Origin of the sequence: Chryseobacterium soli (assembly GCF_000737705.1) — a bacterium.
GTDB classification, from domain to species: domain Bacteria; phylum Bacteroidota; class Bacteroidia; order Flavobacteriales; family Weeksellaceae; genus Chryseobacterium; species Chryseobacterium soli.
Genome location: NZ_JPRH01000004.1, coordinates 288,357 through 346,027 on the forward strand (window position 1 = coordinate 288,357; position 57,671 = coordinate 346,027).

The window sequence follows — 57,671 nt, forward strand, 5'->3', positions numbered from 1 at the left end:
AAAAACAGAATAAAAAATACTATTAAATATAATTAAACTCCATATGAATTGATGTACTGTTATCTGCCAAACCCATTGTTTATGCATAAACTTTAACCAGATAAATCCGGCACAATAAATAGTTATTGGATTTTAACCATCAGATATAGCAAAAATTCCCTATTTTTGCAAACTATAATTTACAATTAATATGTTTAATAGTTTACAGGATAAATTAGACAAAGCGCTTCATAATATTTCCGGGCGCGGAAAAATTACAGAGATCAATGTTGCCGAAACCGTAAAAGAAATTCGTAGAGCATTGGTGGATGCCGACGTTAACTATAAAGTTGCAAAAGACTTAACTAAAAGAGTTCAGGATAAAGCTTTAGGAGAAAACGTTCTTACCTCCCTTACTCCAGGACAGTTGATGACGAAGATTGTCCATGACGAATTGGTAGCCTTAATGGGAGGAACTCAGGAAGGAATTAATCTTTCCGGTAAGCCGTCTGTAATTCTTATCGCAGGTCTTCAGGGTTCCGGTAAGACAACCTTCTCTGGAAAACTTGCTAATTATTTAAAAACTAAGAAAAATAAAAAACCTTTATTGGTAGCTTGTGACGTTTACCGTCCGGCTGCTATTGAACAGTTGAAAGTATTGGGTGGCCAGATTGGTGTTCCTGTTTTCACTGAAGAAGGTGCTACCAATCCATCAACGATCGCTGAAAATGCAATTAATTTTGCAAAACAAAACGGTCATGATGTTGTCATCGTGGATACTGCCGGTCGTTTGGCGATTGACGAGCAGATGATGAATGAGATCAAATCTGTTCATTATTTCATTAAACCTAACGAAACATTATTCGTTGTTGACTCAATGACTGGTCAGGATGCTGTAAACACAGCAAAAGCGTTTAATGATGCTTTAAATTTTGACGGGGTTGTTTTAACGAAATTAGATGGTGATACCCGTGGGGGTGCTGCACTGACAATTCGTTCTGTTGTAGAAAAACCTATTAAATTTATCTCTACCGGTGAGAAAATGGAAGCATTAGATCTTTTCTACCCAGAAAGGATGGCCGACAGAATCTTAGGAATGGGAGACGTTGTTTCCTTAGTAGAAAGAGCTCAGGAACAATTTGATGAAGAGGAGGCTAAAAAACTTCACAAAAAAATTGCCAAGAACGAATTCGGTTTCGACGATTTCCTGAAACAGATCAACCAGATCAAGAAGATGGGTAACATGAAAGATTTGATGGGGATGATTCCGGGAGTTGGAAAAGCAATCAAGGATGTTGAAATCAGTGATGATGCATTCAAACATATTGAAGCTATTATTTATTCTATGACTCCGGACGAGAGAAGAAGACCTTCTATCATTAATTCTCAGAGAAAACAGAGAATTGCCAGAGGAGCAGGAAGAAAAATTGAAGATGTAAACCAGCTGATGAAACAGTTTGACCAGATGGGTAAAATGATGAAGATGATGCAGGGACCTCAAGGAAAGCAGATGATGCAGATGATGAGTAAAATGCCTAATATGCCGGGAATGGGCGGAATGGGAAAATAATTCATTCAGAAAATATAAATAAAACTCTCAGAAATTCTGAGAGTTTTTTGTTGGTATATAACTCATCTTCTGACTGAGCAATGGAAGGAAATGAATTAATGACTGTACCATCTTAATTGATATACACTTCAGCACTCTTCGTGAATTACCACTTTTTTGCTACAATACGAATGAATCTAATAATCATGCTGGAGCATAAAAAAGCCCTGAAATATATTTCAGGGCTTCTATTTTGAGTATGTTTTACTAATTATTTAGCAAATACATATTTAACTCCGAAAGTTACAGAAGATAAGTTCAAACCGAAGTTATAGTTGTTTGTAGCATCACCATTTTTTGGTTTGTAGTTGCTATAACCGAATTCACCGATAGTAGCTTCAATAGACCAGTTTTTGTTTAAGAAATAATCTAAACCTGGCTTAACAGTAACACCGATTTTAGTGTATTTAGCTTCAGTAGAAGTAGAGTTTGTAACAACTGTATTTCCTGAAGTAGCTACAGAACTAGTTTCAACCTCAGTTTTTCCAAACTGCATTGGCACTGCTAATTGTCCGAAGAAATATAACTTGTCAGATAAAGTCCAGTATTTTCTTACGAATGGAGCTACAACGAAAGCTGGAGTTTTAGTTACGTTCTCGTTTACGATTGTAGTATTTCCTAAAGTTGCAGTAGTAGTTACAGTATTTTTTTCAGTTTGGTATCCAATTCCTAATCCAACTGCTAAGTTAGTGTTTACGAAATATCCAACTGTAGGTAATACGTTGAAGTTTTCTTTTTTATCGTTACCATTGTTATTTTCTACTTGAGAATAACCAACAGATCCTGATAAATACGTAGTTCCTTTAGCAATCTGAGCATTAGATAATCCAAAAAGTGCAACAGCACCCGCTAATAATATTTTTTTCATTTTAAAAAATTTTAATACTTTCTGAGGGCAAAGTTACATTGGGTTCTGCGAATATTAAAATTTGTTAATGTGATTAATATCATTGATAAATATTAAGCTTTTCCGAAAATAAAATACATTCATAATAGGACTTTGATTTTTTCACAATATTTAGAATAAAAAAATTACAATTTATCAACAGGATTGAAATTTGTTTGACTTTTTAGATTCATCATTTTTTATAAATTCCAATGATTTACATTTATTACCAATAATTAAGATACAAAACATTAACATTTAAGGAGTTATTCTAAAAATAAAAAGCTGCTTTAACTTAAAAACAGCTTTCTAAAATATGTCTTTGGAATATAATTATGCAGATACATAACAATTATAAGTTCCCTTTATACCAAATACAGCTCCTGCTGTTACAAAGTTTCCGGTTGGAAATGGTGTTGTAACAAGAACATAAACTCCAGTTTTTTGACGGGAATCAATCAGCTGATTCACATTCATATCTATAGTCCACTTATATTGTGGAAAACCTTCATACTTAGCTCCTGAAAGATATAAAAGGCAGTTTGAAGCCTGTATAAAAGCAGTATTTTTAAGCGCAAGGTTTTCATTATTAAGAAGACCAATATTATCCATAAATTCGTCGCCTTCTGATAGATTTCTTTCCAATAATAAATTTCCGTCTTTATCATATAGTTTGTACCAACCACGACAAACTTTTGATATAACTCCTTTTGCTGTCGATTCCTGTGTTGCTAATTTGGTACTCAGCTGTACTTCTTTACTATGTAATAGTAATAGTTTTGCCATCGATTTTATAAGCGACTTTAGTTTGTGTATTTTGACTGGATATCACCTCTTCATTTATCTGATCAGACTGGCATGATAATGAAGTTAAAAGAATTGACGTAGCTAGTATAACTTTAAGCTTTCTCATAATTAAAAATTTAATAGTTTAAAGCGGCAAAAATACATTAATGATTTAGGATTAAAGAAAATGCAGATATGAAATTTATCACCAATTAGAGATATTTTATTTTTTTAAAAAAACCAGCCATCAGGCTGGTTTTTCAATGTATTATATTGTGCTTATTTCAGGAAGAAGTTATAGCCAATGTTGACTGCACCAACATTCCAGCTTGTCTTGTACCATCCGAAATCACGTTTGTTGCTAATGGTTTGATATCCCAGATACAATTCGCCTTTAGCCATTTGATACCCGAATTTTGGCTGAGCATAGAATCCTCCATCTACCCCATCTTTTGTGGAAATTCCATATCCCAAATCTAATCCTACAAAAATAGGTGCTCCCGAAAATCGGTATTTACCGGAAACAGCTACCGGAATAAATCCGAAATCATCAAAATTGTCTTTTCCAAAGAAATGAGAATATCCTGTTGCAACTCCCAGGTCAAGCCCTTTTGCAATATTCCACATATAAGCAGCATCTACTCCTAATGTAAATGATGATGCATTGCTTGCATCGGAAACCGGAATACCGATATGTCCTCCAAGTTTAAAACCTTCCTGCGCCTGTGCAGCCCCTCCTAAAAAGGCGAAAGCACTTAATAGTAACAATTTTTTCATATTTTCTAATAGTTTTTGATTGAGCTCACAAAATTAATAAATATTTTATATTTCATCAAGAGGTCAAAAAAATATTCAGATTGGGGCATAAAAAAGCCGCTTAAAAATAAGCGGCTTGTCTTTATAATAAAGTTAATTAAAACTTATAAGCATATCCTATACTTACTGTTGAAAGCTCATATCCATCTTTGCTGATTCCTTTATATCCTGCAAAAATAGTATGTTTTTCTGCAAATGTATACCCTACTTTAGGCTGGTAGTAAAAACCACCACCATCTGCATCTCCTGTAAGGAAAGCATATCCCAAGTCTGCCCCTACATTAAATCCGCCCTCAAATGTATACTGAGCAGTTGCAGCAACAGGGATTGACCCAACATTTGATTTGTAAGATATTGAAGGAATGATAACCGATCCCATAAAATTTAATTCCGGAGTCTTGATTTCTTTTCCGAAATAATGAGAGTATCCTGTGGTAGCCCCCAATTCAAAATGCTCTGCGATCTGCCATGTGTAGGCTACATCTACTCCTGCATTAAATGCATAGGTATCTCCGGCATCTCCTACAGGCAATCCTACGTGGCCTCCTATTTTAAAATGACTTTCCTGTGCGTTAACATTTGCCCCCAACAGAGCCAAAGCTCCGATTAATAATAGTTTTTTCATGGTTATTGTTTTTAAAATTCGACCGCAAAACTAATTATTATTTAGGAAATTAACAAGCATTAACAAATCATTAACCTAACAATGATATTATGTTAAATAATTATGATTTTTAATCATTTTTCAGTCTCTTGTCTTCTTCATTGTAAGCTAGAATGATCTTTCTTACTACCGGATGCCTTACCACATCTTCTTCCGTAAGATGTACAAATCCGATCTCTTTTACCCCATGCAGAATTCTCATGGCTTCTTTTAACCCGGACTGCTGGTTTTTTGGAAGGTCAATCTGGCTTGGATCTCCGGTAATGATGAATTTGGCGTTCATCCCCATTCTCGTCAGGAACATTTTCATCTGTGCATGAGTGGTATTCTGTGCTTCATCAAGAATTACAAAAGCATCATCAAGGGTACGCCCTCTCATAAATGCCAACGGAGCTACTTCAATAACTTTCTTCTCCATAAAACCTTCCAGTTTTTCATGAGGAATCATATCCCGAAGTGCATCATATAGAGGCTGTAAATACGGATCAAGTTTTTCTTTAAGGTCACCCGGCAAAAATCCCAGACTCTCCCCTGCTTCTACTGCAGGCCTTGTCAGAACAATTCTTTTCACTTCTTTATCTCTCAAAGCCCTTGCTGCCAAAGCCACACTGGTATAGGTTTTCCCGGTTCCCGCAGGCCCGATTGCAAAAACCATGTCTTTTTTCTCCGTTTCTTTAACGAGCTTCTTAAGGTTGGTGGTTTTAGCTTTAATAATTTTACCATTTACCCCTTTTACGATGATATCCTGATCAAAGACCAGCTGTTTCTCATTCTCATCCTTGATATTAAGAATGTTTTCAACATCTTTAAGGGCAATAGAATTGTTTTTCGAGATAAATGCTATAATGTCATTCAGTTTTTGTTTAAGTATGTCTAACGCTTCCTGATTTCCCATTGCAAAAATATAATGGTCTCTTCCAGTAATTTTAATGGTAGGGAAGCTTGATTTTATTAAATTGAAAAATTGGTTGTTTACACCGTAGAAGATCTTTACGTCAACATCTTCCAAATCATATGTTAATTCAAACATGCAGGTATTTTTTATTAGAATCTAAATTTAGAATTTTTTTTTCAGAATTATATCAAATTCTTATCCACAATATTTACAATACACCGCTGTTTATTATTACTTGTAAAAATAATAAGCATTAAACGTCTTTAATAATTCGCCAATTTTTACAAAACTCATTCAGATAAAGCATATTAATTAAAATGTCATTAATTCAAGCATCTGCTTTCAGGACATAAATTCGGAAGCAGAAGAGGATTTTATAATTTTTTATGAACCATAACCTCCCTATTTCCCTTTATTTTAAATAAATTTGCATTTCTATCATTCTACAAATTACAAATGTCGATTATTACCCTTACTTCAGATTTCGGAAATTTAGACTACAGAGTTGCCGCTGTAAAAGGCAAGATTCTGTCGCTGAATCCTGAGGTTGATATTGTTGATATAACCCACGACATCCAGGCATTCAACCTCATACAGACCTCTTATATCGTTAGAAACGCTTACAAATATTTTCCAAAAGGAGCTATTCACATTTTATCGGTTGACAGTTTTTTCCATAAATCAAGAAAAAACATTCTTTATAAATCGGATGGATCTTATTTTCTGGCGGCCGACAATGGCCTTTTAAGCCTGATCTTTTTCGATATAAAACCCGAAGCAATTTATGAGATCACTCTTAACAGCAGGTTTGATGATGTGGTAGATTTCACGTCAACGGATGTTTTTGTGCCTGCAGCCGTACACCTTGCCAACGGTGGACTACCGGAAGTAATCGGAAGAAAAATAGACAGCGTTAAGCAGCTTTTATTTCCAAAACCTGTTTATAATGAGAATGAAAGAATGATTATTGGGGAAGTTACCTATATTGATAATTTCGGAAATATTATCTCGAATATCAACAAAGAATTTTTCGAAAGTGCAGGAAAGGGCTATGAAAATTTCACCATTAAATTCAGAAACTTAAGTCTTTCCAGAATATTTTCAAGCCACACCGAAGTGGTTTCCGACTGGGAAAGGGAAACGGAATACCACGGACAGTCCGCAGCAATTTTCAATGACAGCCAGCTTTTGGAGCTTACCATCTATAAAGGAAGCAAAAAAAACGGCGCAAAAAGTTTGTTCGGATTGAATGTTGGGGAAAATATTTACATTGAATTTTTCTAAGATTATATATTCCATAAAAAAACCGATTTTTTTTATATATTTGTCAAAATCTAAAAATTAAAAATGGCAGAATACAAATTATTGCTTCCTTCCATGGGAGAAGGTGTTATGGAAGCGACAATTATCACTTGGTTATTTAATGAGGGTGATAATGTAAAAGAGGATGATTCCGTAGTAGAAATTGCAACAGATAAGGTAGATTCAGACGTTCCGACACCAGTTTCGGGGAAAATCGTTAAAATTTTAAAACGAAAAGACGAGGTTGCAAAAGTTGGTGAAGCCATTGCTATTTTAGAAATTGAAGGAGAAGGCGGAAATACAGGTTCAGAAGAGGTAAAAACAGAGACTCCGGCTCCAACTCCGGATGCTGAAACATTAAAAACAATTGAAGGAGCTTTACAGCCTACCGCTACTTCACATGTAGAATTTTCAGGAGACCTTTATTTATCACCTCTTGTAAAATCCATCGCACAACAAGAAAATATTTCTGAAACTGAACTGCAATCCATCAAAGGAAACGGTTTAGAGGGAAGAATTACAAAAGAAGATATATTAGCGTATGTTGCCAACAGAGGAAACCAGCCTCAAGCAGCACCACAAGCAGCAGCAACGACTCCTGCTCCAAAACCAGCAGTATCTGCTCCGGCGGCTACCGTATCAACCGCAGCAGGTGACGAGATCATTCCAATGGACAGAATGAGAAAGATCATCGCTGAAAACATGGTTAAAGCAAAACAAACGGCACCACACGTTACTTCTTTCATCGAAACGGATGTAACCAACGTGGTAAAATGGAGAAACAAGCATAAAGATATTTTCGAGAAACGTGAAGGTGAAAAACTTACGTTCATGCCAATTTTCGTAAAAGCAATTGTAAAAGCAATCCAGGATTATCCGATGATCAATGTTTCTATCAATGGAGACAATATCATCAAAAAGAAAAACATCAATATCGGTATGGCAACAGCCCTTCCGGATGGAAATCTTATCGTTCCTGTCATTAAAAATGCAGATCAATTATCTCTTTCTGGCTTAGCAAAAGCTATTAACGACTTGGCTTACAGAGCAAGAAATAAGAAATTAAGACCAGAAGATACACAAGGAGCTACTTATACGATTTCTAACGTAGGAAGCTTCGGAAACTTAATGGGTACTCCTATTATTCCACAGCCTCAGGTTGCTATTTTAGCAATTGGAGCGATTGTGAAAAAACCGGCAGTGCTGGAAACGAAAGACGGTGATGTAATTGCCATCCGTCAGTTAATGTTCATGTCTCACTCGTATGACCATAGAGTGGTAGACGGATCTCTGGGTGGAATGTTCTTAAAACATGTTCATGACTACCTGCAGAACTGGGATATGAATACTGAAGTATAAATCATACCCGATTGACTCATATATAAACCTCCGATTTTTCGGAGGTTTTTTGCTTTGGAATTGTCATAAATAATATTAATTTTAAGACAAATTATTTTTCAACACAACATGGAACTGGATTTCAGAAAACTATATACTCCCAATTTATTTGATTTTTCTAAAGAACAAGAGAAATTAATTTTTGAAGTGTACGACAAATTGTTCCAAACATACAGTATTTCAGTCGTAGAAATTGAAAATTCCCCCTACAGCAAAATAAAAGCAGAAAATGAAAACCAACTGCTCACTCCAAAAATCTGCTATTATATTACCCATAAAGACAAAACAAATTCGTTTTACCTATATATTACCAATAAGATCTGGATCACTGCCAAAGGAGGTCTAAGCAGCAATAAATACGACACCTTACAGATTTGGGGAATCAAAGAACTCGATGAAGATCTGGAATACATTTCCATAAAAAGGAAAAAGACTATGGATTGCATTGCCGGGATTTTTAATAAATTTTCGATAGATTTTACAGAAGATAAGGATTTCAACAAAAAATTTTATGTTTTAGGTACTAATGAAAACAAGACCAGAAATTGTCTTACTTCACATAGAAGGCAGGCAATACAGTCTTTTCCAGATGAAAATTTTCAGTTCGAAATAAAAAATGAAATCCTGATTTTTGGAATTCCAAAGGAACTCTCTGTGAATAATGCATTGGCAGTAGCAGATTTTCTGGAAAAAATTTAAACTGAATAAACTTCCCAATCTTCTACCTATATATACAATACACAATGTTGAAAATTTTTACTCCCATACGCAAAGGCCTTAAAAAATCCTTTGACAATATCCGGAACGAGCAGTTGAAGAACAACCTGCTTCAAGCCATTCCTTTTTGGATAGGCTCCGTCATTACAGGTATTTTCGCTGTAATGTATGCTCATATATTTGCATGGGGAGAAAAGCTTTTAGCCTTGATCCTCAACTGGCATGACTGGATGATTTTCATGATTGCCCCTATCGGATTTGTTCTTTCCTGGTGGCTTGTCAAAGAATTCGCACCCTACGCAAAAGGAAGCGGAATTCCTCAGGTAATGGCCGCCGTAGAACTTGCCAATCCTAAAGAACACACTAAAATAAGAAGTCTTTTAAGTCTTAAAATCATATTTTTCAAAATCCTCTCATCCGTTATTCTGGTTATCGGCGGTGGTGCCGTAGGCCGTGAAGGGCCCACCATACAGATTGCGGGTTCCATTTTCAGGAAAGTGAATGAATATCTTCCTGATTGGTGGCCGAAAATATCTAAAAAGAATATGATCATGACAGGAGCCGCTGCAGGCCTTGCTGCTGCCTTCAACACTCCGCTCGGCGGAATCGTTTTTGCAGTGGAAGAGCTTTCAAAAACCCATATTAATTATTTTAAGACCGCGCTCTTTACAGCAGTGATTATCGCAGGCTTAACCGCTCAGACATTGGCAGGATCCTATTTGTATCTGGGCTATCCCAAAACCCATGATGTTTCCTTAATGGTGATGTTCCCGATCGTTCTGGTAGCCGGAGTTTCAGGAATATTAGCGAGCCAGCTTTCCGTGATGATGCTTGCCATGAACAACTGGAAAAAGAAAAACCTGACTACCGACAAAGCGAATGTCATTTTCCTGGTTATCTGCGCTTTATTCATTGCGTGTATTGCCTATTTCATTAACAGGGAAATCTTAGGTTCGGGAAAGGAGATTATGCAGCGTGTTCTTTTCACTCACAACAAACATGAAGAATGGTATGTTCCTGTTTTAAGGATGCTGGGTCCTGCCCTTTCCTTTACTTCAGGAGGTGCAGGCGGAATTTTTGCTCCCGCTCTTGCGGCTGGCGCAAGTATAGGTTCTGTTATTTCAGGAGTAATCCATTTAACACAAAATGAAACGAATGTGGTTATCCTCGGTGGTATGGTTGCTTTTCTTACAGGAATTACCCGGGCTCCTTTTACTTCAGCGATTATTGTATTAGAAATGACCGACAGGCATTCGTTGATATTTCATCTGATGCTTGCAGGAATGATTTCTTCCATTGCTTCCATTCTGGTAAGCCGCCATTCTTTATATGATGTTATAAAAGTTAATTTTTTACACGAGATAAGAAATCAAGATCGTAATGAGACCTTTTAAATTAGGGCAAAAGATCTAAAATAACAATATTCTCATTAAAATCAGAATAATTTTACCGTTAAATTAAAAAACACCTTAAAAAACAGTAATAATTTGTCAATTTGGTTATTTTTGTTATATTTGAAGAAATCAACAAACTCTTAACCATGAGAAAACATTTACTGAATGCAATGTTAATTGCACTTCCGGTATTTGGCTACAGCCAGATATTTCAGGAAGACTTTGATGGAATCGGACCTGGCATTGGTGCCTGGACAGTAATTAATGCAGACGGATTAACCCCCAATGCTGATGTATCTTTTATTACCAATGGCTGGAACAGAATCAACAGACAGGGTACTGAAGGAAATTTTGGAGGACCGGCAGGCAATTATGCCGCCATGAGTACCTCCTATTACACTCCTGCAGGAACTTCCAACGACTGGCTTATCTCTCCACAGTTTACCGTATCAGGAACTTCGCCAACATTATACTGGGACGCCAAATCACAGGACGTCACCTACCTGGATGGATATAAAGTGATGCTGGCTCCCAACGGGGGAAACAATATCTCAGATTTTACGGTACAGCTTTATATCAATCCTGGTGAAAACTCAAGCTGGGCAAGCAGAGCCGCTGCTCTGACTCCTTATATTGGACAGACTGTAAGAATTGCTTTTGTAAACAACAGTACAGATGACTTTCTTTTACTGGTTGACAATATCAAAGTGGATTATACCTACACAGAACCTCCTGCTTCTTATTGTGGACCTTTAAGTTTTGGAGGTATTTTCGGAGACAGCGATGAGCCGATTACACTAGTTAATTTTGCGGGCATCAACAATACTACTGACAGTGAAGAGTATGTAGGCAACTTCCATGAATTCTTCCTGAATCAGACTGCGACTGTTACTCAGGGACAAACCTACGACATTACGTTAAAAGGAAATACGGTTGGAAATTATGAAGACAGCTTTGTGGTATTTATTGACTGGAACCAAAATGGTACTCTTAATGATCCCGGAGAAGTTTACGAGATTGCGCAAACTATCCAAAACTCTACAGGGACAGATGCTATTCAGGCCATACAGGCTATTCCGGTGCCTGCTAATGCCACTCCTGGAACTACAAGAATGAGGGTTAAAAAGATATTTGGCACCATTGATGATGATCCAGACTTCCTGAATCCTTGTATGGGTTCGGACTACGGACAGGCAGAGGATTATTCTGTGAATGTAATTGCCAGTAATCTGGCTGTGCAGGATGCCGTGAAGAAAAATTCAATCTTTAAGGCGTATCCTAATCCGGCAACCGATGTATTGAATATAGATTCTAAGGTAAAAATTAAATCAATCAACGTTTATGATACTGCTGGAAGAAGCGTCATCAGTACGGATGCCAACAGCAATAAATTCTCGGTACATCTTGCTAAATTAGCTGCCGGAATTTATATCGTAACTGCCGAAACTGAAAGCGGAAAAGAGTCTGTAAAAGTGATTAAAAAGTAATTATATTCACCATAAGATAGAAAAGACCTGCTTTTGCAGGTCTTTTTTTATAAATAATCCTTGGGAATATTGCATATTAGAAATAAAATTTCTACTTTTGCACCTCGAAATAATTAACAAATTCATTTAACATTATGAACAATTACGAAACTGTTTTCATTTTAACTCCCGTTCTATCTGATGCTCAGGTGGAGGAAGCAGTGAAAAAATTTGAAGATCTTTTAAAAGAAAAGAACTGTGAAATCGTTGCTAAAGAAAACTGGGGATTAAAAAAACTAGCGTATCCGATCCAATTAAAAAAGAACGGATTCTATACTTTAATCGAGTTTAAAGGAGAAGGAACTATCGTTGCTGATTTGGAATTAGCTTTCAAACGTGACGAAAGAGTAATCCGTTACCTTACGACAAAACTTGACAAGCATGCTATTGAGTACGCTGTAACAAGAAGAACTAAAGTAAAAGCAGCTAAAGCTTAATTATTAATCCTTAAAAAAAGACAAGACAATGGCAATAGATGATATGGCTAAACAAGCCTCAGCTGGAGGAGAATCAGAAGTAAAATTCCTTACTCCACTTGATATCAATACAAAATCTGAAAAGAAATATTGTAGATTCAAAAAATTCGGAATTAAGCATGTAGATTACAAAGATGCTGATTTCTTATTACAGTTTGTAAACGAGCAAGGTAAGATCTTACCAAGAAGATACACTGGAACTTCTTTAAAATACCAAAGAAAAGTTTCTGCTGCTATCAAAAGAGCAAGACACCTTTCTTTAATGCCGTACGTAGCGGATTTATTAAAGTAAGATTCTAAAAAAAAATAAATGAGAGAAGAGGGCAACCTCTTCTTTTGTTGCTGAATACATATTTAATTCTAACTTAATTTAGATTAACAGATCTCAGATTCCAGATTTCAGACTTAAATGTCTACGATCTAATTGTCTACTATCTAGCTTCTAAATTCTAAAAAGGACAACAACAATGCAAATTATCTTAAAAAAAGACGTAGAAAATTTAGGTCTTGAATTCGACACAGTAAACGTAAAGCCAGGTTACGCAAGAAACTTTTTACTTCCTCAAGGGATTGCTCTTTTGGCAACTCCTAAAAACAAAGCTGCTTTAGAAGCTACTTTGGAAGCGAGAAAAGAAGAAGAAGCTAAATTAATTGCTGCTGCTAACGCTATCGTTGAACAATTGAAGAAAACATCTATCTCTATTCCTGCTAAAGTAGGTACAGGTGATAAATTATTCGGATCTATCAACAATTCTGATCTTTCTGCTGCTCTAGCTAAAGCTGGTGTACAGGTAGACAAGAAATACATCAAAATTCCAGGGAACACAATTAAGAGAACTGGTAAAGTAACATCTATCGTTAGACTACACAGAAATGTAGAGTATAACTTCGAATTCGATGTTGTATCTGATGCACCTCCTGCAGCTCCGGCTCCTGCTAAAAAAGTAGAAGCTAAGACTGAAGAAGAAGCTTAGTCAATAAGAGAATTTTTCTCACACCATATAACCACTTCAATTGAAGTGGTTTTTTTGCGTAATAATGAAAGCTAATAGAAAAGCCAATCCCTTCTTAGCCGTTATAATAAGCTTACTGCTCTCCTTTTAAACGCTGCTGATATTCAGTGGGTGGAATTCCAATTACTTTTTTAAATATATTGCTGAAAGAGGAAAGACTGTTATACCCTACCATCATCGCAATCTCATACATATTGTACTTTTCCTCCAACATTAATTCTAATGAACGGGTAATTCTTAACGCCCGCAGAAAACGGACATAATTCATGCCTAAAATCTCTTTAAACTTCCTCGAAAGGGTTCTTGTACTCATCCCGAATTCTTTTGCCGTAGATTCGATGCTAAGCGGCTTTTCAAGATTCGTATGAATGTACTGAGCGATCTTTAATAAGGTTTCATCTTTTGGAAAAGGATGCTGAACAGGAAACGTTAATTTTTTATCTCTTTTTTCGGGTAAAATTCCTTTTAAAGCTTTGAGAAAATAATACTTAGAGCTTTCATTTTTTGTGATTTTCCCATCCCATTCTTTTGTATATAAAATCATCTCTCTCAGGAGATGGCTGACGGAATAAATATCAATTTCATCAAAAAAGCCATCTTCTGCTTCTTCTTTTTTAAAATAAAAATTATATAAATCCACTTTTGGGCTGGAGGTAAATATATAATGTGGCATTCCCGCCGGTATCCACATAAAGCAACGGGCCGGAAGATACCAATGCTTGAGATCTGCAAAAATATGCACGATTCCCCCTTCTGCATACACCAATTGTGCAGAACTATGATGATGTATATCCGTTTTTATATTGCCCGTAAGGACATGATAGACATAAAATGCGGCATCTTCTTCCTCTACTGCTTTAAAATGTTCGTCATTCATATCCTAAAGATAAGTAGAAAATTTTGATTTGGCGTAAATGAGCAAATCTTTTTCTGTTTTCACAAATCGGGTCCCTATGTACACATCGTAACTTTGCAACATCAAAATCAATTCAGCAAAAAACCTTTAATTTATTTATGAAAATGATATTTAACGCATGCGGATATCAATGCATAGCGTTGTGCTTATTATTGATAAGCAGTTTATTACCCTCACAGGTGATAGATTACCAGCACCTCAATCTCCAGCAAGCCATAGAACTGGGTTTGAAGAATAACAAAAATATTCAGATAAGCCACCTAAAGCAGGCCATGTCCGAAACCAAAGAAAAAGATCTTGCTATGGAAAAGCTTCCGGACATTGAATTTCATACCAGCTACAATCAGGTAACCAATCTTTTCCAGCACGAAAACGGTGTATTCGGGAAAGCGACCAAATACGATGTGATCAATGGAATGTATGATTTCACCCTTTCTGCTTCCATTCCTGTATACATGGGAGGGAGAATTAAAAACACGGAGAAAAAAGCAGCCATCGACACCGAAATTTCTACTTTAAAGACTCATCTGGACGAGAGACAGCTTACAATGGAGATCATTACCGCTTTTCTTCAGATCCATCATTTAAAAGAGCAGCAAATGCTTATCAATGAAAAGATGAAAGAAGATTCTGTGAATATTAAACAGGTAAAAGCCTTAAAAGCCAATGGCGTAGTTACCGTAAATGAAGTACTGAGAACGTCTTTACAGCTTTCCAACCATATGATGAGCTGGACGGAACTGGATAATGACATCCAAATCGCAGAACATAAGCTTAAAACCATTCTTTCTCTTCCGGAAAGTCAGGAAATGCATGCCGACACAGAAGATCTGATCTCTGAAAAAGCCACCATTCCTTATATAGAAGAACTTACAGAAACGGCTTTAGCCAAGAATGAATCCGTAGAAATTACACATAAGAATCTTTCGTTAAAACAGCTGGATCAAAAAATTACAAAAGCGAATTATTTACCTAAAATAACTGCTGGTGGAGAATATTTTTTGAAATATCCCAATATGATGTTTTTTCCTCCGGAGCCTTATGCCTACCGATTGGGAATGATTGGAGTGAACCTTACCTATCCGATTGAAAGCTTGTATAAAAACAAATATAAGATGCAGGAAGCCAAGGAAAATATTGACCTTGCAAAGCTTCAGATCGAAGAAAATGAAGAGAATGTAAGACATCATGTGTATGAAGCTTTCAAGAAGTTTGAAGAAACCGACCAAAAAGTAAAAATTGCGGAAGAAGCAATCAATCAGGCTAAAGAAAACTACCGGATCGTACGAACGAAGTATGTGAATAAATTAAGCCTTATTACTGAGCTTATTGATGCTGATAATGCTTATCTGGAAGCCCGCTCTAATTTAATTTCTGTAAAAATAAACCGACAACTGAAATACTATCAACTCCAATATACGATTGGAAACTTATAAAAACTATGGCAAAGAAGCAATTAACACAAAAGGAAAAAAGAATCAATAAGACGATTACTTTATTAGCCTGGATCCTTATTATCAGTGGTGTCACGGGGATGGTAAGTTTTTATCTTTTTTCCCGAAAAAATGTTACAACGAACGATGCACAGATCGAGCAATATATTACGCCTGTTTCGAGTAAAGTTTCAGGGTTCATCAAAACGATACGGTTTAACGAAAATCAGTTTGTACACAAAGGTGATACACTGATTGTCATAGACAACAGAGAATTCGTCAATCAGGTTAAAATGGCGGAAGCAAACCTGCACGCAACTTCTGAAAATATCACCACTATTGAAAGCGGCGTGAATACCAAAGAAAGTGATACGAAGATCATTGATGCCAAAATATCTTCTGCAAAGATCGATATCTGGAGAACCGAACAGGATTATAAAAGATACAAAAATCTGGTGGCTGAAGATGCTGCAACCGAACAGCAGTTTGAAAATGTAAAAGCATCTTATGATCAGGCTAAAGCCAATCTTCTGGCATTGGAACAGCAGAAAAATGCGGTAAGAGCCAGTGCCAGCGAACAGGAAACGAAAGTTGCCCCGGCAAAAAGCCAGATTCAGCAGAGTTCTGCAAGTTTGAATAATGCTAAATTATTTCTTTCCTATACGGTCATTACAGCACCTTATGATGGATGGGTCGGAAAAAAAACGATCCAGGAAGGACAGCTAATCAAGGAGGGACAGGCACTCGTACAGATCGTAAGCAAGGAAAAGTGGATCATCGCCAATTATAAAGAAACTCAATTGGGCGAAATCGATCAGAAACAGGACGTAATTATCACTGCTGATGCCTTTCCGAATGTGGAGTTTAAAGGAAAAATAGTATCTGTTTCTCCTGCGTCAGGATCTCAGTTTTCTTTGATCAAACCTGATAATGCTACCGGAAACTTTGTGAAAATTGAACAGAGATTTCCTGTGAAAATTATTCTTGATAACAATAAAGACAATGAAAAGCTGCTTTCCGGGATGAATGTTCTGGTAAGCGCCAGAAAAATATAAAATTTGGGAGGGATAAGCAGTAAGACTGATGAAGCAGAAAAATCCCTTTCAAATTTTACCATTAAATTATTTTTTAGCGAAAAGGCGGAATCGCAAAATCGTGAATTTGCCAATTTTTTTCTTTAGCATTTTTATCATTTTACTTTTTTTACACTTATGATTTTCAGCCTTTTCGCTTTTTATTTTTTGCCAATCTATTATGCAACATAATACCATCTACTATAATTGGGTACCACAATGGCTGAAACTGCCGCTCCTTGTACTGGCACTGTTTCCCCATTTGATGTTGTTATCGCTTTTACACTCTAACAGCGCTTTCACATCTTCTTTTATGGATGTAGATTCAGACGACATCCAATATTTATTGATTTTGATGTATGGGACATTTGTGGTTACCCTTTTAGTTTTACCGAGATTTATGGCCTATTTCAGCGTCAAATATTATATTCTGCTGATGTCTTCCATCTCCGTGATTATTTTATACATTCTATCTGCTACTCACGACTATCATATCATCCTGGTGATCCGGTTTCTGGAAGGAATTTTCGGATTGCTGGAAGGTGCGATCTTTCTGCCTTTGATTATTGCAGAATTAAAAACAAAGCACGCTAAAGTGATTGCGTACCTGTTCATGTACACCATTATGCTTACAGGAGGTACCGTTACCAGCTCTTTATTAAAATCAAGCATTCAGGATTACGATTTCCGGCATATGATTTTAATGATTTTATATTTCCATATTTTTGTTTTAATCATTGGTATTGTTCTATTCAACAGAAATAGATTTCTCCCTAAAATGCCTTTATATCAGCTGGATATTACAAGTTGGTTTCTGTTGTGGGCCTGTCTGCAGGCTGGAGCCTATGCTATTATTTACGGAAAAAGACTGATGTGGTTTGAATCTGATATCATCACGATGTGCCTTTTTGTATTTCTGATTTCAGGAGGTTTATTTATGCTGAAACAGAGAAACTCCAAACGGCCACTTTTCCATTTTGAAGTATTCAGCTCCAGAAATGTTGTTGCCGGAATGGTCCTGTTTTTCATATTTTATTTGATCCGCGCAGGTCTGAACAATGTGTACAGCATTATGGCAACCGTCTGGAAATGGCCATGGGATTACATCATCAACATTCAGTACTGGAATGTTGCAGGAACCCTTTTAGGCGTATTTTTATCCGGCATTTGTTTAATGAAAGGAGTCTCTTCAAGAATTGTTTTCTTCACGGGATTTCTCCTTCTTGCTATAGACTGTGCCTGGTTTACGTACACATTCTATCCCGATACTACCCTTTCAACCATTTGTCCGCCATTATTTTTACAGGGAATCGCGCAGGGACTATTATTTACGCCATTGGTTTTCTTCCTGATTTCCGGGATGCCTGAAGATTATGTGGCCAATGCGACTGCGTTAGGGACCACGACCCGTTTCTGGACGACAGCTATCGGATATGCTTTAATGCAGAATTTAATGCTGGCTTTAAGTTTAAAACATTCTGATGCCCTAAGTTTTCAATTAACCGACACCAATCCTGTTTTCTACTCCCAATGGAATCAGATATTTGGAGCGAACATCTCCAAATTGCCCGTCAATGAATCATTATCCATGACTGCCGGTGCTTTTAAGGCTAAAATTGCCGCACAGTCTATGCTGCTTTCCAATATGGAAATATTCACCGGATTATTCTGGCTGGCTTTAATCACAGCCTTACTTTTATTGATGTATCATCCTGTAAAAATAGCCATAAGAAACATCATGTAATTTTTAGGCAGATAATTTGCATGATCTACCGAAATGTACGGTATGAATATTCAGGAAGTCCTATCAAGCCAAAAAGTGTTTTTTCAAAGTCAGAAGACTAAAAATATAAAGTTCAGGAAAATATATTTAGAAAAGCTAAAATCATTGATCATCCAGAATGAAGAACTTTTGTATGAAGCAATTGATAAAGATTTTGGAAAATCTAAATTTGACACCTTTACCACAGAAATTTCTTTGGTTCTAAAAGATATTGACTATTATCTGAAAAATCTTAATACATTATCAAAACCTAAAAAAGTAACGACCAACCTGGCCAATCAGCTGGGAAAAAGCAGGTTGTATCCGGAACCTTTGGGCTGCGTTTTGGTGATTGGCGCCTGGAATTATCCATATCAGCTGTCTTTATCTCCCATTATTGCAGCTTTGGCCGCCGGAAACTGCTGTATTCTTAAGCCAAGTGAAATAGCGGAAAATACCATGAAAGCCATGGCAACTATCATCAATGAAAATTTTCCACCGGAATATCTATACGTTTATGAAGGCGGAATTGATGAAACAACAGCCCTTTTGCAATTGAAATTTGACAGTATCTTTTTCACAGGAAGCACTAAAGTAGGGAAAATTGTCTACAAAGCCGCTGCCGAACATTTAACGCCCGTAACGTTAGAATTAGGAGGAAAATCTCCGGTAATTGTCACTAAAGATGCCGATCTGAACGTGGCTGCCAAAAGAATCGTCTGGGGAAAATTTTTAAACGCAGGGCAAACCTGTGTCGCTCCGGATTATCTGTTGGTTGAAGAAACTGTTCAGGAGCAGTTTTTGGAAATGCTGAGAAATTATATTAAAGAATTCCAATACAGCCCAGGATCTGAACAATATACCAGAATCATTAATCAAAGAAACTTCCAACGGCTTATTAAGCTTATCGATAAAGAAAAAATATATTATGGCGGTACCTGGAATGAAGATCAGTTGTATATAGAACCTACCCTCCTTACTCAGGTAGATTGGCAGGATGATGTGATGCAGGAAGAAATTTTTGGTCCCATTCTTCCGGTAATTTCTTTTACAAGCTTTCCTATGGCCCTCAATTCAATACTGGAGCTGGAAAAACCGCTTTCCGCCTATTTATTCACCAATAATGCTGAGGAAAAGGAAAACTTCTTACAGAAGCTTTCTTTCGGTGGAGGCTGCATCAATGATGTTATTATGCATTTAAGCAACGACTATTTGCCTTTTGGCGGTGTAGGTCACTCTGGCATCGGAAACTATCATGGAAAATATGGTTTCGAAACTTTTTCGCACCAGAAAGCTGTACTGGAAAAAACAACCTGGGGCGAACCCAATATTAAATATCCTCCGTATTCTGAAAAAAAATTAACCTGGATCAAGAAATTTTTATAAACAACAAAAACCGAGAAATTTCTCGGTTTTTGTTGTTTATGACTTAGGAGTCCAAGTATTGAAAAATTCTTTTACTTTTTCTTCACTGTATCCTTTTCCTTCTTCCAAAACATCACTTTGCTGTACATGAAGCTTTTTACCATTTTTATCTAATACAATAAAGAATGGGTAACCCTGTTGCTCTTTCGTATCTATATAATTGGAAAATACTTTTTCATTTTTATTTTCCGGAGAATAATTAAGGTGGTAATATAAATAGTTCTTATCTAGAATACTTTTTAATGCAGGAGTAGTCTGCACATAATTATTAAAGCGGAGACACCAGATACACCAGTTTCCTCCTGCCTGAATAATAATATTCTTCCCTTCCTTCTTCGCCTGTGCAACTAATTTATTGATATCTGCCTGTGCATCAGCTTTTGGATTATAAGGTTTAGGTAATTTCCCCTTTTCCTCTGCAGCCTTTTTCTTCGCCTCCAATTCTGCAGGATCCGTTTTTACCAGTAAAGCGTTATCTTTTTTTCTGGGTTCAGCTGGTTTTTGTGCCTCTTGTGAAAACGCCAGCGTGCTCAATCCTAAGAAAGCTATAATTGACAATTTTTTCATACCATAAAAATAAAAAATTAATACTTATTATCAGCAAAAATAGAACCGTAATTTTTTTATCACTAAATTTGCCTGTTTTATGAATTTCCTGATCAAAATATTATATCTCATCTCCAAACTTCCGCTTAAAATATTGTATATTTTTTCGGACGTTATGTTTTTCCTCAACTACTATATTGTGGGATACCGGAAAAAAGTGATTACTCAAAACCTGAAAAACTCCTTCCCCGAAAAATCTGACGAAGAGATCCGGGACATACGAAAGAAGTTTTATCTGAATTTTTCAGATTATCTGGTAGAAACAATCAAATCATTCAGCATTTCCGAAACAGAATCCAGGGTGAGAATGCAGCACATCAATCAGGAAGTTTTTCATGATGCCAAAAGAGAAGGTAAAAACATTATTCTACTCGCAGGGCACGTATTCAACTGGGAATGGATGAATGCATTTGCAGCTATTATCCCTCAAAAGCACTGTCATCCTGTATACCGAAAAGTAAACAGTGATTTCTGGGAAAACCAGATGAAAAAGGTGCGGAATAAATTCGGAAATGAAGCGCTGGAAGCGAATGAAGTGATCATCAATATTTTCAGGTCAAAAAACGATGGTGATTCCACTTATATGTTCGTAGCAGATCAAACACCGCATATTGCTCACGTTAATTACGGATTAGAATTTCTTAATCAGAGAACACCGGCTTTCATCGGGTACGATAAACTGGCCACCAGAATGGATCTTGCTTTTATCTACTGCGAAATGAAAAAGGTAAAACGCGGATATTACCAGGTAAATTACCACAGAATATTTCCTGACGGTGAAAAATTTGTAGAACATGAAGTGGTGAAAAAATTCCATAAACTGCTGGAAAATACGTTACGCAAACGTCCGGACAATTACTTGTGGTCTCACAGAAAATGGAAATACCAGGACTCTATCAAAACATTTGATTCAGAAAAAAAATAGATTGTCAATGCCTCACAAATTAGCAGTTGCCATTTTAAACTGGAACGGTAAAAACTGGCTCGAAAAATTTCTTCCAAGTGTTATTCAGTTTTCTCAAAAAACGGATATTTATGTAATTGATAATCTTTCTACGGATGATTCCATTGAATTTCTGAAGCATAATTTCCCAACGGTTACAATCATCTCCAATGATAAAAATTATGGTTTTGCAGGCGGATATAACGAAGGATTAAAGAAAATTGATGCCGATTATTATTGTCTGTTAAATTCTGATGTAGAAGTTACCGAAAACTGGATTGACCCTGTGCTGGAACTGTTTGAAAATAATTCAGAAATTGTCGCTGTACAGCCTAAAATTTTATCCTACGATAACAAAAAATTCTTTGAATTTGCAGGAGCCGGCGGAGGACTCATTGATAATTTAGGGTATCCTTACTGCAGGGGACGTGTTTTTGACAATCTGGAAGAAGATAAAGGGCAATATGATGATGAAACAGAGATTTTCTGGGCTTCAGGATGCTGCTTTTTTATCCGTTCAAAAGATTTTTGGGAACAGAAGGGCTTTGATGCAAGATTTTTTGCCCATCAGGAGGAGATCGACCTTTGCTGGAGGCTGATCAATACTGGAAAAAAAATATTTTATACCGGAAAATCCACTGTCTATCATGTAGGAGGAGGTACATTAAATAAACAAAGTGCTCAAAAAACCTATTTAAACATCAGAAATAATCTTTCAATGATGCTGAAAAATCTGCCTTTTGCGAAACTGATCTGGCTGATATTTTTCAGGCTTTGTTTAGATGGTATTGCAGGAATTTATTTTGGTTTTAAACATGGCTTCCCCCATCTTTGGGCTGTTGTGAGAGCTCATTTTGGGTTCTATGCTCAGCTGCCGGGTACAATTAGGCTTCGTCAAACCCATCAGAAAGCAAGCTTTTATCAATCTAAATGGCTTATTTTTAAACATTTCTTATAGATAAAAGAAGACGAAATTATTGAAAAAGGAAATTAAATTCACCTGTAACAATCAATTCATAACTAAAATTTAATTCAAAAAGATGGATTTCTGCGCAATAGATTTTGAAACGGCTACTAATGACAGAAGCTCTGCCTGTGAGGTTGGGGTGTGTATTGTACAGGATTCAACGATTATAGAAACAAAGACCTGGCTGATTAAACCGCCCAGTTTTCCTTATTTCAGTCAATATAATGTTGCTGTTCACGGCATTCAGCCGAACGATGTGAAAGATGCTCCTACTTTTGATGAGATTTGGTATGAAGTTCAGGAAATGATGTATGGAACGCTGATGGTGGCTCATAATGCAAGTTTTGACGCCGGAGTTTTACGGGGATGTCTCAATCATTACGGGATGTTTACTCCAAAAATTGATTATTTATGCAGTATTCAGCTTGCTAAAAAATCATGGAATTATCTCCCGAAATATGGTTTAAAACATCTTGCTGAATATCATCAGATTAAATTCAATCATCATAGAGCCGGTGATGACGCAGAGGTTTGTGCAAAAATTTCTTTATTAGCTTTTGAAAAACTGTTTATCACAAGCAATGAAGAAGTTCATGAAAACTTGAAATTAAAGATCAAGAAACTCTAATTATCACCTTCTTTCCACAGATTACTGTGAAAATCCTCTTTCTTTATCGGGAACAGATACGCAATTAATTGCTTAACACTTCAGACAACAGATTGAATTTTGGGATATCGATCTCAAAGGTTTCCTGTGTATTCATGTTTTTAACTAGGTATTTCCCGCTCATATTGCCAACTCCTGACCGAAGCATTACATTTGAAAAGTAAGCGAAATCTTCGCCAACCAATACTTCCGGAGTTAAACCAATTACGCCATCTCCTATAATTTCTGTAAATCCAAAGCCTACATCAAAAATAAGCCATTTTCTTTTAAGAATTTTTATAGGAAAACTTCCATCATTCTCGATCGTGATATTGTATTTAAATACATAACGATTTTCGGACGGATAACTGTTTTTACTATCATATTCAGGTACTACTGAAACTTTGATATTGGAGGTCATTTTTGAGAACATCATCGTAGTATTTGTTGTAATAGATACAAAAATCTCGCCCTTTTGAGGCGAGATCGGATATTTATATTATAATTTTATTAAAACTTATAATTCCAGGCCTCTTCTTTCGTCACCACCCATTAATATTTCAACAGGATTGTCGATACCTTCTTTTACTGCCACAAGGAATCCTACAGATTCTTTACCGTCAATAATTCTATGGTCATAAGACATCGCTACGTACATCATAGGACGAATAACTACTTGTCCGTCAACCGCAACCGGTCTCTGAATAATGTTGTGCATTCCTAAGATTGCAGATTGAGGCGGGTTGATGATCGGTGTAGACAGCATAGATCCGAAAGTACCGCCATTTGTAATGGTGAAAGTACCTCCAGTCATTTCGTCAACCGAAATTTTTCCGTCTCTTACTTTAGTTGCAAGATCTTTAATGTTCGCTTCGATTCCTTTGAAAGACATATTTTCAGCATTTCTCAATACAGGAACCATTAATCCTTTAGGACCTGATACCGCAATTGAGATATCGCAGAAATCATAGTTTATTTTGAAATCACCATCAATAGATGCATTTACATCAGGATACATTTTTAGGGCTCTTGTTACCGCTTTCGTGAAGAAAGACATAAAACCGATTCCTACTCCGTGTTTTTGAGCAAATTCTTCTTTGTATAGCTTTCTTAATCTGAAGATTTCAGACATATCAACTTCATTGAAAGTAGTCAACATTGCTGTTTCATTCTTTACAGAAACCAATCTTGAAGCGATTTTTCTTCTAAGAACTGAAAGTTTAGTCGTAGTTGAAGCTCTTGAACCTGTAGCAGATAATGAACTTCCTCCCATTGCAGGAACAGCCGCTAATTCAGCATCCGTTTTAGTGATTCTTCCATCTCTTCCAGATCCTGAAACTTGTCCTGCATCTACTCCTTTTTCGTCAAGGATTTTCTTAGCAGCAGGAGACGGAGCACCCGTTGCATAAGTTTGTGCAGCAGCCTGAACAGCTGGTTTTGGAGCCTCAGCTTTTACCGGTTCAGCAGCTTTAGGAGCTTCCTCCTTTTTTGGAGCTTCAGCGGCAGGAGCAGCAGCACCTTCCGGTTTTGCAGCGTCCCTATCAATTAAACAAACTACCTGACCTACTTGTACCACATCACCTTCTTCTGCTTTTAAAGTGATAATACCACTTTCTTCTGCAGGCAATTCCAGTGTTGCTTTGTCTGAGTCTACCTCAGCGATAGGTTGATCTTTTTCTACATAATCACCATCTTTTACAAGCCAAGTTGCAATTTCAACTTCTGTAATTGATTCGCCCGGTGAAGGAACTTTCATTTCTAAAATTGACATATTGAGTATTTTTTATTTTTTAATTGAATATTATTTAAATTAAGCTGTTACCGGTCTTTTTGCGGGAGCATCATCTCTGTCGAATACTCTGTTGATAACCGCATTTTGATTTTTCTCAAACATTTTATGACTTCCCGGAGCCGGAGCACCGCTTGGAACCGGAGAAATAACCTGAATTCCTGTATCTCTGAAGTTTCTTAAAATGTAAGACCAAGCTCCCATGTTTTCTGGTTCTTCCTGAGCCCAAACAATTTCTTTTTTGTTTTCGTATTTGCTGAAGATCTGTTCAATGGTATCGGTTTGTAAAGGATACAACTGCTCGAATCTTACCAATGCAATATTTTCAGCATTAAGTTCTTCTTTTTTAGCCAATAATTCAAAGTAAAGTTTACCTGAACACAGTACTAATTTTTCTACTTTTTTAGGATCAGCTGTTGGATCGTCCAAGATAGGCTGGAATGATCCATTAGCGAAATCTTCTAGTGGAGAAACAACTTTCGGATGTCTTAATAAAGATTTAGGACTCATCACGATTAATGGTTTTCTGAAGCCCCATTTCAACTGTCTTCTTAACAGGTGGAAATAGTTGGCTGGAGAAGTGATATTGGCTACCACCAGATTTTCATTGGCACAAAGTGTCAGGAATCTTTCTAGTCTTGCTGATGAGTGTTCTGCACCCTGTCCTTCTGAACCGTGCGGCAATAACATTACCAATCCGTTCTGGATTTTCCATTTTTCTTCTGCTGCTGCCAGGTATTGGTCAACAATAATTTGAGCACCATTCACGAAGTCTCCAAACTGAGCTTCCCAAATGGTCAAAGTATTAGGAGAAGCCATCGCATAGCCATAGTCGAAACCTAGTACACCATATTCTGAAAGGTGAGAGTTGAAGATATCAAATCTGCTTTCTGAAACATGTTTTAACGGTACGTATTCTTCTTCTGTATCTTCTGTTTTTACAACTGCATGTCTGTGAGAGAACGTTCCTCTTTCCACATCTTCACCGGAAATTCTTACGTTATGACCTTCAACAAGCAATGTAGCATATGCTAACCACTCACCTAGCGCCCAGTCTAATGAATTTCCTTCAATAGCTTTGATACGGTTTTCGAAAAGTCTGGTAATTTTATTGATGAATTTTTTATCTGCCGGAAGGGTTGACATCGTTAATGCCAGTTCTTTCAGCTTTGCAATATCATATTTAGTGTCTACCGGAATCTGAACTGCTCCTCTTTTCGCAATCGGATAAGGAACCCAGTCTTCCGACATAAACAGATCCATTGTATTTCTTTCGATTTCTTTAGACGCATCAAAGTCTTTATCTAAAAGTGCTTTGAAGTCTTCTTCCATCTTTTTAAGAATATCATTGGAAACAACACTTCCTTTGATTAATTTCTCTTTATAAATCTCTCTTGGATTAGGATGCTTAGAAATTAATTTATACAAATTAGGCTGCGTGAATCTTGGCTCATCCCCTTCATTGTGTCCATATTTTCTATATCCTAATAAATCAATGTATACGTCTTTTCCGAATTTAGCTCTGAAATCAGCTGCAAAATGAATGGCATGTACCACTGCTTCTGCATCGTCAGCATTCACGTGCATTACCGGAGATTCAGTTACTTTTGCAATATCTGTACAATAAGTAGATGATCTTGCATCAGCATAGTTGGTCGTAAATGAAACCTGGTTATTGACTACAATATGAACTGTTCCTCCTGTTTTATAGCCTTCAAGATTCATCATCTGAGCTACTTCGTACACAATACCCTGTCCTGCAACAGCACCGTCTCCGTGGATGATGATCGGTAATATTTTAGAGAAATCTCCTTTGTATTTATCATCTACTTCAGCACGGCAAATACCTTCTACCAAAGCAGCAACTGTTTCTAAGTGTGATGGGTTTGGAGTCAGATTAATTGAAACCTCTTCACCTGAAGCGGTTTTAATTCTTTTAGAAGATCCCAAGTGATATTTCACGTCACCAGAAAATACATCTTCTTCAAATTCTTTTCCTTCAAATTCTGAGAAAATTTGTTTGTATGACTTACCAAAGATGTTTGAAAGAACATTCAATCTTCCTCTGTGAGCCATTCCTAATACCACTTCATCTACTCCCAGCTGAGAAGATCTTGAAATCAACTGATCCAAAGCAGGAATCAATGTTTCTCCTCCTTCTAATGAGAATCTTTTTTGTCCAACAAATTTTGTGTGAAGATAATTTTCAAAAGCTACCGCCTGATTTAATTTTAATAAAATTTCAGTTTTTTCATTCGCTGAAAGGTTCGGGTGGTTTTCATTCACCTGAAGCCATTTTTTAATAAAATCTTTTTCTTCAACATTGTTGATGTATGTATATTCTACTCCGATAGAATCACAGTAAATATTTTCCAAATGTTTGATCAATTCCTGTAGTGTCGCAGGCTCTTTCATACCTGTTTCAACAGCACAGTTGAATTTTGTGTTTAAATCTTCCTTGCTAAGACCGAAGTTTTCGATGTCCAAAGTAGGCATGTAATGTCTTCTTTCTCTTACAGGATTGGTTTTTGTAAACAAGTGTCCTCTTGTTCTGTACGCTTCAATAAGATTTACTACTTTAAACTCTTTTTTGATATGCTCAGGGACTTCTCCATTTGATACCGCCTGAGATATTTGCTGTACTGCCGGGGCAGCATTGGCTGAAGCCTGAATATATTGGATGTTTTCGTCATCTCCGTAGTTCTCCAAAGCAAAATCGAAGCCTTGAAAGAAGGCTTTCCATGATGGTTCTAAAGAATCCGGGAATTTTAAGTATTGTTGGTATAAATCCTCAATTAATTGAGAATGAGCTGCGTTTAGGAATGAAAATCTGTCCATTATTACAGTTTATCTATTATTAAAATTTATTTGTATAATTAATCCTCAAATTTAATAAAAAAAACCGACTTGGAACAGCCTGAAAACTATAAAAAAACCATAAAAAAAATAATTTTCAATATTTTACTTAAATACTGATAATGAGAGTTTCATATTTACCTCCTGCCCTTCCACCGGACGCTCGATAAAAGTCTGTCTGATATCACCAAAACGCATCTCATCTTTTTTTGCTTTCTGGATCAGCTGCAGGATTGCTTTTACTCTTCCTTCATAGGTTCCTCTGTAGTACATCACATAATTCTGGGAAGCATTCACGGATCTGAAATTAAAGTTGTTGTCTGAAACCCCTATTTTTTTGGAAAGCGGAATTCCCAGGAAGTAAGAAACTTCTTTGTCTTTGTAGTTATCTGCATCTGTGATAAGTATCGGATATCCGAATTCATCATCTTTCTTTCCTAGATCCATCGTCACAAAGTTATAGACTTTGTTATAGTTCATGGCGATATTCCTGTAGAGTGCGTCTTTTTTGTTGGAAGTACTTACATTGATCCCGAGCAGCATTTTACTTTCTTCATTTTCCACCATCAGACTGTCATACTTGATGGCGGCCATCTGGTTGTCTTTTTCCACTTTGTTGCCTAAGACATTTTTAAGGTTCACCATACTTTTGGTAATATTTTCAGCAAACCGGTCTTCCGTCCAGAAATTTTCAACTCTTCTTAGCACTGAAAGTTTCGGGGTGTGGACGTACCAGGTAATTTTTGTTTTTTCAGCAGATACTGCTTTAAATTTAACATCTACCAGCGTAGGATTTTCATTTCTGTCCTCGAAAAGCTGGTATTTTAATGTTTTATTTGGATTTTCATACCGGATGAACATTTCTCCATCGGTATCATTTTTAGGATCTACGTAACTGATTGAGCTTCCCTGCCCTTCATAAGGTGTATAATAATCGATATCAATAGACTGGGAACTTTTAAAAAAGTTGTTCCACCGTGTAAAATTCTGCAGATTATTGAATTGCGGAAATACTTTATCCACGGGATAATCAATCTCTTTTTCAATCTGAAAATTTTTACTGTCGTCCACAAAATAGTACATGGAAGCGGCATAAGCCCCCACCATAATAACGATAATTACACTTATTATTTTAAAAAAACGCATCGCACAAAAGTAATACAAATAAAAAAAGTGACCAATATGTTGATCACTCTAGTTGTATGTTTAACAATAATTAACCAATATGGGTTCCTGAAGGAAGAATAGCTCCTTTTTTCACCACGACAATACCGTCCTGTACTGAATGGGTTCCATAGTCTCCGTCCGGAATATGTTTTCCGCCAATAATCCTTACATTGTCTCCGATGTAACAGTTTTTATCTAAAATGGCTTTTTCGATGTAACAGTATTTGCCGATTCCCATGTTAGGAAGGCCATTGCTGTCATTGGATACAATTTCTGTAGTATTTTGGTAGAAATCCGCACCCATGACGTAAGAATTCACAATGGTGCTTCCTTTATCGATTCGGGTTCTGTTTCCAATCACAGAATTTTCAATTTTATCAGCCATAATGATGCATCCGTCTCCGAACACCGCTTTGCTTACATAAGATCCGTTAATCTTTGACGGTGGAAGCATCCTTGCTCTTGTATAAATCGGTGAGGATGAGAAAAGGTTGAATTGGGGAAGATCCTGGCATAAGTCCAGATTGGCTTCATAAAAAGATTCAATCGTTCCGATATCCGTCCAATATCCTTCATACTGATAGCTCAGCGTAGTATATTTTCCTATTGAATTTGGAATAATATCTTTTCCGAAATCGTCTCCTGCGCCTTCATCAAACATCTTTTTAAGAATGGTTTTCGTGAAAATATAGATTCCCATCGATGCCAGATATTCTTTTCCTTTCTGTTTATTCTCTTCTGAAACTTCAGATTGTAAACCATCCAGAACATCATAGCCCGGTTTTTCTACAAAGGAAGTAATGTTTCCTTCATCATCAGACTTCAGGATTCCAAATCCTGTTGCATCTTTTGCATTAACGGGAATCGTTGCGATGGTAACGTCACCGCCGTTTTCAATATGGAAATCCAGCATGGCTCTGAAATCCATCTGATACAGCTGATCCCCCGAAAGAATTAAGATATAATCATAATCGTATTTTTCAAGATGTTTCATAGACTGGCGTACGGCATCTGCCGTTCCCTGATACCAGCTTTCGTTCTCTACATTCTGCTCGGCCGCTAAAATATCAACAAAACCTTTGCTGAAAATATCGAAGTGATAAGAATTCTTGATGTGAGAATTTAAAGAAGCTGAATTAAACTGCGTAAGTACCAGAATTTTATTCAATCCTGAATTTAAACAATTAGAAATAGGAATGTCTACCAACCTGTATTTTCCTGCAATTGGAACTGCCGGTTTAGACCTTGAATACGTTAAAGGGAACAATCTTGTCCCTCTGCCTCCTCCCAAAACAATGGAAATTACATTGCGTTTCATAAATATGTTGCGTTTTATTTTATTAAAATTACCGTTCTATTTTTAGTATTCACTTTCATTCTAAAACATTCTTTAATCTCGCCCTCCATTTTACCCTGTATTTCTTTAATTATTATATTCTCTTTCTTAATAGGAAATACATAACCATAATGAATCAGGATAAAAATAATATCCTCAACATTCTAGTTTTTATATAAAGCTATATATTTTTCTGCAGATTTCTCCCATGCAAAATCAAAATTCATGTTGGCATGAATTAAATCTTCCATGACTCCTTTTTGATTGTAGATAGCAACTGCCCTGTTCATGGCATGAAGGATATCATCTACTCCTGAATAAGTAAAATTCAGTCCGGCGCCTCCGGTGGAAATATCTTCCACAGTATCTCTTAAACCGCCTGTATATCGCACTACAGGAACCGTGCCATAACGCATCGAGTACATCTGATTTAACCCGCAGGGCTCCACTCTTGACGGCATCAACAGGAAGTCTGCCGAGGCATAAATCTTATGGGAAAGATGTTCTTTGTATCCCAGATCTAAAGCGAAATTTGTGTAGGTATATTCATACTCTTTCAGCTTGTTTTCAATATAGGTATTTCCTGATCCCAGAATCATAATATTCAGAGCGCCATAGCTTTGCTTAATACTTCGCCAAACCACATCCGGAAGGAGATCTGCTCCTTTTTCCATAGCAAATCTTCCGATGAAAGCAAACAAAGGAAGCTCCGGCTTTAGACCGTATTCTTTACATAATTTGTCTTTATTTTTCTTTTTTTGAGCGACTGCATTTTTTACAGAAAAATTAAAATCAAGCATTGGATCGGTCTCCGGATTCCAGACTTCTGTATCAATTCCATTGATAATTCCGTATGCTTTTCCAAATTCATCGCGAACAAGACTTTCCAATCCTCTGAAGCTTACAAAAAGTTCTTCCAGATATCCCTCGGAAACAGTTGTGAAAGCATTGGCACACTTGATCATGCTTGCCAACGGGTTGATGTATCCTTTCCAGTCCAGAAGTCCCCATTTATAAGAATCAAAAGCAGGCATATAATTGGACATTTCCCAGCTCATCATTCCCTGATATTCGCCATTATGAATCGTTCCAATGGTTTTTACATCTTTTAAAAATGCAAATTCAGGACAATATTTAATCATAAAAGGGACCAGTCCTGTATGATAATCATGACAATGAAGAACGTCGGGTTTTATCTTCATCGCGCTTAGCCAATGTAAAACACCGTGCTGAAATGCCAAAAACTGAAAGCTTTCATCCTGATAACCGTATGGATTATCGCGGTCTAAAAGTCCCGGAATTTTAACCATATATAATTCAAATCCTAAAGCATCTGTTTTCTCCTTCATTACCTGAACCTGAAGCATATTCGGGCCCTGATGAATGAAGCCGTCAAAAACAACATCAAACTCATGATCATAGATAAAGGATTTGTTGTACCAAGGCATCACAACCTTAGCATCTATTCCTTTTATTTTATTCTGATATTTCGGCAATGCTCCTACAACATCTGCCAATCCTCCTACTTTGGCTACAGGATAACATTCTGTGCTAAGGTGATAAATTGTCATTTTTATTTTTAAAATTTAATGATTAAAAAATTCCCTTTAAAAAATTGTCTTGATATTGGACTCCAATTCAAACAGATACTGTGTTTTATCATCAAAAAAATACTCTTTGACCATAATAGTGAAATCTTCTGATTGAAAGGTTATTAATCCATATTTTTCAAGATGGTCAACATCAAAAGCTGATGATTCATCGAATGCAAAAGTTTCCACTTTCCATGATAAAAATCCTTCTTCTGAATCATGATCTTTATGTACCTCTCCTCTGTTTTGCAATTGTTCATTTGGGTAAAATCTGAACATAAGAGAATCCTGGGTTATCAGTTTTTTAATAAGACTGCGTGTGTCGGCTTCACTTACCATGCAAATCATTTCACACACCTTATCATGTGAAAAAACGATTTTATGTTTTTCCACTTTAAAATCATAAAAATACAGTTCATCATTTAATTTTGCATCCGACAAGGGAGGAACAATTCCTGCCCCGGCAAAATCCTGTAACGTTTCTTCATCAAAATCGGTTCTGATAATATACTCTTTAAGATCTTTATATTCTTTTCCTAAAACGTCTAAAACCTGAATCATTTTTTATGTTGTTTTATTCTTTGTAATTTATAACTTTTATCTTTCTTCTGACGTAAAATAACGCCCGCAAGAGGCGGCAGTTTTATACTGATTGATTTCGGATGATTCATCCATTCTTCCTGCTGTTCTTTAAAAATATCCGGTTCTACAGCACTCCCACCGTATTTTCCATCATCAGAATTAAAGACAACTTCCCAATGGGTTCCTGCATTTACTCCAATTTTATAGTCCAGCACAATGGGTTTTAAATTCAGAATCACCATAAAGACATCGTCTTTTTTCTTACCTTTTCTTGCATATATATAGACGGAATTATCCAGATCATCTGCTTCGATCCATTCAAAACCGTTTTTATCAAACTGATTTTCATAAAAAACAGATTCATTCCTATACAGATGATTCAGATCTTTCACAAGGGTCTGTAATCCTTTATGAACGGGATATTGCAGCAGGTGCCAGTCCAGGCTTTGGGTGAAATTCCATTCGCTGGTCTGTCCAAATTCATCCCCCATAAAAAGCAGTTTTGCTCCCGGATGGGTGTACATATAGACATACAGTGCCCGAAGGTTTGCAAATTTCTGCCATTCGTCTCCGCTCATTTTATAAATAAGACTTGCTTTTCCGTGTACCACTTCGTCATGCGACAAAGGCATCATATAATTTTCATTATACATATACATGGAAGCAAATGTGAGTTTATGATGATGAAACTTCCTGGCATCAGGCGTTTCTTTAAAATAATCCAGCGTATCATGCATCCAGCCCATCATCCATTTCATTCCGAAACCCACTCCGCCGTCATGGACAGGCTTTGTCAACAACGGAAAATCTGAACTTTCTTCAGCTATGGTAATGATGCTTTCTCCAAATTCTTTATAGACCGCTGTATTAAACTCCTGAAGAAAAGCTTTGGCTTCAAGATTTACATTATCTCCATATATATTAGGTTCCCATTCTCCTTCGTTTCTGGAATAATCCAGATGCAGCATTGAAGTTACAGCATCTACACGCAGCCCATCTGCATGATAACGTTCAAGCCAGAACATGGCATTGGAAATCAGGAAAGATTTCACTTCATTTCTGCCGTAATTGAAAATATATGATTTCCAGTCCGGATGAAAGCCTTTTCTGGGATCTTCATGTTCGTATAAGTAAGAGCCATCAAAACGATGAAGCCCATTCGCATCTCCGGGAAAATGAGAAGGTACCCAATCCAGAATAACACCAATTCCGTTTTTATGGAGCTCATCGATCAAAAACATCAGATCCTGTGGTGAACCGAAACGTGATGTCGCGGCATAAAACCCTGTAATCTGATATCCCCAGCTCGGATCGTAGGGATATTCCATTATCGGCATAAACTCTACGTGCGTGAAGCCCATTTCTTTGATATAGGGAACAAGCTTTTCTGCAATATCTCTGTAATTCAAAAACCGTTTGGGATCATCACTTTCTCTCAGCCATGAGGCAAGATGGATTTCATATACAGATATGGGAGCTTTTAAGCTGTTGTTTTTCCATCGGCTCTCCATCCATTGTTCATCTCCCCATTCATACCAAGTGGTAGAAACAAGTGAAGCCGCCTGAAGGTTCTGTTCCCAGCTTAAAGCATACGGATCGCTTTTTTCCAAAATATCCCCGCGTTCAGTTTCCACAGCATATTTATATAACGTTCCCCAGGTAAGTCCCGCAATAAACCCTTCCCAAATTCCTGATCCGTCCCATCGGGGAAACAAGATATGATCTTTATCATTCCAATTATTAAAATTCCCGATTACTGAAACTTTTTTTGCATTCGGGGCCCAGACTGAAAAATACACCCCTTGAACTCCGTCCTTTTCTACAGAATGTGCACCAAACTTATCATAGAGTTTATAATGCTTACCTTCTTTAAAAAGATAAACATCATGATCAGTGAAAAGCGTGTATGTTTTAACAGAATTCATCAATAGTTTTTGTATTTAAATATTTTTTTGAAACTACGAAAAACATCAACAACTGAAGTTAATTATTAATGAAATAATTAGCATGTCAATCTCCTTCATGAGCCCATCTATCAAATATATAGTTTTTAGTGCATTATTTTTATAAATTTAACCACAATCTACATAAAAAGATTTTTTATACATTTAGCATTTAATTATTATATAAACACTCATGATGACGTTTGAACTTTACACTGAAGAAAGTGATGACAGGACAGTATATATCACCGGAAACTTCAATAACTGGAATCCGAGAGATCCCGGTTTTCAACTTAAAAAGCTAGATCCCAACTCCTATTCTATTGATATTGACAGCCAGCTTCTGCCTGACCATATTGAATATAAATTCACAAAAGGAGGTTGGGAAAATGTAGAACTCGATCAATACGGAAGCATTACTCCCAACCGAAAAGCAGAAAAAACAGAAGGCAAGGTGAAAAGTATTGTTGAAAAATGGAGACTCAACTGGGGACCTTTCAAAAAAGAATTTTTCCCAATCGCAGAAATTATTTCAGAAGAATTTTATATTCCCCAGCTTGACCGCTACCGTAAAGTCTGGGCATTATTGCCTTACGACTATTACGTTTCCAATAAAAACTATCCTGTACTTTACCTGCAGGATGCTCAAAACCTCTTTAATGAAGGAAGCGGGTACGGAAACTGGGAAATCGATAAAAAACTTTCTATTCTCGCTGAATATGGCCGTGGAGATGTTATCATTATCGCCATCGAACATGGAAGTGAGGAACGCATCAAGGAATACATTTTTGATAACGACAATATTGCCCACGGCTCCGAAGGTAAAAAATATATCCGTTTTATTACAGATACTCTGAAGCCTTTTGTGGACGAACATTACCGCACCAAAAAAGACAGGGAAAATACAGGCATCGGCGGAAGTTCCCTAGGTGCTTTGATCAGTATATACAGTGGTTTCCTGTATCCGGAAGTCTATTCTAAACTATTGATTTTTTCTCCTTCACTTTGGGTGGAACCTAATAATAATTTCCCAATGATGAGCTTAAGGGTTCCTTTCAAAACAAAGATTTACCTGTACGGAGGTGGCCAGGAAGGATCCAAAATGGTAAAAAGAATCTACGTTTTTGAAGAATATTTAAAGAGATGGGAAAAGAAAAATCTTTTTGACTTCGAATTCAAAACAAGCATCAATCCGGAAGGCACACACAGTGAATTTTACTGGTCGCAGGAATTCCCAAGAGCGATTGAATGGCTATTCTATGACAATACGGAAAACCCGGTAGAAGTAACTCCTCAACAAAAAAGTATTACCCAATAAGCATATGAAATTAATCAACAAAAAAAATAAAAGCTACGCTCAGATCTTTCAACTGTTTACAGAAGAAGAATGGAAAAAAACGAATCAGAATTTCAACAAAAATGTTTCTTCTTTTTTTACGGGAAAGAAAAATGAAGTTTTTGTTATCACGAATGAAGATACCATCACCTATTGTATTGGTCTGGGGAAATCCGGAATTCAGGATTTTGAAGTACAGCAGGTAGCCACTAAGTTTTCGCAGACTCAGAAAAAAAATCTATTGCCTGCTTCTACACTGTTGGAGGCTGACTTCCTGAATGAAAAACAATTCGAAGAGTTTGTGAAAGGACTGTTGATCGGAACCTACCATTATCCTTTTGACAAAAGTCATCCTTTCTGGAGTGTAGATTTTGAGATTCATACTGAAAATGTAACCCAGCAAAAACTGGATAATATCAGCCAAAAAGCTGAAGCGTTGAGTAACGGACAGATTGCCTGTCAGGACTGGCTGAATAAACCTGCCAATCTTAAAAAACCTGAGATTTTTAGTGCCTATCTTCAGGATTTAGCAAAAACCCATCAGTTAAACTACACATCTTTTGACAGAAAAAAATGTGAGGAACTCGGATTAGGCGCCTATCTTTCCGTTAATCAGGGAAGTGCTTATGATGCTGCTTTTACTATTTTAGAATACAAAACAACCGCTAACAATGCCAAAACAATTGGTTTAGTTGGAAAATGTGTCTTGTTTGATACAGGAGGAGTTTCTTTGAAAAACCCCGACAATATGCATTATATGAAATCGGATATGGGTGGTGCCACTGCTGTTTTAGGAGCATTAATTTACGCTTCTGAGATGAAACTGCCGGTCAATATCATCGCGATTTTACCGATTACCGACAATGCCATTTCTGAAAATGCTTTTCTTCCAAGTGATGTGATCACCGCTTACAACGGGAAAACGATCGAGGTCCTTAATACTGATGCGGAAGGAAGAATGATTTTGGCCGACGGGCTTTCTTATCTTGTCAAAAATTACCAAACTGATCTTCTTATTGACCTTGCTACTTTAACGGGAAGTTCGGTAAGAATGTTCGGCGATACGTGTGGAGCTTTGTTTTCAAATGATGAAGACCTTAAAAATCTTTTGGTGAAAACAGGAGATAAAACCAATCAGAGATTATGGAATCTGCCTTTATGGGATGTTTGGAAGGATGATATCCAGTCTGATGTTGCAGACCTTAAAAACATCTCAATGAAGCCGATTGGCGACTGTATCATCGCAGCAAAATTCCTGGAGCACTTCATTGAAGGACATCCAAAATGGGCGCATTTAGATATTGCAGGGGTAGCTTTCGGAAGTGTGGGATATGCTAAAGAAAAAGCTGCAACCGGCTTTGGAGTGCAATTGCTGGCCGATTTAATCGAAAATTATCATTAAAAATTAGTTTATTAAAAAAAATCTCTGTATACTTGATAGAGGAATTCTCAAAAGCACAATAATTGAAGGTTTTTAACATTAATTAATCAATAAAAAATCTCTTTTATTTTTGAATATTCATCAAAATTAAAAAAACATTATATGGAGGAGAAAACTATAGTATGTATTTCATGCTATTACAAAGGCTATGATTTCATGGATGAAATGAAAAAGCTGGGTAATAAAGTAATCTTAATAACATCAGAAAATCTTAAAGAAAAAAACTGGCCGTGGCATTCAATAGACGAAACATTTTATATGCCCGAAATAAAACCATCCGTATGGAATCTGGAACATCTTGTTCAGGGATTTTCTCATTTGATGACCACCAGAAAGGTTCATGCTGTAGTAGCTCTTGATGACTACGATGTAGAAAAAGCGGCACTGATCAGAGAAACATTCCGTATTCCGGGAATGGGCCAAACCACGCACCGGTATTTCAGAGATAAACTTGCTATGAGGCAGAAGGCGAAAGATTCAGGGATTAATGTCCCTGAATTCACTGCCGTTTTCAATAATGATGAGGTCAATGCATTCGCTGAAACGGTTCCCGCTCCATGGGTACTCAAGCCCCGTTCAGAAGCCTCTGCTTCCGGAATCAAAAAAATAACTTCCAAAGAACAGCTTTGGGAAGCCCTTGACACGCTTGGTGAAGAACGCCATCTTTTTTTACTTGAAAGCTTCAAACCGGGTGATGTATACCACGTAGACAGTTTGACATTTAATCAAAAAATTGTTTTCACTTCTGCCTCAAAATATCTTGCTCCTCCTATGGAAGTTTCTCATGAAGGCGGCGTATTCAGAACTAAGACATTGGGAGCAAGCTCCAAGGATTTTATTGATCTTGAAGAAATCAACGCTAGAGTACTTTCCAGTTTCGGACTCCTCAACGGTGCCACCCATACAGAATTTATCCGCAGTAAAGAAGACGGACAACTGTATTTTCTTGAAACCTCTTCCAGGGTTGGAGGTGCTCATATTCCTGATTTGGTTGAAGCATCAAGCAGCATCAATATCTGGAGAGAATGGGCGAAAATTGAGGACGCACTTCTAAAAGGTAAACAATATCAAATTTCAAAATCTACAGGATATTATTCGGGGTTAATTATCGCTTTGATTAAAGATAAAGAACCGGATTATAATGATTTTGAATGTGAGGAAGCGGTAAAATTCCTTCCGATAGATTACCATGTAGGAATTGTCTATAAATCAAACAATTCTGTGGCCGTACAGGAAAGACTGGACAGTGCAGCGGAAAAAATCCATGCAGAATTGCTAAACATTCTACCGCCCAAAGGCAAACCAACCTCATAGGTCCTTAATGAACCCATAATTTAATATTCAAAAACTTAAATAGTTTTATAAAATTATTACATTTAATTTATAAAATTTTTATCTTTTTTGGTATTAATTAAATAAATAGTAAAACTCAAACAAGAAAAAATGCCCCATATAGAACATACTGATTATTACTCAAATATACTAGGAATAAGCCTCAAAGTAGAGGTCACAGGCCATTACGGATATCCTATCATCATGTTTCCTACTTCCCAGGGACAATACACCCAAAATAATGATTTCCACCTGAACGGGAGTATCAATTGGTTTGTGGAACAGGGAAAAGTAAAGCTATACAATATTCAGACGATAGATGCCTGGAGTTTTTATGATGAGAGTATTTCTCCTCAGCAAAGAATAAAAAATTATGAATTATATGTACAATTCCTCATTAAAGAATTTGTACCCTATATTCAAAAACTCCATAATACACATCGTGTAGCTATTGCCGGAGCGAGTTTTGGAGGATACCATGCAGCCAATTTTGCGTTTAGGTTTCCGGACGTTGTTTCCCATCTATTCTGTCTTTCAGGAGCATTCAGCATCCGTAATTTTATGGACGGTTATTCTGATGATCTTGTGTATTTCAACTGCCCCAATGAATTTATAAAGAATGATGAGGCCTGGAAATATAAGCATATGCATATTGTATTGAGCACTTCCGATCAGGATATCTGCAGAGATAAAAATCTTGAAATGGCCGCCATTTTAACGTCAAAAGGAATCGATTTCTGGTATGATGAAAGAAAATGGATCAATCACGACTGGCCTTTATGGAGAATGGTTTTCCCCACCTTTATAGGAACCTTCTTCTCGTAAATTATCAACAATTAAATTATTAATATAAAAACAACAATTATGACAAAAAAAGTGGGAATTCTATTCGGTATGGAAGACACGTTTCCTTGGGCTTTTATTGACAAGGTAAACGAGCTGGGTGGCGGAGAAATCATTGCTGAACCGGTACATATCGACAAACTGGAACAAGGTGCAGACTATGGATATGCAGTGATTATCGACAGAATTTCGCAGGATGTTCCTTTTTACAGAGCATATCTTAAAAATGCGGCGCTTAACGGAACGTATGTAATCAATAATCCTTTTTGGTGGAGTGCAGATGAAAAATTCTTTAATAATGCATTGATGACGAAACTGGGAATACCGCTTCCTAAAACAGTTTTACTTCCATCTCATGAGAGACCGACAAATACTTCTGAAACTTCATTCAGGAACTTAAAATTTCCTCACGACTGGGAATATATTTTCGATTATGTAGGATTTCCTGCTTATATGAAACCTCATGACGGAGGCGGCTGGAGAAACGTGTACAGAGTAGAAAGCCCTGAGGATCTATGGAATAAACTAGGTGAAACAGAACAGCTGGTGATGATGGTTCAGGAGGAAATTATCTTTGATGATTATTACAGAGTGTACTGCCTGGGTAAGAAGTATGTTCATATTATGCCTTACGAGCCTAGAAATGAACCTCATTTAAGATATGCCACAACCCACCAGACGGAAGGCAAAGAACTGGAAAAACTTCTAAAAGTAATCCATGACTATACGATTAAAATGAATGAAGCTTTGGGATACGATTTTAATACGGTAGAATTTGCGATAAGAGATGGAATTCCTTACGCCATCGACTTCTGTAATCCTGCTCCTGATGCAGACAGAAATGCTGTAGGTGAAGAAAATTTTGCCTGGATTGTAGAACATTCTGCAAAGCTGGCTATAGAAAAAGCTAAAGAATATGTTCCCGGAAAACCGAATATTTCCTGGGGTACTTTTGTAAAAGACTCAGCAAAGTAACACATTGAAAGATAAAGATCAAAAACACGAAAAAAAATGCATCAATTTACTATAGGAATAGAGGAAGAATATCAAATTATTGATGTTGAGAGCAGAGACTTAATATCTCATGTTTCGAAAATTATTGAAGGTGGAAAAGCCGTTTTAAGTGAAAATTTAAAACATGAAATGCACGAATCCATGATAGAAATGGAAACGGGCATCTGTCAGAATATTCAGGAAGCCAGGGCTGAGCTTACGAATTTAAGAAGACACCTTATCAACACAGCCCATGGGCAAGGCCTACGCGTTTCAGGAGGTGGAACGCATCCGTTTTCAAACTGGGAACACAATACCATCACCGATGGTGAGCGTTACAACAAGATTGTAGATGATATGGGTGATGTAGCCCGCGGAAATCTTATTTTCGGATTACATGTTCATATTGGTATCCCCAACCGTGAAGAAGGCGTAAGGATTCAGAATGTCATGCGCTATTTTCTTCCTCATGTGTATGCCCTTTCTACGAATTCACCTTTCTGGATTGGCAGAAATACAGGTTTTAAATCGTACAGACAGGAAATTTTCGTAAAGTTTCCAAGAACGGGAATTCCGAGCTATTTTAATTCTTTAGCCGAATTTGACAGCTATGTTGAGCTTCTGGTAAAAACAGGAACAATCGATAATGCCAAAAAAATATGGTGGGATTTAAGAGTACATCCATTCTACCCTACTATTGAATTCAGAATCTGCGATATGCCGTTAAGAATTGATGAAACGGTTTGTATGGCTGCCATTATGCAAAGTTTAGTGGCAAAAATCTATAAGCTTCATCAGCAAAATCTAAGTTTCAGAAGCTATAGAAGACTGTTATTGAATGAAAACAAATGGAGAGCCTCTAAAAGCGGAATTGAAGCTCATCTGATAGACTTTGGTAAAGAAGAATCTGTGCCTTATCCGGACTTACTGAAAGAGCTTCTTGAATTTATTGATGATGTGGTAGACGATCTTGGATGCAGAGAAGAAGTGAATTATGCATGGACCATTTTAGAAAATGGAACAGGTGCCGACAGACAGCTTAAAATCTTCAAAGAAACAGGCGATCTGACTAAGGTTGTGGACTATATGATTTCAGAAACTGAGTATGGCATAACGCATGGTGAAACTGCTTCATAATATTTTTGATAACTTTGTAAAAAATATGAAGTAGTATGAAGGATATTCGAATTGCCTTATTGGATATGAACAACAACCATGTCAATCAGGGTTTTAGAAACATCAAAGAAATTTCCGAAGCGTTTAAAGAAATTTCCGAGGAACAGGTAAGCATTGATATATTTGATGTACGATATAAAAATGAGATCCCCAATGTGGAAGATTTTGATATTTTCATCTCATCAGGCGGCCCGGGAAACCCACACAGGGAAGGCCATGAATGGGAAGATAAATTTGCAGGCTTCCTGGATGAAGTGTACAGCCACAATCAATATAATGATGATAAAAAATATTTGTTTTTAATCTGTCATTCATTTCAACTGGCAAGTATTCATTGGGAATTGGGAAATATCTGTAAAAGAAAATCGTATTCTTTTGGCGTAATGCCGGTCCATAAAACGGAAGAAGGAAACCAGGAGTTTTTATTTAAAAATCTTCCGGATCCTTTTTATGCAGTGGATTCAAGAGCATTTCAATTTATTGAGCCTAATCAGGAACGATTTGAGGAATTGGGAATGAAGATTACAGCTATTGAAAAATTCCGTCCTCATATCAATTTGGAAAGAGCCGTAATGGCGATTCGTTTTTCCGATGAAATATTTGGAACTCAATTTCACCCTGAAGCAGATCCTCAAGGCATGATTGAGAATCTGAAAGATGAGAAAAACAGAGATGCCATGATCGAAAACTTTGGAATGGAAAAATATCTTGAAACCGTTGATAGAATGGATGATGAAGATAAAATAATCCTGACAAGAAGCCAGATTCTTCCAAGATTTTTGCAATCTGCAAAAAAAAAGATTCTGAAAGGAGCTGAAGCAATGGTTTAAAAACGAATGAACATTACAATAACAACCTAATGATACCTAATCGAGCAATTTTGCTCGATTTTTTTAAAATCACAAAGAAAAAAATATGATTCCAACATACAGAAAACAATTTAATCAGGACTTTTCACAGGAAAAATACAGTCAGCTTAAAGAGATCTTACGACAAAAAAGCGGTCTGGAACCGGGATTCAGAGTTTCTGAAAGCCCTATTTTTCTTACCCAGGAGTTTAAACATAAATTGATCGATGCCACAGAAAGTATTATCGATCAGATCAAAGCTCTTCCTGTTGAACTCCTTCAAAAAGCAGTTCCTGAAAACTGTAAAGTTCCTAATGATACCGCTCAGCCTCATTTTTTCACCATAGATTTTGGTATCTGCAGCAATGAAAAAGGAGAAGTAGAACCACAGCTGATTGAGCTTCAGGCTTTTCCTTCCCTGTATGCTTTTCAGAAAGCTTATGAGGAAACCTTTTGCGAAGTGTATCCGTTTCTGGATGAAATTAAAAATCCAATGTCTCCTGAAGATTTCAAAAATTACCTGAAAGAAGTTATAGTTGGCGATGAAAATCCGGAAAATGTAGTCCTTCTGGAGATCTTTCCGGAAAAGCAGAAAACCGCTATTGATTTTGCTTTTACCGAAAAATTATTGGGAATACCAACCGTCTGTCTGACAAAAATAAAGAAGGAAGGCAGAAAATTATATTATGACAACAATGGGACTCTTACCCAAATCAAAAGAATCTACAACAGAGTTATTTTTGATGAATTAGACAAAATCCCCAATCTTACCACTGAGTTTGATTTCCGTGATGAGGTGGATGTACAATGGATCACGCATCCTAATTGGTTTTTTAAAATTTCAAAATTTCTCCTGCCGTTACTGCATCATCAATATGTTCCGAAAAGTTATTTTCTGCATGAGTTTCCATCTGATGAAAAACTGGAAGATTTTGTTTTAAAACCATTGTTTTCGTTTGCAGGAAGCGGTGTGAATTTGAATCCTACACAGGAAATTACAGATGCGATTTCAGATAAAGAAAATTATATTCTTCAAAGGAAAGTAAGTTATTCCCCTATTTTTGAAGATATCAACGGAGAATTTTCAAAAGCAGAAATCCGTTTGCTCTATATCTGGAGAGAAAATGATGAACGCCCTATTCTATTGGAAAACCTGGGAAGAATGACAAAAGCAGCCATGGTAAATGTAGATTTTAATAAGAAAGATGCAATATGGATTGGCAGTTCTAATGTATTTTTCGGATAGACATATCGATTAAACCCAATAAATCATGGAAGAAAAATCTGATTTTAAAGAGTTTGACACCCAAAAGAACCCACTCACCAGAAAAAGCCTTTTACCCGGCTGGATTAAGTTTTTCTCGTGGTTCTTCTTACTTGTTGGAACAGCAGGTATTTTAATACTTGCCGTTGGCTTTTTCCTGAATGATACCACCCTCTCCCTATACGGATTGAAAACCGAACAGCCATACTCGATAACAGGCTTCATCGTATGTTATTTATATATTTTTAAAGGTATTGTATCATACGGGCTTTTGTTTGAGAAGAAATGGGCTCCTGTAGCAGCTATCATTGATGCTGTATTAGGGATTATAATCTGTATCCTTATGATGGCGGTTGTTCCGTTTATATCAGAAACAATACACTTTACCATCAGGCTTGAGCTGATACCGCTCTATTATTATATAACAAAGATGCTGGAAATCAGAAAAACCTGGATCAATATATAACAGTACAAACCTTCGGAAATCCGGAGGTTTTTTTATGACCTGAATATATTTTAAAATCTTCTACAATCTATTTGGAGAGGAAATCATGAAATGCTATATTGCTTAAAGATTTAAGAAATAACAAAACGTCTTTCATGAATAAACTTCAACAGGAAGGATGCAATTGGATGAGTAATTCTTTTTACATTTTTTGAAATGAATCAGTAAATAATTTTAACCAAACCCAATCACAACATGGTAATTTTAACAAACGTTTTTTTTGACCCTACCAGCACTATACCAGATGCTCCAATTGTTAATTTAATTGATAGTTATACACTGGAAAATACTGTATATCAACAAACTACCAGTATACCTCCAATTATAGATGGTATTATCTATAGAAAAAGAGGAAATGTTTATTATGTCCGAAGATTTACAGGCGATGTCAATGCAGGCTGGTTCAACCTCATACCGGGAGAAATTTACACCAATCAACTGCAACATGCCGTAGATACGGCCAAATCATTAGGTAAAAATTTATTTATCCCTGCAGGAAGCTATGCACCGCAGCAGGTTACTAAAGTTCCCAATAATTTTAAAATTATTGGCGCGGGTGCTGGTATCACTGTATTTGACAATCAATGGATTCCAACTACTGAAGGCGTATTTGAAAATCTGGAAACTGATGTTTTCGCTGGATTTTCATTAGAAGGTATTAGTTTCATTAAGAATCCAAGGCCTATTACTATTAATGTCCTTCCTATTTTAGGAGGAATAGAACGGTGCAACTTTAAAAATATTTATGTTCAGGGTGCAGAGTACTTTCTAAAAACAAACAGACTATTCCAGGCTTCTGAATTGGAAAATATTTTTATAGATGTTTGTGATATAGGATTTATTTTTGAAAATATGGGCAACAATCACAATTACTTTAAGAATATAACTTTTTCAAGATGTAAAAAAGCTCTAACTATGACTAAAGGTGAAAGCAATAAATTTATTAACTGCCGAATCGAAGGGTTTTACAACGATGCTTTACCTTCAGTATCAGAGTTCCCCCAACTCTATTTCGATAATGTTTCTACCACTAATTTTGATAGTTGTTATTTTGAAAGTATAAATCCGAAAATTTTAGAGGAAGTCAATAGCCGAAATAGTATTTCTTTTACAAATTGTCATTTCACAGGCGCTCAAGAGGTTGAGCGTGGACCATGGAAAAGTTTCATCTTCGAAAGTGACGGTATCTTAGAATTTAGAAATTGCGAATTTGGAGAAATAGAACCGATCTTCAACTGTAAAACATTTATTAATAATTATTCGGAAAGAAATTTTTCTTCGATTAATTTCACTGAAAGAAGCCCACAAAGAAAAAGATTCAGCACTCCTAATTATGGCTGTGGAAACGGAGGTCTAAAAAACCTATTTTTCTTACATCTTCCTACCAATGATCTGAAAGACAACTCCTTATACATTATTAAAATTACAGTTTTCAGAGCAGAATTTGCATCAAACGGAGTCGGAAATATAACAGAAAAACAATATATCATTTCAGGGAACTTTATTGGCGCAGCAGTTGACCATAGCATTGAGCAAACATTTTTAAAAGGAGAAGACAAACTTACCGTTACATCAGAATCCGTAAACAGCGGGTTATTAATCAGCTGTAATATATCAACTACTTTTGAACCGACAGAACGATTTGTAGACCTATTTTCTTACAGCGTAGAAATGGATATTGTCAATAACAGCAATCATCTTTTATTGGATATTTATTAATATAATAAATCAGCAAACTGCTACATCTTTTTTACATCTGAAAACGAACAGAAAAATGAATTCTACCATTATTAATATTCTAATATTTCAACCTCTCGAATTAAAACTTTCTAATCTTGAAGCAGATCAGGAATGTAAAGAATATTACGGCTGCAGTTTTACCTTAGACCATATGCATATAAAATTCCGTACCGCCAAGATAACACCTACCAAAACCGGACAGTTCGTTACTCTTTGGAAAAGGAATGAAAAAGGAATTACAACACCTTTTGATTGCAGTGATAAATTTGATTTTTATTTAATTGCTGCACGTAAGGAACAAAATTTCGGAATATTCATCTTGCCGAAAGAAATCTTAATGCAAAAAGGAATTCTATCAGATGAAAAGAAAGCCGGAAAGCGTGGAATCAGGGTATATCCAACCTGGGACACCGTAGAAAGTAAACAGGCTATTGCTACCCAAAAATGGCAGGTTCAATACTTTTTGGAATTATCTTCAAATAAAGAGCATGATCTTCAAAGAGCCAAGCTTTTATTAGCTCTATAAAAAAAGAATTCCGGCTGAACTAAAGTTCAGCCGGAATTTTATAATGACTTATTTTCTATCCGTTTTTATCATCTTCCAGCAGTTCTCTGGCTTGATATTCCTGAACAAGATCGATCGCATTGGAAATTACATCGCTTAGAGCAGTAATAAATGTTCCGTCTTCAGCCATACCCATGGCATGTTTCAAAGCTTCAATCTCTTTAGGAATGATCTCATAGCTCACATCTCTTCCCGCTTCATTAATACCATCTATAATCAATCCGTTGATTTCATCCTCTGTTCTTCCACGAAGATGTTTTTCATTTCTGATAATGATATAATCAAACATTCTTCCTGCGATCTTTCCACATTCTCTGATATCATTATCTCTTCGGTCTCCAACTCCTGAAATAATACCGATCTTCTTCGTAGATTCTACATTTTTAAGATAATCTTCAATAGCTTCATATCCTGCAGGATTATGAGCGAAATCGATCAGTACTTTAAAGCTTTTAAATTTGAAAATATTCAGTCTGCCCGGTGTAAGCTGTGCACTTGGAATAAACGTTCTCAAAGAGTTTGAAATATCTTCAATTCCAAATCCCTGAAGGTAACTTGCCAAACTTGCAGCCAAAACGTTTTCAATCATGAATCTGGCCTTTCCTTCCATTGTAATCGGGAAATCTTTTGCTTTTCCGATTCTGATTTTCCAGTCTCCTTTTTTAATCGTTACAAAACCTTCTTCATATACGCAGGTAATTTTTCCTTCTTTTGCAAATTTCTTAATGTAAGGATTATTTTCATCCATACTGAAAATCGCAACATTAGACTGCAGATCATTGACTATTCTCATAGAATATTCATCATCAGCATTCATTACACTCCACCCTGTTTTTTTAACACTGTCCAGCACTACCCTTTTAACTTTGGTTAAGTCTTTAAGGTTGTGGATATCATTCATTCCTAAATGATCCTCCTTAATATTGGTTAATACGCCAATATCACATTGTGAAAAGCCAAGTCCGGAACGAAGAATTCCACCTCTTGCAGTTTCCAGAACAGCAAATTCTACGGTAGGATCTTTCAGAACAAACTCAGCAGAAAGAGGTCCTGTAGTATCTCCTTTGGTAAGCATGGTATTTTGGATATAGATTCCGTCAGATGTTGTGAATCCTACTCTATAGCCATTATTTTTAACGATATGTGAAATTAAACGGGTTGTAGTCGTTTTACCATTGGTCCCTGTTACCGCAATAATCGGAATGGTGAAAGGCTTTCCCTGAGGATACAGCATATCAACCACCGGAGCAGCAACGTTTCTAGGCAGGCCTTCACTTGGTGCCAGGTGCATTCTGAAACCTGGAGCTGCATTTACTTCGATAATGGCTGCACCGCTTTCTTTCAAAGGCTGTGTAAGGTTCTCCGCCATAATATCTATGCCGCATACATCCAATCCAATAATTTTGGAAATTCTTTCTGCCATCGTGATATTTTCAGGATGTACCATATCAGTAACATCAATTGAAGTACCTCCGGTTGAAAGATTGGCTGTAGATTTCAGATACACGACTTCTCCTTTCTGAGGAACACTTTCCAGCGTATAATGAAGTTTTTCTAAAAGCTCCATCGTATCTTTATCAATGGCGATTTCAGTCAGGACATTTTCGTGCCCATACCCTCTTCTCGGATCTTTATTTTCTTTTTCGATCAGCTGGCTGATATTCATTTCTCCATCACCAACAACATGGGCAGGAACTCTTCTTGCCGCAGCAACCATTTTATTATTGATCACCAGGACTCTGAAATCGTATCCGGTGACATATTTTTCAACAATTACTTTTTTGGAATATTTCTGTGCGTGTTCCAGACCAGTTTTAGCAGCTTCCCAATCATTAACATTGATCGAGGAACCTTTTCCATGGTTTCCGTCTAAAGGTTTTAAAACGATAGGATATCCAATCTTTTTAATGACAAGATCCAGATTTTCTTCATCAACTACCAAATCTCCAATCGGAACAGGAATCGCTGCATCGTGAAGCATTTTTTTCGTCAACTCTTTATTACAGGCAATGTCAACAGCAATAGAACTCGTATTTCCGGTGATTGTTGCCTGAAAACGCTGCTGATTAACTCCATAGCCTAATTGTACCAGAGAATTTGTTCCCAATCTGATCCATGGAATCTTTCTTGAAACTGCTTCTTCAACGATACTTCCGGTTGACGGTCCAAGACGGACACGTTCTCTTATTTCTTTTAATTTTTGAATACAGGTATGCACATCATAATCTGTTCCTTCAATCAGAGCCTCTGCAATTTTCACGGCTTCTTCTGCCGCATAGATTCCAGCGTTTTCTTCGATATAATCGAAAACCACATTATAAACTCCGGGTGTTTTTGTCTCTCTGGTTCTTCCAAAGCCTGTTTCCATACCGGATAAAGACTGGATTTCAAGCGCAATATGTTCAATAACATGTCCCATCCAGGTTCCGGTTTCTATTCTATGGAAGAAACCACCTTGAACCCCTTCTGAGCATCGGTGTGTAATTAAGGATGGCAATAATTTTTCGATTCTTTCTCGAAAGCCATCAATCTTATTGGTAGGGAAATTCTCCAATTCTTCAAGGTCCAACCTCATCTGTATCAACTTTTTCCTTCTTATACTCCATATGTTTGGCCCCCTTAACGCCTGTATCTTCTCAATTTTCATAATCAATTTGCATTTTTCATAGTTAACGATAACTTCTTCTAAAATCAAAGATAATGCAAAACCCTAAACGAAACTATACCACACTTAAGATTTCCCAAAAAAGACTAAGAATTTATTAGCAATTATAAAATCCTCATAATCAATTTAAATATGCCTTAGATTTCGCCAAATGTGAATTATTTTTTAAATTTGCACCCTATGATGAAACCCGTTGGAAAATTAATAGTTATCGGAGGCGCTGTAAACAAAGGAAGTTTTGCAGAAACCGATTATGATCAGAATATTGAAAAAAACCTTAATTTTTTCGAAAGAGGCATTTTAAGGAAGATTATCAATGAATCTAAAAATAAAGAAAACTCTGTTATTGAGATTATCACAACCGCTTCTCAGATCCCTCAGATTGTAGGTACAGAATATAAAAAGGCATTTGAATTTTTGGGTGCTAAAAACGTTAATATTCTGGATATTCATAACCGGGAAGAAGCCAATTCAGATGCGATGGTGGCGAGAGCCAGCGCTGCAGATGTTGTGATGTTTACCGGTGGCGATCAGTTACGGTTAACTTCCATTCTTGGCGGAACGAGATTTCATGAAACCATTCTCATCAAATATCAGGAGCAGGATTTTATCTATTCCGGGACATCTGCCGGAGCTGCTGCAGCATCCGAAAACATGATTTACCAGGGAAGCAGTTCTGAAGCTCTGTTAAAAGGGGAAATCAAGACAACGCAAGGTTTAGGCTTAATTGATAATGTAATTATTGATACCCATTTTGTACAAAGAGGAAGAATCGGACGTCTATTCCAGGCTGTTGTGAACAATCCAAGAACTTTAGGAATAGGTTTAGGAGAGGACACCGGGCTTTTCATTCATAATGATGTGATGACTGCTGTAGGATCCGGATTGGTCATTATTGTTGACGGAAGGTTCATTAAAGATACCAATCTTACGAATATTAATTTAGGAGAACCTATTTCTATTGATAATCTTACGGTACATGTGATGTCGATGAATGATCATTATGATCTGACGACAAAAACACTGACGATCGAAAATTCACAGTTTAATCCCATTCCTCAGGATAAATAAGTTGTTGGGTGTTAGTTGACGGTTGATGGATTATTGTTTCATGTTAAGGTTTATGACCTCTAATTCTTCATGATGATTTTTTCGCTTCACCTTCGAGCCTGCGTATGCCTGATGATCCACTGTAAACCAATACCCAATTAAATAATATGAAAATAATTATCCACGGCGGTTTTTTCTCTGAAAGCGACCAAAGCCATGAAATAAAAACAGCAAAACAAAATTCTTTAAAAAATATTGCCCAGCAGGCATTCGAATATCTTAAAACCCACTCGGCGTTTGAGACCGTAGCCTATGCAGTATCCCTTTTAGAGAACGATGAATTGTATAACGCAGGAATTGGTTCTCAAATCCAAAGCGACGGTGTAATCCGTATGAGTGCAGCCATTATGGATGGGGAAACCCAAAAATTAAGCGGTGTTATCAATATTCAGGAGGTTAAAAATCCTATTTTGGTAGCTAAAGAATTAATACAGGAAGACGACCGGGTTTTAGGAGGAAATGGCGCTAAAAATTATGCAACAGAGCACGGTTTTGAAAATTTCTCTACTGAAATTCCTCAGAGAAGAAGTGAATATGAAGCCAAACTCAGCGCCGGAGGAAAAGGAACTGTAGGCTGTGTTGCCATCGACAAAGATGGAAAACTAGCTGTAGCAACGTCTACCGGAGGAAAAGGATTTGAAATTCCCGGAAGAATTTCAGATTCGGCAACCGTGGCAGGAAATTATGCCAATGCTTTTTGTGCGGTAAGCTGTACAGGAGTCGGAGAAGATATCGTAAGCAATGCGACGGCTGCAAAAATCGTTACACGGGTTACAGACGGATTGAGCCTTGAACAAGCTTTTAATAAAACTTTTGCGGAATTAAAAACTATTGACGGTTTTGCAGGTGCTATTGCCATTGATAAAGAGGGTACAATTTATCATCAGGATTCCTATCCTACTATGGTTTTTGCAAGTTTTGACGGCGAAAAATTTGAAGTATTTAGTTAATTTTAACATTTTTTTATCATTTGGTTTTATTTTTTGGCACGTATTTTACATGTTTACTAATAACAAATTTTAATATTAATAAAAAAATAGAAATCATGGGAAACAAAACAAATGGCTTATTAGCTTTACTAGGTTTAGGTGCTTTGGCTTATTGGAAATATAAAAAATCAACACCTGAAGAACAACAAGCTGTAAAAGATAAGATCAACACGGCAAAAGATAATTTTAACAAGTGGGGAAATGACATTAAAACGAAAGCAAATGATGTAGCTTCCCAGGTTCAGAATAAAGTTGATGAGGCTAAAACAAAGGCCGAAGATTCTTTAAACTAAGATTATTTTAACATTCATATATAAAAAGTCATCGTATTTACCCTACGATGACTTTTTTTGTGCGCTTAAAGCATATACTAACGGTATTTTGTTCCCAAATTGAGGAATACGCCACTTCCCTTTTTCAAATTCATCAACATGTTTAAAGCATGGATATGGTGACCAGTCAAACTCCCGGAAATCCTGCAACAGTATCTTATTTGCAATCAAACTCTGAAGAACATCAGATAGCGAATGATTCCACATCACATATTCCTGAACAATAGCTGCAGATTGGTCCGCATAGGTTCCTTCGTATGTTTCTACAATAGGTTTTTCATTAAAATAATTGTAGGTGACTTCTTTAAAATCATCATCAAACATCCAGACCACAGGGTGGAATTCTGCCATTACAAATTTCCCGTCAGGTTTTAGAAAATGATTAATCACTTTTGCCCATTGATCAAGATCAGGCAGCCAACCGATTGTTCCATAGCTGGTAAATACAATATCAAATTTCTGGTCTAAAACAACGGGAAGATGATACACATCGGAACAGATGAATTCTGTATCAGTTCCGCATTGTTGTGCTAAATCTTTAGCGGCTTCAATAGCTTTATCAGATAAATCTATTCCGGTAACTTTAGCCCCTAGCCGGGAAAGCGAAATGGAATCCTGCCCAAAATGACACTGCAGATGCAGAATGGTCTTCCCAGATATATCGCCCAAAAGATCCAGCTCTATTGAGTTGAGAGAGTTTCTTCCTTTTAAAAATTCATCTACAAAGTAAAAATCTGATTTCAGATGCGGTTCTACTTTGGCATTCCATGAATTTTTATTGATTTCTAAATAGTTTTCCATGGTATTATTCAAATCTAAGTTCTATTTTTTATTTTACAGGTTCTACCTCTTTGATCCGGGTTTTATTCCGGGGATAACAATTGAGGTATACCAACTTTCTATTTTCCAGCCTAACGACTGATATAAAGGCTTTCCAGCTTCTGTTGCCACAAGAAAATTATTCACTACCCCTTTTGATAAAGCTATTTTTTCAAGCTCTTTCATCAAAAAAGTAGCAAGTCCTTTTCTTTGGTGTTTATTATCTGTATAAATTCTGTCATAAACAGCCAGATCATTAACCAAAACTAAACGCCCTGTGGAGGCCAGTTCTCCGTCTTTAGTCATTATTTTAATAACACATGTTGAGTTATAGCTTTCGTATTCTAATTGGTAATCATGATGAAGGCTACTATCCGAAATATTCATTGAATGGGAACAAGACATCATATAACCCTGAGGCTGGATTTCCCATTTTCCGGAAATTTGGCTTTTTACTTCTTCAGAAGATGCACATACTTTAAGGTAAACCCAGGGATCATTAATCGATGAAATGAGTTGAATAAAATCATCATTAAGCGTCGGGAATACATACCGTGTTTTTTGATTGGGATATCCTACCTCCACTTTAAAACCGGACTTATAGGCAATTGGCGGTGGTAATTGTCGTGATAAAGACCATCCTTTGAGCCATTTTTCGATTGTATCCTTAGAGACTGTATTCTTCATGCCTATTTTAAAATTTAGATACTTATAATTTCCCCAACAGTTTCTTTTTCTGCTCAGCAAACTCTTCTCCTGTTAAGATTCCATTTTCTCTAAGCTTTCCCAACTGCTCCAATTGTTCTATCACTGTTGCTGAAGACTCCGGTGTCACAGATACTTTCTGTTTTTGAGCCTCTTTATTATATCTGTTTTTTATTTTATCATAAAACATTTCAGCATCAGTCTTGGCATTGTAACATTCAAACTCAACTATTCTGTCTTCCGTATGAATTTTAATGATTGGGGATCTCGAATGTGGCACAAAGCTTACTGATGCAATCGTTTCATTGGGATATTCACTGATCTTAGCAGGAGAAAACATGGATTTTGAAACAGATATTAGTCTTCCGGGAGTTGCCACCAAAATACCGGCATCCAATGTATTGAGATACTGAGCATCTGTAATAGCTAGTATTTTTTCATCAGCCGAAAGAATGTAAGGCAGCTTTTTAATTTCTCCTTTGGTGAACATGGAAAGATTGGCGTTCAGTAGTTCCAGTTCTTTTTTTATTTCTTTTCGTCTTCTCTTAATGACATCCGAAGAGAAATCTCCTTTCAGTATATTGTTATGTTCAGAAGTGAAGTCATCCATTTCTTGTTGCTCATCAATTATTGCAGGTTGGATTTGTTGTTTTTCTATAAAATTTTTAATATCTGCCAGACTAAACTTCTTCAAATTAGATAATACTTCCTGATTGATATTGCTTGCTCTGTCTAAACATTGATTACAAATAACGCCATCATCTGAAAGTTTATTTTCTCCCAACAGCGTATCCATAGATGTTAATACTGCTCCACACATCACACAATTAGCACTCATAATCTCAATTTATCAGTTATAGTTTTTCAAGTAATTTTTTCTTTTGTGCGGCAAATTCTTCTTCCGTTAAGACTCCGCTTTCCTTCATCCTTCCCAGTTGCTCCAACTGATCTAACGTGGTTGTTTCTGAGGTATTTTGAAAATATTGTGTAGGACGCGCCATGAAATCTCTGACTTTTTCACAGAATAATTCAGCATAATATTTTCCGACATTATCGATCTCAAGAATATTGTCTGAAATATGAATATCTATTGAAGCCAGCATCAGCGACTTCTCATATTGTATGGAGCTTACTTTATCATAAGAAAAATCTTCCACTTTCAATCCGTACATGAATTCTTTGTCTACAAAAATCAGTCTTCTTTCGGTGGCCACTAAAATGAGGTGATGATTGCTAAGCTTATTTCTTCCCTCAATTAAATAAACAATTTTTTCATTCTCTGAAAGCACTTCCGGCAGGGAATGAATTTCTTTTCTGGCAAAAATGGTAGGATTAATATCTAATAGTTCCAGTTCATCTTTTATTTCGTCAATTCTAGATTTTTCACTCATTATTGGTTTTTATACATGGTAGATCTTACAAATTTAATTTTTTTCTAAAATACGGAAAGTTATAAGGATATTATTTCTATTTATTTTTAATCAAAGTCAATACTACCCATAAAAAAAGCATTACCGATTGGTAATGCTTTCTATTTTATATTTTTTTCAGATATTATCCTAAAAACTCTTCCAAGGAAACAGTTTTCTGTTCTCCGGCTTCAAGGTTTTTAAAAGTAACCGTTCCGTTTTTAATTTCTTCTTCTCCTAAGAAAACAAGATTTTTAATGCCTTTCTTTTCAGCATAGGTAAATTGCTTATTGATTTTTGAATTTTCCGGATACAGTTCTGCAGAAACTCCTTTCTCTCTTAGCTTCATAATCAGTTTTAATGCTTCCAATGTTTCTTCCCCGCCAAAGTTGGCAAACAGATATTCCACTTTAGATGATGCTTCTTCAGGGAAAAGACCTAATTCTTCCATAACAAGATAAATTCTGTCTAATCCAAATGAAATTCCGATTCCCGGTATATTTTTAACGCCAAAAACTTCCGTAAGGTTATCATATCTTCCACCGCCACCGATAGAACCCATGGCTACTTCATCCGCCTTTACTTCGAAAATGGCTCCTGTATAATAATCCAATCCTCTCGCTAGCGTAATATCAAATACCAGATTCTGAATATCTACCCCAAGATTGAGGGACTGCGTTAATACAAATTCTAATTCTTCAACTCCTTTTGTCCCTACTTCATTACCTGCAAATTTTTCTTTAAGCTGTAAAAGATTTTCCAGCGCATCATCAGACTGTGTAAATAAGAAGTCCAGTTTATCAATCGATTCCTGTGAAATTTCTCTTTCCAGCAGTTCTTTTACCACTCCTTCTTTCCCAATCTTATCAAGCTTGTCTAAAGCAACCGTGAAATCTATTAATTTGTCCGTAATTCCGGCATATTCTGCAAGGCCGGAAAGAATCTTTCTGTTGTTTAAGTGAATCGTTACCGGAACTTTAAGATCTGAGAATGATTTTAAATACAATTGTACCAAATCTACTTCCTGGAAAAGACTTTCGCTTCCTACGACATCAGCATCACACTGATAAAATTCTCTGAATCTCCCTTTCTGAGGGCGGTCTGCTCTCCAAACCGGCTGAATTTGGTAACGTTTGTATGGGAAAGTTAATTTTCCATGATTCATTGCCACGAATCTTGCAAAAGGTACGGTAAGGTCATAACGAAGAGCTTTATCTGAAATTTGAGAAGTCAGTTTCTGATGACTTTTATTTTCCCAGTCCTCATGATTTACTTTTGAAGTATAATCTCCTGAATTTAAAATCTTAAAGATCAGTCGATCACCTTCTTCACCATATTTTCCTGTTAAGGTCGAAAGATTTTCAAAGCTTGGAGTTTCCAAAGGCTGGAATCCAAATAATTCGAAGTTATTCTGTAAAATATTGATGATATATTTTCTTCTCGAAACTTCCTCTGAGGTAAAATCTCTGGTTCCTTTTGCTAAACTTGGTTTCATTTTATAATTGATAAATGATATTACTATTAAACATATTTAAACTTATCTAAACGTTCTCCGCCCAAAAGACAAAGATTTCATTGCACTGAAATTCATTACAAAATCGCTTATTAAGAACATATCAGTTTTTGAGAATCTTCATTTTCCTTACTATTCTATGGTTAATATATTAAATTTTACCCATAGAAATTATAAAGTTCTTTGTAAGCTCATCTCAAAATTTGCCCATTTTGCGGATGATATAGATAAGTCATGCAAAAATAAGGAATTGAAAGGACTTTTCCGAAACATAAAAAAGCTGAAGAAAGATCTTCTCCAGCTTTTCGATGCATTACCATCATTAATTACGAAAAATCAGACGCTTTCAAGGATTTCCAGAATCTCTTCACCATAATTTTCAATCTTATGTTTTCCGAAGCCTTTAATCTCTAGCAGTTCCTCTTTCTTAGCAGGTTTATACTTCGCTACAGACATCAGCTCTTTATTGCTCGCGATAAAGTAAGTCGGGAGATTCTGTTCTTTAGCCTTCTCAGACCGCCAGTATTTCAGGGCATCTAAAATTTTTTCTTCATCGGAGTTTAAAGCAGCCTCATCTGCAGAGTATTTCACTGCCTTTGGTTCCTTCACTATACTTTTAGCTGTTTTCAGCTCTTCAAAATACAGGACTACGGACCAATAACATTCAGCACTTACAAAAGCGGTTTCCACTTTTATAATTTCGTTCACCTCCAGAAAAGTATCCAGTGTTTTCTGATCTTTGTAGAGAAATTCTTCGGGAAGTCTGATTTTAAAAACTTTTACTTTCATCATTTGTGTTTTTAGAATTATTTACCTCCCAACAGAAGAATTTCATCTACTCTGATTTCTGTAATATATCGCTTAACGCCATCTTTATCATCATACGATCTGTATGTAAGCTTTCCTTCAATAGCAATCTCTTTTCCTTTTGGTACATATTTCTGAAAGATTTCAGCTGTTTTTCCAAAAGCTATCAGATTATGCCATTGTGTTTCTTCTACTTTTTCGCCTTTTGCATTCGTATAATGATCGCTGGTTGCTAAAGACACGCTGGCTTTTACATTTCCACTTTCGAAGTTTACCGTTTCAACTTCTTTTCCTGTGTAACCTATTAATGTTACTTTGTTTCTTAGTGACATAACTTTTTTGTTTTTAAGATTAATAATTCAGATAAGAGACGTTCACTGTGTTTCTCAAATCTCTGTTGCAAAGATTGTTATAGCACCGCAACTTATTCGGTTGTAAACTATTTAAATTCGTTTGTAATCGTTTGTAAATGGATATGAGAATAAATAAAATTCAAAATCATTATCACTTTCCACAATAAAAACAGGTGTCAACTTATTTTAAATTAAAATTATTACAGAATAAAACCGCTCAATAAAATAAATTTTATTTCTGTTTGAAAAGTATTAAAATCACGCGTTCTATCCATTTGCAAACGGATAATTCCGTATCTTTGATGAAACATCATCTATGAAAAGGGACATCAATATTTTTGAGTTTCCTCTCAACCTCGGGCTTAAGAAAAAGGATCATGAAACGGAGCCCGGTGTTAAAAAGCTCCCGGAATGGCTCAGGAAATTTGA

General features: G+C 36.5%; 54 protein-coding genes (1 of these 54 only partly in view). 31 read left to right on the plus strand and 23 right to left on the minus strand.

Annotation, left to right across the window (positions count from 1 at the left end):
* The first annotated feature begins 190 nt into the window (after positions 1-190).
* Positions 191-1,549 carry a signal recognition particle protein gene (gene ffh, locus IW15_RS11660; RefSeq protein WP_034711429.1) on the plus strand — a complete coding sequence of 453 codons (1,359 nt, stop codon included), beginning with the start codon at positions 191-193 and terminating at the stop codon, positions 1,547-1,549.
* 250 nt (positions 1,550-1,799) lie between these two features.
* On the opposite strand, the gene IW15_RS11665 is transcribed toward ffh, so the two are convergent.
* The 5 genes from IW15_RS11665 to IW15_RS11685 all read right to left on the minus strand — a co-directional run bounded on the left by IW15_RS11665 (position 1,800) and on the right by IW15_RS11685 (position 5,770).
* Entirely contained in the window at positions 1,800-2,456 is a 657-nt protein-coding gene (locus tag IW15_RS11665; protein WP_034711430.1) for an outer membrane beta-barrel protein, read from the minus strand.
* 351 nt (positions 2,457-2,807) lie between these two features.
* Entirely contained in the window at positions 2,808-3,260 is a 453-nt protein-coding gene (locus IW15_RS11670) for a hypothetical protein (RefSeq protein WP_034711431.1), read from the minus strand.
* 279 nt (positions 3,261-3,539) lie between these two features.
* Positions 3,540-4,037 (minus strand): hypothetical protein, encoded by a 498-nt coding sequence (locus tag IW15_RS11675; protein WP_034711432.1) that lies wholly within the window; start codon positions 4,035-4,037, stop codon positions 3,540-3,542.
* 136 nt (positions 4,038-4,173) lie between these two features.
* Positions 4,174-4,701, minus strand: a complete 528-nt coding sequence (locus IW15_RS11680) for an outer membrane beta-barrel protein (RefSeq protein ID WP_034711433.1) — start codon at positions 4,699-4,701, stop codon at positions 4,174-4,176.
* A 109-nt stretch (positions 4,702-4,810) separates the two neighbouring features.
* The gene (locus tag IW15_RS11685; protein ID WP_034711434.1) at positions 4,811-5,770 is read right to left on the minus strand and encodes a PhoH family protein; all 960 of its coding nucleotides are present in this window, start codon (positions 5,768-5,770) and stop codon (positions 4,811-4,813) included.
* A 321-nt stretch (positions 5,771-6,091) separates the two neighbouring features.
* Between IW15_RS11685 and IW15_RS11690 the strand changes: the two genes are divergently transcribed.
* The 8 genes from IW15_RS11690 (at position 6,092) to rplI (ending at position 13,422) form a co-directional block, all read left to right on the plus strand.
* The gene (locus IW15_RS11690) at positions 6,092-6,919 is read left to right on the plus strand and encodes an SAM hydrolase/SAM-dependent halogenase family protein (RefSeq protein ID WP_034711436.1); all 828 of its coding nucleotides are present in this window, start codon (positions 6,092-6,094) and stop codon (positions 6,917-6,919) included.
* A 63-nt stretch (positions 6,920-6,982) separates the two neighbouring features.
* The gene (locus tag IW15_RS11695; protein WP_034711438.1) at positions 6,983-8,296 is read left to right on the plus strand and encodes a dihydrolipoamide acetyltransferase family protein; all 1,314 of its coding nucleotides are present in this window, start codon (positions 6,983-6,985) and stop codon (positions 8,294-8,296) included.
* A 108-nt stretch (positions 8,297-8,404) separates the two neighbouring features.
* Positions 8,405-9,034, plus strand: a complete 630-nt coding sequence (locus IW15_RS11700) for a hypothetical protein (RefSeq protein ID WP_034711440.1) — start codon at positions 8,405-8,407, stop codon at positions 9,032-9,034.
* 44 nt (positions 9,035-9,078) lie between these two features.
* Positions 9,079-10,446, plus strand: coding sequence for a chloride channel protein (locus IW15_RS11705; protein WP_034711442.1), 1,368 nt, complete (start codon positions 9,079-9,081; stop codon positions 10,444-10,446).
* Between the two features lie 146 nt (positions 10,447-10,592).
* On the plus strand, positions 10,593-11,933 hold the full coding sequence (locus IW15_RS11710) for a T9SS-dependent choice-of-anchor J family protein (RefSeq protein ID WP_034711444.1): 1,341 nt from the start codon (positions 10,593-10,595) through the stop codon (positions 11,931-11,933).
* 134 nt (positions 11,934-12,067) lie between these two features.
* Complete coding sequence (gene rpsF / locus IW15_RS11715; RefSeq protein ID WP_034711445.1) at positions 12,068-12,409, plus strand: 30S ribosomal protein S6; 342 nt, start codon at positions 12,068-12,070, stop codon at positions 12,407-12,409.
* 28 nt (positions 12,410-12,437) lie between these two features.
* Positions 12,438-12,740, plus strand: coding sequence for a 30S ribosomal protein S18 (gene rpsR, locus IW15_RS11720; RefSeq protein ID WP_034711446.1), 303 nt, complete (start codon positions 12,438-12,440; stop codon positions 12,738-12,740).
* A 175-nt stretch (positions 12,741-12,915) separates the two neighbouring features.
* Positions 12,916-13,422 (plus strand): 50S ribosomal protein L9, encoded by a 507-nt coding sequence (gene rplI / locus IW15_RS11725; protein ID WP_034711447.1) that lies wholly within the window; start codon positions 12,916-12,918, stop codon positions 13,420-13,422.
* A gap of 112 nt (positions 13,423-13,534) precedes the next feature.
* Here the strand turns inward: rplI and IW15_RS11730 are convergent, their stop codons facing one another.
* Positions 13,535-14,338 carry a helix-turn-helix domain-containing protein gene (locus tag IW15_RS11730; protein WP_034711449.1) on the minus strand — a complete coding sequence of 268 codons (804 nt, stop codon included), beginning with the start codon at positions 14,336-14,338 and terminating at the stop codon, positions 13,535-13,537.
* A 137-nt stretch (positions 14,339-14,475) separates the two neighbouring features.
* Between IW15_RS11730 and IW15_RS11735 the strand changes: the two genes are divergently transcribed.
* The 4 genes from IW15_RS11735 (at position 14,476) to IW15_RS11750 (ending at position 20,031) form a co-directional block, all read left to right on the plus strand.
* Complete coding sequence (locus IW15_RS11735; RefSeq protein WP_228384355.1) at positions 14,476-15,813, plus strand: TolC family protein; 1,338 nt, start codon at positions 14,476-14,478, stop codon at positions 15,811-15,813.
* 5 nt (positions 15,814-15,818) lie between these two features.
* Positions 15,819-16,865, plus strand: a complete 1,047-nt coding sequence (locus tag IW15_RS11740; RefSeq protein WP_034711452.1) for an HlyD family secretion protein — start codon at positions 15,819-15,821, stop codon at positions 16,863-16,865.
* Positions 16,866-17,064: 199 nt separating this feature from the next.
* Positions 17,065-18,627 (plus strand): MFS transporter, encoded by a 1,563-nt coding sequence (locus IW15_RS11745; protein WP_034711453.1) that lies wholly within the window; start codon positions 17,065-17,067, stop codon positions 18,625-18,627.
* A gap of 42 nt (positions 18,628-18,669) precedes the next feature.
* Entirely contained in the window at positions 18,670-20,031 is a 1,362-nt protein-coding gene (locus tag IW15_RS11750) for an aldehyde dehydrogenase (protein ID WP_034711894.1), read from the plus strand.
* Positions 20,032-20,067: 36 nt separating this feature from the next.
* On the opposite strand, the gene IW15_RS11755 is transcribed toward IW15_RS11750, so the two are convergent.
* Positions 20,068-20,637, minus strand: coding sequence for a thioredoxin family protein (locus tag IW15_RS11755; protein WP_034711454.1), 570 nt, complete (start codon positions 20,635-20,637; stop codon positions 20,068-20,070).
* Positions 20,638-20,716: 79 nt separating this feature from the next.
* Here IW15_RS11755 and IW15_RS11760 point away from each other — a divergent pair, with 79 nt between their 5' ends.
* From IW15_RS11760 to IW15_RS11770, 3 genes are all read left to right on the plus strand, one after another.
* On the plus strand, positions 20,717-21,601 hold the full coding sequence (locus IW15_RS11760; RefSeq protein ID WP_034711455.1) for a lysophospholipid acyltransferase family protein: 885 nt from the start codon (positions 20,717-20,719) through the stop codon (positions 21,599-21,601).
* A 7-nt stretch (positions 21,602-21,608) separates the two neighbouring features.
* Positions 21,609-22,577, plus strand: coding sequence for a glycosyltransferase family 2 protein (locus IW15_RS11765; protein ID WP_034711457.1), 969 nt, complete (start codon positions 21,609-21,611; stop codon positions 22,575-22,577).
* Positions 22,578-22,659: 82 nt separating this feature from the next.
* Entirely contained in the window at positions 22,660-23,214 is a 555-nt protein-coding gene (locus IW15_RS11770; RefSeq protein ID WP_034711459.1) for a 3'-5' exonuclease, read from the plus strand.
* Positions 23,215-23,278: 64 nt separating this feature from the next.
* Here IW15_RS11770 and apaG read toward each other — a convergent pair whose 3' ends face one another.
* The 8 genes from apaG to glgB all read right to left on the minus strand — a co-directional run bounded on the left by apaG (position 23,279) and on the right by glgB (position 34,479).
* Positions 23,279-23,668: a Co2+/Mg2+ efflux protein ApaG gene (gene apaG, locus IW15_RS11775; RefSeq protein WP_034711460.1), complete on the minus strand. Its 390-nt coding sequence runs from the start codon at positions 23,666-23,668 to the stop codon at positions 23,279-23,281.
* Between the two features lie 81 nt (positions 23,669-23,749).
* On the minus strand, positions 23,750-25,003 hold the full coding sequence (gene odhB, locus IW15_RS11780) for a 2-oxoglutarate dehydrogenase complex dihydrolipoyllysine-residue succinyltransferase (protein ID WP_034711461.1): 1,254 nt from the start codon (positions 25,001-25,003) through the stop codon (positions 23,750-23,752).
* Between the two features lie 39 nt (positions 25,004-25,042).
* Positions 25,043-27,859, minus strand: a complete 2,817-nt coding sequence (locus tag IW15_RS11785; protein ID WP_034711463.1) for a 2-oxoglutarate dehydrogenase E1 component — start codon at positions 27,857-27,859, stop codon at positions 25,043-25,045.
* Positions 27,860-27,982: 123 nt separating this feature from the next.
* Entirely contained in the window at positions 27,983-29,023 is a 1,041-nt protein-coding gene (locus IW15_RS11790; RefSeq protein WP_034711464.1) for an SRPBCC family protein, read from the minus strand.
* Positions 29,024-29,093: 70 nt separating this feature from the next.
* Positions 29,094-30,362 carry a glucose-1-phosphate adenylyltransferase gene (locus IW15_RS11795; protein ID WP_034711466.1) on the minus strand — a complete coding sequence of 423 codons (1,269 nt, stop codon included), beginning with the start codon at positions 30,360-30,362 and terminating at the stop codon, positions 29,094-29,096.
* Positions 30,363-30,544: 182 nt separating this feature from the next.
* Positions 30,545-31,951 carry a glycogen synthase gene (locus tag IW15_RS11800; RefSeq protein WP_034711467.1) on the minus strand — a complete coding sequence of 469 codons (1,407 nt, stop codon included), beginning with the start codon at positions 31,949-31,951 and terminating at the stop codon, positions 30,545-30,547.
* Positions 31,952-31,987: 36 nt separating this feature from the next.
* On the minus strand, positions 31,988-32,533 hold the full coding sequence (locus IW15_RS11805; protein WP_034711469.1) for a hypothetical protein: 546 nt from the start codon (positions 32,531-32,533) through the stop codon (positions 31,988-31,990).
* Complete coding sequence (gene glgB / locus IW15_RS11810; RefSeq protein WP_034711471.1) at positions 32,530-34,479, minus strand: 1,4-alpha-glucan branching protein GlgB; 1,950 nt, start codon at positions 34,477-34,479, stop codon at positions 32,530-32,532. Before glgB ends, IW15_RS11805 begins: the two co-directional genes overlap by 4 nt.
* A 211-nt stretch (positions 34,480-34,690) precedes the next feature.
* On the opposite strand from glgB, the gene IW15_RS11815 reads away from it, so the two are divergent.
* From IW15_RS11815 to IW15_RS11865, 11 genes are all read left to right on the plus strand, one after another.
* Positions 34,691-35,815 (plus strand): alpha/beta hydrolase, encoded by a 1,125-nt coding sequence (locus IW15_RS11815; protein WP_228384356.1) that lies wholly within the window; start codon positions 34,691-34,693, stop codon positions 35,813-35,815.
* 4 nt (positions 35,816-35,819) lie between these two features.
* Positions 35,820-37,235 (plus strand): leucyl aminopeptidase family protein, encoded by a 1,416-nt coding sequence (locus IW15_RS11820; protein ID WP_051881973.1) that lies wholly within the window; start codon positions 35,820-35,822, stop codon positions 37,233-37,235.
* A gap of 141 nt (positions 37,236-37,376) precedes the next feature.
* On the plus strand, positions 37,377-38,588 hold the full coding sequence (locus tag IW15_RS11825; protein ID WP_034711473.1) for an ATP-grasp domain-containing protein: 1,212 nt from the start codon (positions 37,377-37,379) through the stop codon (positions 38,586-38,588).
* Positions 38,589-38,717: 129 nt separating this feature from the next.
* Positions 38,718-39,431 (plus strand): alpha/beta hydrolase-fold protein, encoded by a 714-nt coding sequence (locus IW15_RS11830; RefSeq protein WP_034711474.1) that lies wholly within the window; start codon positions 38,718-38,720, stop codon positions 39,429-39,431.
* A gap of 39 nt (positions 39,432-39,470) precedes the next feature.
* Positions 39,471-40,424, plus strand: coding sequence for an ATP-grasp domain-containing protein (locus IW15_RS11835; RefSeq protein ID WP_034711475.1), 954 nt, complete (start codon positions 39,471-39,473; stop codon positions 40,422-40,424).
* Positions 40,425-40,460: 36 nt separating this feature from the next.
* A complete protein-coding gene (locus IW15_RS11840) occupies positions 40,461-41,579 on the plus strand; it encodes a carboxylate-amine ligase (RefSeq protein WP_034711477.1) in 1,119 nt (372 codons plus the stop codon).
* Positions 41,580-41,614: 35 nt separating this feature from the next.
* Positions 41,615-42,448, plus strand: coding sequence for a type 1 glutamine amidotransferase (locus IW15_RS11845; protein WP_034711478.1), 834 nt, complete (start codon positions 41,615-41,617; stop codon positions 42,446-42,448).
* 85 nt (positions 42,449-42,533) lie between these two features.
* Complete coding sequence (locus IW15_RS11850; RefSeq protein WP_034711480.1) at positions 42,534-43,712, plus strand: hypothetical protein; 1,179 nt, start codon at positions 42,534-42,536, stop codon at positions 43,710-43,712.
* 25 nt (positions 43,713-43,737) lie between these two features.
* Positions 43,738-44,196: a hypothetical protein gene (locus tag IW15_RS11855; protein ID WP_034711482.1), complete on the plus strand. Its 459-nt coding sequence runs from the start codon at positions 43,738-43,740 to the stop codon at positions 44,194-44,196.
* Positions 44,197-44,430: 234 nt separating this feature from the next.
* Positions 44,431-45,954 carry a right-handed parallel beta-helix repeat-containing protein gene (locus IW15_RS11860; protein WP_034711483.1) on the plus strand — a complete coding sequence of 508 codons (1,524 nt, stop codon included), beginning with the start codon at positions 44,431-44,433 and terminating at the stop codon, positions 45,952-45,954.
* Positions 45,955-46,009: 55 nt separating this feature from the next.
* Entirely contained in the window at positions 46,010-46,501 is a 492-nt protein-coding gene (locus IW15_RS11865) for a MepB family protein (RefSeq protein WP_034711902.1), read from the plus strand.
* Positions 46,502-46,556: 55 nt separating this feature from the next.
* On the opposite strand, the gene cphA is transcribed toward IW15_RS11865, so the two are convergent.
* Entirely contained in the window at positions 46,557-49,187 is a 2,631-nt protein-coding gene (gene cphA / locus IW15_RS11870) for a cyanophycin synthetase (protein ID WP_034711904.1), read from the minus strand.
* A 201-nt stretch (positions 49,188-49,388) separates the two neighbouring features.
* On the opposite strand from cphA, the gene IW15_RS11875 reads away from it, so the two are divergent.
* The 3 genes from IW15_RS11875 to IW15_RS11885 all read left to right on the plus strand — a co-directional run bounded on the left by IW15_RS11875 (position 49,389) and on the right by IW15_RS11885 (position 51,597).
* Positions 49,389-50,276, plus strand: a complete 888-nt coding sequence (locus IW15_RS11875; RefSeq protein ID WP_034711906.1) for a cyanophycinase — start codon at positions 49,389-49,391, stop codon at positions 50,274-50,276.
* 146 nt (positions 50,277-50,422) lie between these two features.
* A complete protein-coding gene (locus IW15_RS11880; protein ID WP_034711484.1) occupies positions 50,423-51,265 on the plus strand; it encodes an isoaspartyl peptidase/L-asparaginase in 843 nt (280 codons plus the stop codon).
* A gap of 95 nt (positions 51,266-51,360) precedes the next feature.
* Entirely contained in the window at positions 51,361-51,597 is a 237-nt protein-coding gene (locus IW15_RS11885) for a YtxH domain-containing protein (RefSeq protein WP_034711486.1), read from the plus strand.
* Positions 51,598-51,639: 42 nt separating this feature from the next.
* On the opposite strand, the gene IW15_RS11890 is transcribed toward IW15_RS11885, so the two are convergent.
* The 7 genes from IW15_RS11890 to IW15_RS11920 all read right to left on the minus strand — a co-directional run bounded on the left by IW15_RS11890 (position 51,640) and on the right by IW15_RS11920 (position 57,221).
* Positions 51,640-52,437, minus strand: coding sequence for a class I SAM-dependent methyltransferase (locus IW15_RS11890; protein ID WP_034711487.1), 798 nt, complete (start codon positions 52,435-52,437; stop codon positions 51,640-51,642).
* A 42-nt stretch (positions 52,438-52,479) separates the two neighbouring features.
* Complete coding sequence (locus tag IW15_RS11895) at positions 52,480-53,142, minus strand: GNAT family N-acetyltransferase (RefSeq protein ID WP_034711489.1); 663 nt, start codon at positions 53,140-53,142, stop codon at positions 52,480-52,482.
* A gap of 22 nt (positions 53,143-53,164) precedes the next feature.
* Positions 53,165-53,998 (minus strand): PH domain-containing protein, encoded by an 834-nt coding sequence (locus IW15_RS22945; RefSeq protein WP_084681421.1) that lies wholly within the window; start codon positions 53,996-53,998, stop codon positions 53,165-53,167.
* A gap of 16 nt (positions 53,999-54,014) precedes the next feature.
* Positions 54,015-54,551, minus strand: coding sequence for a PH domain-containing protein (locus IW15_RS11905; protein WP_034711492.1), 537 nt, complete (start codon positions 54,549-54,551; stop codon positions 54,015-54,017).
* A 163-nt stretch (positions 54,552-54,714) separates the two neighbouring features.
* On the minus strand, positions 54,715-56,064 hold the full coding sequence (hisS, locus tag IW15_RS11910; RefSeq protein ID WP_034711493.1) for a histidine--tRNA ligase: 1,350 nt from the start codon (positions 56,062-56,064) through the stop codon (positions 54,715-54,717).
* A gap of 354 nt (positions 56,065-56,418) precedes the next feature.
* Positions 56,419-56,874 (minus strand): HRDC domain-containing protein, encoded by a 456-nt coding sequence (locus IW15_RS11915; protein WP_228384357.1) that lies wholly within the window; start codon positions 56,872-56,874, stop codon positions 56,419-56,421.
* 14 nt (positions 56,875-56,888) lie between these two features.
* Positions 56,889-57,221 (minus strand): single-stranded DNA-binding protein, encoded by a 333-nt coding sequence (locus tag IW15_RS11920; RefSeq protein ID WP_034711494.1) that lies wholly within the window; start codon positions 57,219-57,221, stop codon positions 56,889-56,891.
* Positions 57,222-57,558: 337 nt separating this feature from the next.
* On the opposite strand from IW15_RS11920, the gene IW15_RS11925 reads away from it, so the two are divergent.
* Positions 57,559-57,671: the start of an arginase family protein gene (locus IW15_RS11925; RefSeq protein WP_034711496.1), read on the plus strand. The gene runs 781 nt beyond the window's last position; 113 of the gene's 894 nt are visible here — the first part of the coding sequence; it begins with the start codon at positions 57,559-57,561; the stop codon falls past the right edge of the window.

Excerpts from the sequence above, each read along its gene's own strand:
- IW15_RS11835 (WP_034711475.1), top strand. The coding sequence starts at position 39,471 with ATGACAAAAAAAGTGGGAATTCTATTCGGTATGGAAGACACGTTTCCT.
- ffh (WP_034711429.1), top strand. The coding sequence starts at position 191 with ATGTTTAATAGTTTACAGGATAAATTAGACAAAGCGCTTCATAATATT.
- apaG (WP_034711460.1), bottom strand. The coding sequence starts at position 23,668 with ATGATGTTCTCAAAAATGACCTCCAATATCAAAGTTTCAGTAGTACCT.
- IW15_RS11710 (WP_034711444.1), top strand. The coding sequence starts at position 10,593 with ATGAGAAAACATTTACTGAATGCAATGTTAATTGCACTTCCGGTATTT.
- IW15_RS11700 (WP_034711440.1), top strand. The coding sequence starts at position 8,405 with ATGGAACTGGATTTCAGAAAACTATATACTCCCAATTTATTTGATTTT.
- IW15_RS11690 (WP_034711436.1), top strand. The coding sequence starts at position 6,092 with ATGTCGATTATTACCCTTACTTCAGATTTCGGAAATTTAGACTACAGA.
- IW15_RS11895 (WP_034711489.1), bottom strand. The coding sequence starts at position 53,142 with ATGAAGAATACAGTCTCTAAGGATACAATCGAAAAATGGCTCAAAGGA.
- IW15_RS11830 (WP_034711474.1), top strand. The coding sequence starts at position 38,718 with ATGCCCCATATAGAACATACTGATTATTACTCAAATATACTAGGAATA.
- IW15_RS11850 (WP_034711480.1), top strand. The coding sequence starts at position 42,534 with ATGATTCCAACATACAGAAAACAATTTAATCAGGACTTTTCACAGGAA.
- IW15_RS11880 (WP_034711484.1), top strand. The coding sequence starts at position 50,423 with ATGAAAATAATTATCCACGGCGGTTTTTTCTCTGAAAGCGACCAAAGC.
- rpsF (WP_034711445.1), top strand. The coding sequence starts at position 12,068 with ATGAACAATTACGAAACTGTTTTCATTTTAACTCCCGTTCTATCTGAT.
- IW15_RS11765 (WP_034711457.1), top strand. The coding sequence starts at position 21,609 with ATGCCTCACAAATTAGCAGTTGCCATTTTAAACTGGAACGGTAAAAAC.
- IW15_RS11875 (WP_034711906.1), top strand. The coding sequence starts at position 49,389 with ATGAAACCCGTTGGAAAATTAATAGTTATCGGAGGCGCTGTAAACAAA.
- IW15_RS11705 (WP_034711442.1), top strand. The coding sequence starts at position 9,079 with ATGTTGAAAATTTTTACTCCCATACGCAAAGGCCTTAAAAAATCCTTT.
- IW15_RS11745 (WP_034711453.1), top strand. The coding sequence starts at position 17,065 with ATGCAACATAATACCATCTACTATAATTGGGTACCACAATGGCTGAAA.
- IW15_RS11735 (WP_228384355.1), top strand. The coding sequence starts at position 14,476 with ATGAAAATGATATTTAACGCATGCGGATATCAATGCATAGCGTTGTGC.
- IW15_RS11840 (WP_034711477.1), top strand. The coding sequence starts at position 40,461 with ATGCATCAATTTACTATAGGAATAGAGGAAGAATATCAAATTATTGAT.
- IW15_RS11670 (WP_034711431.1), bottom strand. The coding sequence starts at position 3,260 with ATGGCAAAACTATTACTATTACATAGTAAAGAAGTACAGCTGAGTACC.
- IW15_RS11730 (WP_034711449.1), bottom strand. The coding sequence starts at position 14,338 with ATGAATGACGAACATTTTAAAGCAGTAGAGGAAGAAGATGCCGCATTT.
- hisS (WP_034711493.1), bottom strand. The coding sequence starts at position 56,064 with ATGAAACCAAGTTTAGCAAAAGGAACCAGAGATTTTACCTCAGAGGAA.
- odhB (WP_034711461.1), bottom strand. The coding sequence starts at position 25,003 with ATGTCAATTTTAGAAATGAAAGTTCCTTCACCGGGCGAATCAATTACA.
- IW15_RS11890 (WP_034711487.1), bottom strand. The coding sequence starts at position 52,437 with ATGGAAAACTATTTAGAAATCAATAAAAATTCATGGAATGCCAAAGTA.
- IW15_RS11740 (WP_034711452.1), top strand. The coding sequence starts at position 15,819 with ATGGCAAAGAAGCAATTAACACAAAAGGAAAAAAGAATCAATAAGACG.
- IW15_RS11770 (WP_034711459.1), top strand. The coding sequence starts at position 22,660 with ATGGATTTCTGCGCAATAGATTTTGAAACGGCTACTAATGACAGAAGC.
- IW15_RS11865 (WP_034711902.1), top strand. The coding sequence starts at position 46,010 with ATGAATTCTACCATTATTAATATTCTAATATTTCAACCTCTCGAATTA.
- IW15_RS11675 (WP_034711432.1), bottom strand. The coding sequence starts at position 4,037 with ATGAAAAAATTGTTACTATTAAGTGCTTTCGCCTTTTTAGGAGGGGCT.
- cphA (WP_034711904.1), bottom strand. The coding sequence starts at position 49,187 with ATGAAAATTGAGAAGATACAGGCGTTAAGGGGGCCAAACATATGGAGT.
- rpsR (WP_034711446.1), top strand. The coding sequence starts at position 12,438 with ATGGCAATAGATGATATGGCTAAACAAGCCTCAGCTGGAGGAGAATCA.
- IW15_RS11750 (WP_034711894.1), top strand. The coding sequence starts at position 18,670 with ATGAATATTCAGGAAGTCCTATCAAGCCAAAAAGTGTTTTTTCAAAGT.
- IW15_RS11665 (WP_034711430.1), bottom strand. The coding sequence starts at position 2,456 with ATGAAAAAAATATTATTAGCGGGTGCTGTTGCACTTTTTGGATTATCT.
- rplI (WP_034711447.1), top strand. The coding sequence starts at position 12,916 with ATGCAAATTATCTTAAAAAAAGACGTAGAAAATTTAGGTCTTGAATTC.
- glgB (WP_034711471.1), bottom strand. The coding sequence starts at position 34,479 with ATGAATTCTGTTAAAACATACACGCTTTTCACTGATCATGATGTTTAT.
- IW15_RS11680 (WP_034711433.1), bottom strand. The coding sequence starts at position 4,701 with ATGAAAAAACTATTATTAATCGGAGCTTTGGCTCTGTTGGGGGCAAAT.
- IW15_RS22945 (WP_084681421.1), bottom strand. The coding sequence starts at position 53,998 with ATGAGTGCTAATTGTGTGATGTGTGGAGCAGTATTAACATCTATGGAT.
- IW15_RS11820 (WP_051881973.1), top strand. The coding sequence starts at position 35,820 with ATGAAATTAATCAACAAAAAAAATAAAAGCTACGCTCAGATCTTTCAA.
- IW15_RS11760 (WP_034711455.1), top strand. The coding sequence starts at position 20,717 with ATGAATTTCCTGATCAAAATATTATATCTCATCTCCAAACTTCCGCTT.
- IW15_RS11795 (WP_034711466.1), bottom strand. The coding sequence starts at position 30,362 with ATGAAACGCAATGTAATTTCCATTGTTTTGGGAGGAGGCAGAGGGACA.
- IW15_RS11805 (WP_034711469.1), bottom strand. The coding sequence starts at position 32,533 with ATGATTCAGGTTTTAGACGTTTTAGGAAAAGAATATAAAGATCTTAAA.
- IW15_RS11785 (WP_034711463.1), bottom strand. The coding sequence starts at position 27,859 with ATGGACAGATTTTCATTCCTAAACGCAGCTCATTCTCAATTAATTGAG.
- IW15_RS11915 (WP_228384357.1), bottom strand. The coding sequence starts at position 56,874 with ATGATGAAAGTAAAAGTTTTTAAAATCAGACTTCCCGAAGAATTTCTC.
- IW15_RS11815 (WP_228384356.1), top strand. The coding sequence starts at position 34,691 with ATGATGACGTTTGAACTTTACACTGAAGAAAGTGATGACAGGACAGTA.
- IW15_RS11905 (WP_034711492.1), bottom strand. The coding sequence starts at position 54,551 with ATGAGTGAAAAATCTAGAATTGACGAAATAAAAGATGAACTGGAACTA.
- IW15_RS11800 (WP_034711467.1), bottom strand. The coding sequence starts at position 31,951 with ATGACAATTTATCACCTTAGCACAGAATGTTATCCTGTAGCCAAAGTA.
- IW15_RS11755 (WP_034711454.1), bottom strand. The coding sequence starts at position 20,637 with ATGAAAAAATTGTCAATTATAGCTTTCTTAGGATTGAGCACGCTGGCG.
- IW15_RS11855 (WP_034711482.1), top strand. The coding sequence starts at position 43,738 with ATGGAAGAAAAATCTGATTTTAAAGAGTTTGACACCCAAAAGAACCCA.
- IW15_RS11685 (WP_034711434.1), bottom strand. The coding sequence starts at position 5,770 with ATGTTTGAATTAACATATGATTTGGAAGATGTTGACGTAAAGATCTTC.
- IW15_RS11860 (WP_034711483.1), top strand. The coding sequence starts at position 44,431 with ATGGTAATTTTAACAAACGTTTTTTTTGACCCTACCAGCACTATACCA.
- IW15_RS11695 (WP_034711438.1), top strand. The coding sequence starts at position 6,983 with ATGGCAGAATACAAATTATTGCTTCCTTCCATGGGAGAAGGTGTTATG.
- IW15_RS11825 (WP_034711473.1), top strand. The coding sequence starts at position 37,377 with ATGGAGGAGAAAACTATAGTATGTATTTCATGCTATTACAAAGGCTAT.
- IW15_RS11790 (WP_034711464.1), bottom strand. The coding sequence starts at position 29,023 with ATGCGTTTTTTTAAAATAATAAGTGTAATTATCGTTATTATGGTGGGG.
- IW15_RS11920 (WP_034711494.1), bottom strand. The coding sequence starts at position 57,221 with ATGTCACTAAGAAACAAAGTAACATTAATAGGTTACACAGGAAAAGAA.
- IW15_RS11845 (WP_034711478.1), top strand. The coding sequence starts at position 41,615 with ATGAAGGATATTCGAATTGCCTTATTGGATATGAACAACAACCATGTC.
- IW15_RS11885 (WP_034711486.1), top strand. The coding sequence starts at position 51,361 with ATGGGAAACAAAACAAATGGCTTATTAGCTTTACTAGGTTTAGGTGCT.